The following is a 57,671-nucleotide window of genomic DNA, read 5'->3' on the forward strand; positions in this document are numbered from 1 at the left end:
TTAACCCCTCTTGCAGAGCAATAGTCGGTTCCCAATTTAACCAAGTTTTTGCCTTTGTAATATCAGGTTGGCGGCGCCGGGGATCGTCCGAAGGTAGTGGCTCGAATTTGATCTGCGCGTCTGGATTAATCATATTTTGCACTGCTTGTGCCAATTGTAAAATAGTATATTCACCAGGATTACCCAGGTTTACTGGGCCTATGTAGTCGCTATTCATTAGGCGGATGAATCCTTCGACTAAATCAGAAACATAGCAGAAACTACGAGTTTGCGAACCATCACCGTAAACGGTTAAAGGATTACCCCGTAAGGCTTGAACTATAAAGTTGCTCACCACCCGGCCATCGTTTTCTAACATTCTCGGACCGTAGGTGTTAAATATCCGAACAACTCGAATATCAACTTTATTTTGCCTATAATAATCAAATGCTAGAGTCTCAGCAATTCTTTTACCTTCGTCGTAGCATGAACGTATCCCAATAGGATTAACGCTACCCCGATACTCTTCAGTTTGGGGATGAATTTCTGGATCACCGTATACTTCACTAGTTGAAGCCAAGAAAAACCTAGCTTTCACACGTTTAGCTAGCCCCAACATATTGAGTGTTCCCATCACGTTAGTTTTAACGGTTTTAACTGGGTTGTACTGGTAATGTACTGGTGAAGCAGGACAAGCTAAATGATAAATTTGATCCACTTCTAACCGAATTGGTTCGGTAATATCGTGGCGGATCAGTTCAAAGTACGGATGATCTAACCATTTCAGGATGTTCCGTTTGTGACCAGTGTAAAAATTATCCAAGCATATTACTTCATGCCCATCGGTCATTAGTCGGTCGATGAGATGGGAACCAATAAACCCAGCACCACCCGTCACCAAAATTCTCATAGTTTCCCAGTTATTTACAAATATTTTCAGTAGCTATTGCACTCACTTTTAGATTACCCAGGTTGGGGACAAAAATACAAAACGAGAAAAAGAATAAAGTTCAATCAAAAAGCGTTGTTGAATTTACGTATTTTTCTCCGGTTATATTTTTGTTATTTTTTACTTGCTTCTTTAATAATTTAACTAGTAAAATAACAAAATTTGTCAGTCTTCCACCTAAAGTTCATCAAATCTTCAACAATATAAAGTGTTTTACGGTTACCAATGTTTTCAGTTGGATGCAAGAATAAGTTCACACTTTCCCCATTTCAAGGTCTTACAATTACTTATGTTTTTGCAATAGTCAAGTTTTTTTATTTACCAACATTCTGCTTTGTATTATAAGTGCAGAGACTTATATTATTTCAGGATATTCTTGTATCAATAAAATACATAGGTTTGTAGGGGCATACAAATGTGCGCCCCTACAGATGATTCATTGAAAGCAACGGGAAACTCAATTTTTTTGAGTGGATGGACGAGGTTATTCTCCCCGTCACTTGGGGCATAGCGCATTGGTAACTTCTTCCCTATGCCCCATTTCCCCTGCCCAAAACTCCATCTTGCAAGTGGCGTGGAGTTTTTCATTTGTTGCAAAGTTTGTTGTCAATGCGACCCCTCCAATAGACTACACCAACACAGCCTAAGTCCATGTGAGTGGACTAAACTCTGCCTCATATCATACAGCAGAGGTAATGCTAGTAACCGTTTTAGACATAACTAAATTTGTGGTTTGAGTGCGTTGCGGTTCTCCAAGCATGACAATGGAGCAGGTGAGTTGTCTGGCTAACTGAGTTGTGACATCGCTAATGGCTAATCCTCCAGGGCTGGTACGATTACGTATAAAAGGTAAAACTACTAGATCATATAATCGTGCTGCCTGCAAAATTGCTTGGGCAACATTCTCATGAGCAATAATTTGAATTTCTGGAGCATTGGTCAAAGCTAATTTAGATACCAATATGGAGAGATGCGATCGCCTCCAAGCAATTTTACTAGAACTAGTGCGGCGATCGCACACATTTAATACAGTAATATGGCTCTGATTTGCCTCTGCTAGCATCTGGGCAAATTGTACAGGCTGTAATGTCGGCGCTGTTAAGTTTTCTACTGGTACTAAGATGCGCTGAATTTTTTTCGGTGATTCTACTAGACGTGTTACTGCTACTGGACAATGAGATGCCCAAAGCACACCATCAATCACATTCCCAAATAAACGCGCTCGTAACCCAGTCCGTTTACCCCAACCCATAACGATTAAATTAGCCTTTTGTTCACGAGCAGCTCTGCTAATTCCTTGAGCAAAGGCATCATCAATCCGCAGCATTGGTTCTGCGGCTACGCCCAATCCTCGACTGTGTACCGTAGCTTTTGTTAATAATTGCTCACTCCGTTGTAGAGACGCTTCTAACTGTGGGGCATCCATTTGAGCGGTAGCGTTAGCGATCGCAAACGGTATAATTTTTCCTTTACACTGACGCGCTAATAACGCCGCCATTTCAATCAAATACTGCTCAGTGTGGGGATTATAGATAGGTACGATGATAGTAAAAGCACTGTCTGTTTTTGGTGCGTTTTGGTCAGGTTGGGGTGGTGTTGGATCTTCGGCGGGTGAGGAATTCAAACCAACAGCTATTTTACTAGTGATCAACGGTCCCAAGGTTGATGTGACAACCATTAAAACAATCACGCTGTGTAATAATTCTACTGGCAGCAACTCAGCTCGGTATCCCACTAACGTTGCTGCTAACGTTGTAGTAACCTGGGGAAGTGATAGCGACCAGATGGTTAGCATTTCTTGCCAGTTATAGCGGTAAACCAGTTTTGTGAACAAAGCTGCAATCAACTTACTGGCAATCAAACCGACTATCATCAACAGCGTTAACTTGAGCGTGTCTACATTGTTCACAAAGGCGGGTAGATTGATCGTTAAGCCAAGGTCAACAAAGAAAATGGGAATGAATATCACACTGCCAATAAATACCACCTTTTGTTTGACAGGGCCTTCCCCTACAGCTTCATTTACCGCCAAACCCGCTAAAAATGCACCAACAATTTTCTCTATCCCAATCAATTGAGCGCCTACAGCTGCCAGAAACACAGAAATCAACACAAACAAAAACTTGTTTCCTTCGTCGTCTCCAGATCGTTTGAAAAATTCTTTGCCTGCCCAATCAAAGCCTGTCACAACAGCAACAGAGTAAATAATTAACCAACCCGACAAGGTGAATAGTTTCGCAAAGCTGAATGCTCCAGTATGAACAATGCCTACACAAACGGCTAAGATAAGTACTGCGCCAACATCTGTAAAAATCTTAGCTCCAATCGTAACCGTAACAGCTTCGTTATTAATTACTCCCAAACGGCTGATTATGGGATATGCCAAAAGAGTATAGGAAGCGAATAAAGAACCTACTAATATTGAAATATTCCAGCCATAGCCTAAAATCAGCCCTACTAAGGTTACCATCACCAGGGGTAAACTGAAAGTTAAACTAGCAAACCCGAAGGCACGACTTTTTTGCCGACGAAACTGTTCTAGATCAACTTCTAGCCCTGTGATAAACAGCAAGTAAATTAAGCCAATGTCTGATAGCAGGTTAATCATCGGCGAGTCCGACTGAAATAGATTCCAGCCTGAAGGGCCCAGTACTAGCCCTGAGAAAACCAAACCCACTAATCCTGGTAATCTTAGCCGCTCAAACATGATGGGTATAACTAAGATAACCACCAGCAAAATAGCAAAGGGAACAATTGGTTCCTTGCCAAGAACTTGGGAAGTTGGTTCCAGAGCAAGAACTTGTGATATGAGTTCCATGATGTAGGAATTGAAGGGGCTGTGGTAAAACCGCGATTATCTTGGGGGCGATCGCTTTGGGACTTCCAAATAAAAAAATATCCCATCGTTTTAGAGGCAGGGGGCAGGGGGAGGGAAAGTCCTAGTGAAGTCCAGAAATTGGATAATTTATTTTTTGGAGTTCCCTTAATCGATATAAATAGAGAAGCCACCTGAGGAAAAATCAAATAAATAAATATATTAACTTACACTAACTAGGCAATTGTCTTAGAACTAACTACCTACGGATGGATTTGACTCAAAATGAACCGCAAGCGATCATAGTCGTCTTTAAGTAGCACACTTAAGCTACGTCCAGCTTTAATTAGCCATTCTCGGTCAGCTTTACGTAACTGGTATATATCTCGAATGGCAGCTGCGGCCAAAGACTCTACTGGCGCACCGTTAATACAAAGAAGTGTCCGCAAAAAATCTAGTTCTTCAGTAAATTTAATGATTGCTTCTGGTTCACACCTATAAACAGCTTGATGAATTTGCGGGGGACGAGGTGGTAGATACTGATATATTCTTTGGTTATAACCTTGATTCTGGGAAGATTGTTCAAATCCCACGATCGCAGATCGAAATTCTGTTCTAAGCATGGCAAATATCTGGGGTTGTTCTTCGCGTAAGTCTTGCAATGACAACCCCAAAGCTCTAGCCCGATGTACGGAATCTATGGGCATAGTTGTGGCATAATATACCACAGCATAAACTTGATTCCCTGATTCTTCATCTACAGAACAGACCCAGCTACCAAAGGGTGGCATGGAGGGAAAGCTCATATCTTCAGGTTCCAAACACTGAGCTAAAAACTCGGTACTAGTAGTTTCAATCACCTCCGCAATGTGGTTGGGATGGCGATCGCCAGTAGCAAACTGTGGTAGGGGGAGGCGCATGGGAGTGCTGAGTTAGGAGTTAAGAGTTAGGAGTGATGAGTTAAGAGTTAAGAGTGATAAGTTGAAGAATCATATATTCTTAACTCTTAACTAATCTCACTCTTAACTAATCTCACTCCTAACTCCTAACTAAATATTATTTGGCTTTTTTACGTCCGGCTGTAGTTTCTACAAGTTCCAACTCGCTCAGGCGAAAGGTAACTAATTTATCCCAGTTACCACCTTCAAATAATACGGCTACTTTGCCATCGGTCAGTCGTTGTACGAGTCCTTCGTAGCGATAATAGGTATCTGCGGGATTGTTGACGCGAACAGTTGCTCCAGGCAGAATCATGTTTTTAGCCTCGCTTGTTTCCTTTTAATAGCTTAATACTTCTTATTAGTCATTTGTCTTTGGGGAAGTCTAAATGACAAATGACCAATGACGAATCAATAATACTTCTGCCTTTGGCGAAAATTTGCTACCGATTCTACTATTCCCAAGGAAATGAAGTTAGTCAGCATAGCAGAACGCCCGTAACTCATCCAAGGTAAGGGAATTCCTGCCACAGGCGCTAAACCAACTGTCATGCCAACATTGACAATCAACTGAAATACAATCATGGAAAAAACGCCAATAGCCAACAAGGAACCAAAGTTATCTTTGGCAGTTTGGGCAATATGCAGTAGACGGAAGCAAATTAAGCAGAAGGCAAACAGCACTACCAAACAACCAACAAAACCGAACTCTTCCCCTACTGCGGAAAAAATAAAGTCTGTATGCTGTTCAGGTACGAAATTCAGTTGCGTCATTGGCCCCTTGAACAGACCCCATCCCCAAATTTCGCCAGCACCAATAGCAATACGAGATTGGATTAAGTGATATCCAGCACCAAGTGGATCGTGATCTGGGTTCATGAATACAGTTAGTCGGTCTTTTTGATACTTTTTCAAAACATGGTTCCAAGCAAAGACTCCTAATTCACCACCCAGTATATTGAGAGTCCACGCACCGATAGCACTCAAACTAAATCGAAGCCAGGGAAGAGTTTGCCAGCCCACAATAGCCATCGCAAATGACCAAACTATTCCTAATGGGCCAAAAGATAGTTCTTTGAATAAAACTATTGGCTCTGATAAAGGCCAAGATATACTAAACAAAATAGCGCCAACTACAGGAGAAATCATCAGAATTAACCAGCCTGGGTTAGCATTTGCCCAGTAAAGCATTCCTAAGACGATCGCACCAAATACCAGTGATGTTGCTAAATCTGGCTGCAAAAATACTAATCCCCAAGGTATAGCGGTGATTACCAGAACGCGGAAAACACCTTCAAGGGTAGAAGCAGTACGCCTGTGTAGTAAAGCTGCTAAGGTGATGATCATGCCGATTTTGGCAAATTCTGAGGGTTGCACGTTAAAGCCGGCAATACTAATCCACCGTTGCGCCCCTTTGGCGCTAGTACCAGCGATCATAACGGCGATTAAGCTGAAGTTCGTTAGTGCATAAGTTACCCAGTGCCACTGCATCAAGAGTTCATAACGGATGCGAGCTAAAAACAGGGCTATAAGCACGCCGATACCTGCTACCATCCAGTGCCACCACCAGTCAGTTACTGGCTGCTTCAGTTCCGTACTGAGAATCATGACACCACCAAAGATACTGACAGCAATCGGCAAACAAAATAGTAGCCAATCTACATTCTGCCAAGGCTTAACCCAAGACTTCCAGCGAATTTTGGGGAGCGATCTTTTTAATAACATTGTGTAAGTTTAGACTTTAGCTTTAATTGTTGGGAATTGGGAATTGGGCATGGGGCATGGGGCATTGGGCATTGGTTATTTCCCCTCTACTTCCCCTGCTTGCCTTACTCCCTTCCCTTATCCCCAATCCCCGGCCCTAGTATTCCCAGGACATAGCCTAGGAAGCTGATAGAAATTAAAATTAATTATGTTAGGGCAGCAACTGATACTTTACCAGCAATGGTAAGAGCGATCGCTGTTAATGCTTTTGCTGAAGCTGAATCTGGATCGCCAACAACTATTGGCACACCACTGTCACCACCAACTCGTGTGGAAATCTCTAGCGGTACGCACCCTAATAATGGCACTCCCAATTCGGCAGCTGTTTTTGAGCCACCACCAGAACCAAATATGTCATACTGCTTATCCGGTTGATCAGGAGGTATAAAATAGCTCATATTTTCCACAATCCCCAATACCGGAACATTCATCTGCTGGAACATCCGCAATCCCTTACGAGAATCTAACAGGGCTACAGTTTGCGGTGTAGTAACAATTATTGCACCTGCCATTGGTACTGCTTGGGTTAAAGTTAACTGAGCATCTCCGGTTCCCGGTGGCATATCTACAATCAAATAGTCCAGTTCTCCCCATTGCACTTGATAGAGAAACTGGCGAATTACACCATTGAGCATAGGCCCCCGCCAAATTACTGGCTGATCTCGGTCAATCAAAAAGCCCATTGAAACTAATTTGACACCGTGATTAAAAGCAGGTTCCAGGATGTCACCTGTTTCACTGAAACGCACAGTAATCTGGGCATCAGCCAGCCCCATCATGGTGGGATCATTGGGGCCATAAATATCAGCATCTAGCAAGCCGACTTTCGCCCCAGTTTGAGCTAGAGCCACTGCTACATTTACCGCCACCGTACTTTTACCAACGCCACCTTTACCACTAGAAACAGCAATGATATTTTTCACCCCAGAAATGCCAGTGCGTTGGCTTAACCCCCCGGAGGCATCGGGTAAACTTTTTTGCTGCGGTGTTTCTGCTGTTACTTCTATGCTGACATCTGTAACACCTGGAAGTTTTTTGACCGCTTTCTGACAGTCTTCAACAATAAATTCACGTAAAGGACAGGCAGGAGTGGTTAACACCAAAGTGAAACTAACCTTGCCACCGTCAATTTTCACGTTGCGAATCATATTCAATTCAACCAGACTTTTGCGGAGTTCTGGGTCTTCTACTGGTCGCAACACTTCTAAGACAGAGCGAGAATCGAGGACATCGTACATAAAAATTCAAAATTCAAAATGAATAAATACACCTGTGGCAAACATCTTAGCTATTAACTGAATGCTTTCTTAAGTAAGTTCAGCTTAGTGTTTTCACTGTCAATGCCGTAATAAAACTTAGCAAATTGAATTATTACCTAATAGAATCTTAACTTTCTTTGAGCATAAGGCACTTGTACTGAGCGAAGTCGAAGTATTGAGCATTAGTCATTTGTCATTTGTTATTCTCCTTGTCCCCCAATCACCAGTCCCTGATCCCCAAGACTTAAAAATCCAAACAACTGTCATTAAGGGATTTTTTCTTACCAGACACCGTTGGTAATGCTGTCTTTTCTACTGCCTCTATTAAAGACCGTGCTACGCGGTCTGTATAAGGACGGGATAAAGACCAAATTAGGGGCGATAACCAACCCCGTAGTGTTACAGAATAAGACAAATAAGTACCACAAACTGTTGACTCTACTTGATAAGTCACCCGTTCCTCTATCCCAGGAATCGCCAGCACTCTGATACTCAGCATCTCTCTGTGATTAACGCGCTCTACAAAAATTCGGATGGGAATCGGCCAAAAGCGTGTTACAGCATGATAAATCAATCCTGGCTTGGGTACTAATCCGTAGGGTACATTAGTACTCTTAAGTAGTGGATGCCAGGAAACATCAGTTAAATCAGCTACTTTTTGCCACAGCTCATCTACAGAAGCAGAACTTATCTCTCGATATGTCCGCACCAGAGAAGCGCAAAACCGACGACGTTTGCGGTGGATGAATTTGGATAACAAACCTTGCATTTTCCTAATCCTCCTCGCTAGACACTTTCTGGTAACTTTGGTATTGTGGGCAACTACGCTCAAACCTTAATAGGACTTACGCAAAACTATACGCACTCAGGGGCAACTCATGAATTGCCCCTAAGAAAATCATTCTTTTCTACTATTGTTTGCCTAAGTCCTGCCTAAATTAAAACTTTCTCAGAAATTCCCTAAACATAGCAAGCCTGTATTGGGTACAGACGCTAACAGATAACATAAGCAATATGGCAAAGAAGTTTTGAGCAGACCAGTTAAACCCTTGATAATTCAAGGTTACGACTAAAGTCTAGTGTTTATACCAAAATGTTCCAATTAAGAATTTCAAAAAAAACTTAGTCAATATACAAGCCTATACGCATTTGAGGGAAAATAACTCTAGTGATGCCCATCAATCGTATAAATGCTTAACCACTAAGAAAAAGCGGGTTGGGCAGATAGAGTTTGATTTTTGGTGCGTGTTTCCCCCAAATTTTAAGATAAGAAATTTGTGGCTTTCTGGAAATTGTAATTTTTTAGGTTCGGGAATCTATGTTGATCAACTCGCAAACACCAACTACATCAGCAGAATCATCCAAGTCTTTGCCAGGGACTGACGCTCAGACTAGAGTCAGTCAGTTTATGAAACAACTGCAAGACGAAATTACCGAATCATTGGCAAAACTAGATGGTGTGGCTAAATTTAATCAAGATAGTTGGGAACGCCCAGAAGGAGGCGGAGGGCGATCGCGTATTCTCCGTGATGGTGCAGTCTTTGAACAAGCAGGTGTAGGTTTTTCGGAAGTTTGGGGAGATCATTTACCCCCCTCAATTTTAACCCAACGCCCTGAAGCCGCAGGGCATGGTTTTTATGCCACAGGCACTTCACTGGTATTACATCCTCACAATCCTTACGTACCAACAGTTCATCTAAATTATCGCTACTTTGAAGCAGGGCCAGTCTGGTGGTTTGGTGGTGGTATTGACTTGACACCTTATTACCCCTTTGCTGAAGATGCGGCACATTTACATAAAACGTTAAAACAGGCTTGTGACAAACATCACCCAGAGTATTACTCAGTGTTTAAGCGGTGGTGTGATGAATATTTTTACCTGAAGCATCGTGATGAGACACGGGGTGTAGGTGGTTTGTTTTTTGATTACCAAGATGGTCAAGGTGCTTTATATCGCGGGCCAAATCCCAATGGGAAAGCGGCTATTTATAGCAACCAGGTGGGAACACCAGCAACCCGCAATTGGGAAGATTTGTTTGCCTTTGTGCAGGACTGTGGTAAGGCATTTTTACCAGCCTACGTACCAATTGTAGAACGGCGACACGGAATAGAATATGGCGATCGCCAACGGAATTTTCAACTTTACCGCCGGGGACGGTATGTAGAATTTAACCTGGTTTATGACCGAGGTACCATTTTTGGTCTACAAACCAACGGACGCACCGAATCAATTCTCATGTCCCTACCACCCTTAGTGCGCTGGGAATACGGCTATCAACCGGAACCCAATACACCGGAAGCCGAGTTGTATGAAACTTTCCTTAAGCCTCAAGATTGGATCAACTGGACACCCAAATAGTGCTGAGTGCTGTTAGCGATAGCAAGGCGTTTGCCCGTGCTGAGTTAGGAGTCAGGAGTTAAGAATCAGGAGTTATAATAATTATCCTGATCTTCCCCGACTCCCTCATCTCCCTCATCTCTCCCACTCCCCACTATTTTGCTGAGTATAAACTACTAAAGTTAAGCACTTAGCAAAAAAAGGTGACAATTTTAGCTATAGCTTGTTAATCTCAAGTGGCAGTATTAGAAAATTCTGTAACTAGTTAATCTTTAGAAAAATGTCACGGGGAAGGCTTTAATGATTCATATAGACCAAAAAACTTATACAACCCAAGACGGAAACACCGTTATTGTCCTGACCCCAGCAGGTCGCCTAGATATCACCACTGCTTGGCAATTTCGGCTGAAGTTACAGGAGTGTATTTCTAAACTCAGCCGCCACGTAGTTGTAAATCTGGCTCAAGTAAATTTTATTGATAGTTCTGGTCTTACATCTTTGGTTGCTGGGATGCGTGATGCTGATAAAGTTAAGGGCAGTTTCCGCATCTGCAATGTACATCCAGAAGCCAAACTCGTGTTTGAAGTGACGATGATGGATACTGTCTTTGAAATCTTTGAAACGGAAGAAGAAGCTTTAGAAGGTGTACCTCGTAGCATTGCTAGCTAAAAAAGAGTTAGGAGTAGAGACGCGATTAATCGTGTCTGTACAGGAGAGACGCGATTAATCGTGTCTGTACAGGAGTTAATTCAAAATTCATAATTCATAGCTCACGAATTATAACTTTATGTTATGGAATACTGATTTCGCTTGGTGTAGCGATAAGGCCCCATAATCGCTCCCCAAGTTGCTTTTCCAGTTGCTGGATTGATTCCTTTGTCGTAGCTGTGGAATTCTAAAGCAGTAGTTTCAAAACCCAAGGAAACGTTGATACTATTACCAAGATAAGTAAAACTGCAACTAGTCTCTGGTAATGAGGTAGCGGTAAACTTATAGTGATCGCCAGCTAGAGTTTCCTGGGTAACTGTTAGGATACAACCTGGTAGTAAATCTAATTGTTCTGATGTCAGTGTGTTAAGGAGAGCCGGATTATTGCCTGCACCTCTTAATGCGTCTGGATCTTGAGGCATGTAGTATTGTACTTCAAAATATCTGTTATTGCTGCCCTGGCGCAACCGCATAATTCGCTGGCGGTAAGGTTTATCTAAGTTAACAACGTTAGCCTGTTCGGCAAACAGGGTGATGCTATCTTCTGTGAACAGATTAATTGGTCTTTGCCACAGCCGGAGGTGGACATACCAAATTGGTTCTTTTATAGCTTGTTCCTGATTATCAAATTCACCAGCTAGATAGTTACCTAAAGCAATTAACTGTGGCGAGAAGTTCATAAATGTGATAAACAAATCATTAAGGATAAATATTTTTGGCTAGTTTTTTAGAAGAAATGGTCTTAATCCCCTATGGCTACTAGCTTATAAAATACTTTTGATTTGTCTACATTGTAAATGAAACCATCACCAGCTAAAAGCTCAACTTGGCAAAGTAGCCTTTAAGCGAGAAAATAAAGATACGTCGCCCTTAACATTTTCTTTGTGAATAACGTCCGTACTGTCTCTGATACAAAACGAACTTTTTACAATCTTCATACCCGCCCGATTAACACTATTTATCGTCGGGTAGTAGAAGAATTGATGGTGGAAATGCATCTGCTATCAGTAAATATCGATTTTAGCTACAATCCAATTTATGCCTTGGGCGTCGTCACTACTTTTGACCGCTTCATGCAAGGCTATCAACCAGAACAGGATCAAGAATCAATTTTTAACGCCCTATGTCGGGCTATGGAACAAGATCCGCAACGCTATCGACAGGATGCTGAAAGATTGCAAGCTGTAGCTAAAGGTTTGCCAGTTAAAGATTTAATTGGGTGGCTAGGCCAAACTACTTTTTTAGATCGAGATAGTGACTTGCAAGCACAGCTGCAAGCGATCGCCAACAATCCTAAGTTTAAATACAACCGTTTGTTCGCAATTGGTGTATTTTCGTTATTGGAACAGTCAGATCCTGAATTAGTCAAAGATGAGAAGCAACTAACGGAGGCGCTCAAAGCGATCGCTGCTGGCTTACACCTTTCTGATGACAAACTCAACAAGGATTTGGAGCTATATCGTTCTAACCTAGAGAAGATGGCGCAAGCGCTGGTGGTGATGGCAGATATGCTCTTAGCTGATCGCAAAAAACGAGAACAACGTAAACAACAATCAAGTACCCCCGTTGCTCCCCCAAGTTCCAACGAATAGTTAGGAGATGGAAGTGAAGAGTGATAAATTATGAGTTAAGAGTTGTTAATAACTCCTAACTCATCACTCTTGCACAAACGCGATTAATCGCGTCTCTACTCCTAATTTTTGATTTTAGACGCCCAATAATTTGTAGATTAAGCTGTTAATTATAGTCAGTGCAAACGCCCCAATAACGGCACTCCAAATACCGTAACGCAAGCGAAAACCTTCTACTAACCAAGCAGCAATATTAAAACAAACCACCGCAATCATAAATGTGAAAATGCTGGATAGCAAGTCGAGTGTGAGTAAATTTGGTACTGCAAAAATGAGGCTTAAAATCGGTCTGACTATTGCCGTCACGATACCAAGCACTGCGGCAGAAAGGAAGGCTTTACCAGGAGTATCAATTTCAACTCCTAAAGGTAATTTACTAATTATCAACAGGCTAATAGCTGTTACTAACCAAACAATTAAAAGCGTCATAATATTCATGCCACAACCCTTGAAACGTGAATGGCAATTGGTGATAAATTACTTCACTTTCTCAGTGGAAAAATTTTTAAAGCTCAACCAATTATCTATAAATTAGCAGTAAATTTTTTTATAACGGAATTTTATTTTAGATATCTTTAGGTTTAAGAAAAGTTTGAAAGGAAGCAGGGGAGACAGGGGGACAAGGGGACAAGGTGACAAGGGTACAAAAGTTAGAACTCAAAACTTGCTACATGTCCTCTTCTCAATGCCCCATGCCAAATACTTCGGCAACTCTTGGAGACGCTACGCGTTAGCGGAGCTTTCGCTTTAGCGATACGCTCAGTACAAGTGCCCCATGCCCCTATCTCATCTTTTAAGACTAGGTTGGGTTTTTTTGGGTGCTACAGGCGCTTGGGATGCTGGTGGGTTGGAAATACCAGGATTAATAGGACTGATACCTTGTCCACTTGGATGCTGACTTATGCCAGGAAGAGGTACAGAATTAGGTGCTAAGGGGAATTTCGGGGTAAGATTCCCTTCGCGATTGATGCCTGGAACTGGTACGGTGGGTATTGGTGTTGCACCAGGATCGATTGGGAAAGAGGGGATATTAGGCTGGTTAAGTGAGTTTATGGGTGATTGAGATGGACCAGGAATAATTCCTAAAGAAACGCGATCGCCTCCTACTTGCCGTAGCAAATCCAATGTTTCAATCACATCATTGTAAGTTGCTGTCCGCGAAGCATTCAGCACTACAACGGCACTAGGGTTTGCTTGGAGATACTGTTTTAACCTCGCTCCCAAATCATCCCGTTGTACAGGCTGTTTTTCTATGTAAGTATTACCAACAGCATCGATAGTTACAATTAAACTTCCACTCTGTGATGTTATTCCAGATACTGAACTGGTGCTGGCTTTGGGCAAATCAACATTTATTGCCTGTTGTCGGGTAAATTGTAATGCCGCTAATAAAAAAAACGTCAATATACAAAAAACAACATCAATTAAAGGGATGATTTGAATTTGGACTTCATCAATTGGGGTATGTAGATTAACTTTCATTTTCTCAATTTAAACGCCTGCTTCGGGGGTTGAATTCTTAACTAATTAGATACGTTCGGGGGTTCAGGAGGTTCAGGTAACCTAGTCTTCCCTGGCTTGCGGGGTGGAGTGAAATTTTCTGGCACAATTGCTGATGTACTATTGCTAAAATCAGGGGGGGACTGGCGATAGAGCAATTCCATCTCATTCCCAGCCTTCCGAAAAACTTTGACTTGGTTAACTACAAAACTTTGAAATAGGCGATAAAATACCAAACTAATAATAGCTATTATTAGCCCAGTTGCCGTACTAATCAAGGATTCACCAATACCAGTAGTTACTCCGGCAGTCGATTCAGTTCCCAAATCGCCAATCCGAATTGATCGCAGGGAGCGGATTAGACCCAAAACCGTGCCCAACAATCCCAGCAGAGGCGCAAGGGCAATTACAGCTTCTAAAAGTTTTTCGCCACGTCGCATTCCAGCCAACTCATCTTCGGCTGTAGCCTCAAGTGCTAGTCGAAAGGTTTCTGCATCAGTTTTTGGAAAACGTAAGGGAGCATAGAGAAAACGCCCGACAGGCTGATAACTTGCTTGTCTTGCAATGTCAGCAGCTTCTTGCCAATTATTTTGGGCAGCATCCAGGATGCGATCGACTATTTGCTTTTCGTGAGTCAAAATTCGCAACCAAAACCACAAACGCTCAAAAACCACACTCAAAGACAGAATCGATAAAACAAGCATTGGCCACATCGCTGGCCCGCCCTTATAAAATAAATCTAAAATATCCACTGTTTAAGTTTCCTCCCTCCATGACTAAAGCAAATGTGCTAAGGCATTTTAATTCTAGAGATTAATGCAAAATGAGGGACTTCCAAAATATAAATTTATTGGAAACCTAAAAAGACAGTGTAAGATGGGGTCTTGGACTTAAACTGGTGGACAGATTTGCTGCTGGGTTGCCATAATCTCAAATTAATACAATCACTGTCTAATTTGTCAAACCCTTGCGGTATTAAATTTTTTATGCAGAATTATAGAATAGGTTTTGCTCACAGATTATAAGTAGCGTCTTCCAGAATAACTAGGGCGGTTATTCGCACCGGAAATTTTTAGAATAATTTGTCAAAATAAAAGATAACTGGAGGTTCAAAATATGAAATTTTCAATTGAATCACTTTACACTTGGTATCGTAGTGTACTTCGTAATCCCAAGTACCGTTGGTGGGTAATTTTAGGAACATTAGTTTATTTGGCTAGCCCATTTGATATTCTTCCAGATTTTATACCCGTTGTGGGACAGATTGATGATGTTTTCCTTTTAACTCTGCTAGTTTCTGAGATGTCTGGGCTAGTAATTGAGGGCTGGAAAGCTCGTAAGGGTGATGTAGCTACTGAAGCACCTAATACTACTGAGGCTTCTACTTCTACTACAAGCACCATTGATGTTGATGCTGTCTCAGTTAAGTAGTTTTGCTAACAAACAAAATTTAATTTAACAAACCCCTTGCTTTTGCTGTCTGTTTACAACGGTACTTCTGAAGTAGGGGATATTTTTATAAAAAGAACAAAATACACCCCATTCGCCAGCAGTATCTTCAATAAGTCGGGGATCTTTTTTCTCAAGAATTAATCTACTGATGGATTTTCAGCAAATCTGCCTAGCAAACCCAGGATTTGTAAATTAGAGTTTTGCTGTTTAATAATAAAACATCGATTTCTTTAATCTCTTCTACAACTTTTTTTGATGCCTTAACTTCTCCGTAATTTTTTAGTAATTCTTCTAGATAGTCTTTGGCGAATTTGTCATGTATAAAGCGCATCATTCAATTTGAATATTAGTCAGATTATTGAACACATATAATCCAATACGGTTCAGATAAGTCCAAAACCCTTATGTAGAGACGCGATTTATCGCGTCTTCAAAGACCAATTATCTACACCATTAGTCCTTAACTGAACCATATTGACATATAAATAGGACTTACGCATATCTCTCAAACACTGATTTATCCGTGTCCTCAGCGCCTCTGCAGTTCGTTATTCCATAACTCGTGCGTAAGTCCTAATAAATATAGGAAAGCTGCGCGTATTCTTGAAGAAAGAAAAGATCCGAGATATCAGGAAGTACAGCAGATTATTGCAAAAGCCAAAAAATCAATAATTGAGCTTATGGAAATAATGTGGTACGTTACACTGCATTAACGCACCCTACAAATAAATCAACCTTTAAACTTCAACATTCAAAGTACGCACCAAAAAAGCCCATTTGTCTGCGGCTTCTTCAATAATCTTAGCTGTGGGTTTACCCGCACCATGTCCTGCTTTAGTCTCAATTCTAATTAGCGTTGGCGCATTACCTGCATGAGCCTCTTGTAAAGCTGCGGCAAATTTGAAACTATGAGCAGGGACTACGCGATCGTCATGATCGGCTGTGGTAATTAAGGTTGCTGGATAAGCTGTATCTGATTTGATGTTGTGTAGTGGCGAATAAGCGTACAGCACTGGAAACTCTTCTAAATTATCTGCTGAACCATATTCGGAAGTCCAAGCCCAACCGATGGTAAATTTGTGGAAGCGCAACATATCCATGACGCCGACTGCTGGTAAAGCTGCACCAAATAAATCGGGACGTTGCGTTATACAAGCACCCACTAATAAACCGCCGTTACTACCACCTGCGATCGCCAGCTTCTCAGTATTAGTATACTTATTAGCAATTAACCACTCAGCAGCGCCAATAAAGTCATCAAAGACATTCTGCTTTTTATTCTTCATTCCTGCTTGATGCCATTCTTCACCGTATTCTCCACCACCGCGTATATTAGGCATAGCATAGACACCACCCATCTCCATCCACACCAAAAGACTCACAGAAAAACCAGGTGTCATTGAGGCATTAAAACCACCATAGGCATAGAGATAAGTCGGGTTATTTCCATCTAACTTAATGTCCTTTTTATGAGTGATAAACATTGGTACTCTAGTACCATCTTTGCTGTGATAAAAGACTTGTTTAGTCTCGTAATCATCAGGATTAAAATCTACTTGTGGTTGGCGGAAAATGGTACTTTTACCAGTTACCATATCGTAGCGATAGATAGTTCCTGGTATGGTGAAACTGGTGAAAATATAAAAAGTTTCGCTATCATGACGCTTTCCTCCAAAACCTCCGGCTGAACCAAGTCCAGGTAATTCTACCTCACGAATAAACGTACCTTTGAGGTCAAATATTTTAATTTGGCTACGAGCATCTTTTAAGTAATCAGCAACAAATTGGTTATTGAGTATGCCTACACTTTCCAATGTTTCTGCTGATTGGGAAATGATTTCTCGCCAGTTTTCTGGTGCAGGCTTTTTGATGTCAATTGCAATAACTCTTCCCCGTGGTGCATTTAAATCCGTGCGGAAATAAAAGACGCTATCATCATTGTCGATAAAGCTGTAATCTGCCTCAAATTGGTTAATTAATTCTGCAACTTCAGCTTTAGGATTAGTCAAATCTTTAAAAAAAACCAAATTTTTTGAGTCAGTGCCTAGCCAAATTGAAATTATTAAATAACCTCCATCTTCAGTAACACCGCCACTAAAACCCCATTCCTTTTGGTCAGCACGATGGTAAATTAATACATCTTCTGATTGGGATTTACCTAGTTGATGATAGTAGAGCTTTTGATAATAGTTAACATCTTCTAATTGAGTTTTTTCATTCGGTTCATCATAGCGACTGTAGAAGAAACCTTGATTATCATGTGTCCACGATGCGCCAGAAAATTTAATCCATTTCAGGTGGTCTTGGAGGTCTTCGCCAGTTTCGACATCGCGTACTTTCCATTCTTGCCAATCAGAACCTGAGGCAGATAAACCGTATGCTAAAAGTTTACCATCCTCGCTAATAGACAATCCTGAAAGAGCAACAGTACCATCTTCTGAAAGTTTATTGGGGTTGAGTAAAACTTTGGGTTGGTCGTCGAGGGTTTTTAGGGTGTAAAGAACATTTTGGTTTTGCAGTCCATCATTTTTGAAATAAAAGTAGCGCTCACCTTCTTTAAAAGGGATGCCATATTTTTCATAATCCCAAAGTTTGGTGAGGCGTTGTTTAATTTTTTCCCTGGTAGGAATTTCCTTCAAGTAGCCAAAAGTAACTTGATTTTGTGCCTCAATCCAAGCTTTTGTTTCTTCCGAATCAGGATCTTCTAACCAACGGTAAGGATCTGCGACTAAAGTACCGTGGTAGTCATCTACTTGATTGCTTTTGTAGCTTGATGGGTAGGTGAGGGGTTTTTTAGAGGACGGCATAATCTCAGGTCAAAAGTGCTTCTTTATATACTACAAAGATAGACCCAAGACTTGGAGCATATACTGACTAAACCTGCGGGAAAATTCCAATTTAGGATTTACGTATTGACAGGAAATACCAAATATATCAAATTTTGAAAAATCACATCTGTCGTAGGGGTAAAGCGCATTGCTAAACCCCTACAGCGTGGGTCTATAGCAGCATTTAGTTGACTACTTGCCACCAACCGAAGGCTGGACCGATAAAACGGATAGTTGCCCATGCTACAACCATAAGAACAATGCCTATCCAGGCACCACGACTTGTCCAATTGACAAATAATTCGGCTTGAGTTTTTGTGATGGGAAGCCAAGGCAAGATGCGAGTATCTTGACCGTATGTTTCCCCTAGTGCGGTTTTACGACGCTTTGCTTCACCCATAATCAGCAACTCAAATTTTACTTAGGTTTTATCTAAATTTATCTTGCCAAAAATCATGGCTACAGAGAGGCATTGAATCGCATCACCTGCATAAACTGATAATAGTGCTTGCTTTTAGACGATCGCCCTTTGGTTGACAAAATTTAAATTGGGGATAGGGCATTGGGCATGGGCACTTGTACTGCCCTTCTCTTCTTAGGCTGCGCCCTAAGCGTAGCCTAAGAAGAGAAGGGCGTAGTCGAAGTAAGTCGAGGTAGCGACTTGTACTGAGCGACTTGTGCCGAGCATCTCGACTTCGCTCAATGGAACCGGAGCCGAGGTAAGTTGAAGTATTGGGCACTGGTAATTGAACTTTAAGCAGAATTTTCTTCATCGCTATTAGAAAACAAACTGGGGTCGAGATAGTTAATGCGTGCCAGAGGACTTAAGGCAGCGAGAATTTGAGCGCCGTAGCTGCGATTAACTACACGACTATCAAGTAAAGCAACAATACCTTGACTTTCTCTTACTGGAGCGATCGCTCTTTGTAATTCATTTAAAGCTGCTGGCAACAAATATAAACGAAACCAATCTTGGTGCGATCGCTTATAACGAGCTACCCTACTAGCTACTAGTGGATTTTCTAAAGATGGTAAAGGTAAAGTAGCAATAATTAACAGATGAGGTGCTGGCAAGACTCGCTGATGTTCTCGCCAAAATTCCCAACCGCTAATCAAAATACCATTTTCATCTAAACAAGTTTTTTCTACTTGCACCCGCGAACCAAATTCTGAAGCCAGAATTGTCGCAACTTGAGACTTGAGTGGCACATCCCCCACTAAGACAACCGTTAATCCTGGTGCTGTAGCACTTAGACAAACCAGTGTGCGGACTTTGTGAATAAATGCCGCTTGAAATTCTGGCGTGTTAGGTAGGGGCAATTTATAGGGTACATATAGTTGAATTGCTTCTGCTTGATCTGCAGAGAACTTCAGGCAAGTTAAATCGTCCAAACCAAGGCGCTGTCGGAAAAGAGGAGCCTCAGTTTCCGGTTCGATGGCGCTGCCAATTAAAACTACTGGTTGTCGCTGCCATAAGGGTGAGAGGATTTCCCCTAATTCCATTGGCGCATAGTGCAAAGAAAATAAACCTTGTCGATGAGCAATTGTCACCCAGAAGAGGGCAGGGGGGGCAGAGGGAGCAAGGGAGGCAAAGGTTTGAAATTGTTGCCAGAATTGTTTCCAAGGTTCTGGCAGTGCTTGTACTGACTCTAAAGCAGAATAAAGACGGCTTAAAATTTCTATTTCTGGCTGAGAAATTAGGTAGCACTGATATGGATTGGCTGGATGCTGAAAAAGTTCATGTGTCAGTTGTATCTGTGCTTCACGAATTGCCTCAGCTTGATTTGGGCAAGCCAGCATAAGTTGCTCCCAATCATGGGGTTGAATATCTTGGGTAAGTTGATCACGCACCCAATCTTCTAGATCATCTACCCCATCAATAATTGTGGGGATACCTTGGGGAAAGCTATCGCCACCAGCAAATTGTCCTTTTAACCAAGCTTCTGGCGAGGTCAACAGTAGCCCTTGGAACTGGGCACCAGGCCAAGCATCACCTGTCCTAATAGCTTTGTTAGCTGGTAGCCACTGCTGTAGACGGGGAATTTCCACTCGCAGCAGAAGTTGCTGCACTGATTCTTGAGCAACAATAATTACAGGGCCATGCCACATCAGGGCTGATGCTACAAAACTAGTACGATATCGCCCTTGATAGCCACAAACCGCCCCCACTTGGATTAGGGCACTACGTCCCAATCGCAAGGCGCGTGCTACCAAACGTGCCATCGTCAAATGATGGGGCCAGGAAGGGAACCCTGCCTGCGATCGCAAAAAGTTATGTAGTGAAAAATGAACTTCTGCCTCAATCACACGCTTTTAATTCCATACAAAGTGACTTTTACTTCCAATTGCCCCATTTCTATTATGTTGTCATTTGTCATTTGTCCTTTGTCCTTTGTCCTTTGCTAATGACTAATCACCAATGATTAATCACCAATACTTCGACTACGCTCAGTACAAGTGACCAATGACCAATGACTAATCACCAATACTCTGAATTATGCCAACTTACACAGGAATTTCCAGCGAAGCTTTCAGGCATCCACTAGATCGCCAAGCCGAGCAAGCTTTACGAAATTTACCAGGATTTGATTTAATCGCTCGTAAATTTGTGGAATTTATCTACGAACGCCCTCAGTTAGTCTATCTAATGGGTAACACCATCCAAGTCGGGCCGCGTCAATATTCCACTATTTACCAGATGTTTCGGGAATGCGTCCGAGATTTGGATATTTACCCAGAACCGACACTGTTTGTCTCGCAAAATCCCCAAGCAAATAGCTATGCGCTGGGGCAAGAGAATCCTTACATAGTCATAAATACAGGGATACTAGACTTACTCGACGAAGCCGAGATTCGAGCGGTGCTAGCCCATGAACTGGGGCATATTAAATGTGGTCATACTATTTTAATTCAAATGGCGATGTGGGCAATGAGTGCTGCTTCTGCCTTGGGAGAATTGACCTTCGGCATCGGTAATATTGTCACGCAAGGCTTGATTTACGCCTTTTTTGAGTGGCGGCAAAAAGCTGAGTTATCGTCAGATCGCGCTGCACTACTAGTGATGGATGACTTGAATCCGGTGATGTCAACGATGATGAAACTCTCTGGCGGTAGTAATAAATATGCCAACGAATGTAGCTTACAAGAGTTTATCAAGCAGTCAGAAAATTATCAGACACTGGATGAAGATGGACTAAATCAGTTGTATAAATTTTTGCTTTATAATGGCGCTCAGGGTACCCTATTAAGCCATCCTTTTCCAGTTGAACGCTTGCATTACTTACGGGCGTGGGCAGTATCTGAAGAATACCAGCAAATTCGCCGAGGAAATTATCAGCGATCGCCTGCTTCAGGATCAGTAAATGTTGCAGCAGAATCTTCTGCAAATGAAACAGAAACTTTACGCCGTCAAATTGAAGAATTACAAAGGGAAATCGACAGAATGAAAAGGTCTGAGTAATTTTGAGTGCTGAGTTAAGTTATCTATAGTGTGTTAGATTTGCCTAATGCACTATATAATATATATCTTTTTTAAGATTGAATTTTAGTTTGGATTTTAGCAAAATAATTCAGTTAAGTTTGCCATTATAGTTTTTTAGATTCCCTTAAAGCGGATAATATTTTCTAGCTGAACTACCATCCTCTCGGGGATGGATAAATTCAAGATTCAAAATTAAGGCTTGAAAATTGCTTAACTATATCTCAGCATTAAATTAGATGTAGGCATTTCTGAATATGGCAATTCACTTGACAAAACGCCTTTCTGTATTCGCTGCTATTCTAGCTCTTGTCCTTTCCATGCCGGGAATTGCCTTAGCTGCACCCGTTCAAATCCATACTAATTCTAGTGTTATTTTTCCCCAAACTACCAAAACTACAAGCTACTCCACCTCGTCGGAGATTAATCTGACTCCCTTACAACGCCAAGAACTCCAGGCTGTGCGTCAGAGAAGAAACAGGGAAATTGAAGCAGTATTAAACACATTGCAACGTGCCCAACTTAATCATAATCTCCGGGCTGGTAATAATATCAATCAAGCTTTAGAAAAACTGCATTTGCAACCAGAACAGCAAGATTTTGTCAAGGCAATCATGCAATTTACTAACTTGAAAATGAAGGCTATTTCATCTAGGCATTCGCTAAAAATAGGACAGAAATAAAGGTTTGACTTCTAGAAAAAAATTTTGAACTTTTGTCAAAGAAGATATCAATAATATTTTCTCTGTTAGCCTTTTGGATAAAATGCGGTCAGGCGATCGCACTTTTTACTTAAAAAATTTCATACTCAAATTCTATTACCTAACTTATGGAAACAGTTGACTAATCTGGACTTCAATTTCTGGAATGCAATCAAAGATAAAGTTGCATCCTCCGGCAAAATAAATTCAAGATTGTAGCCTTCCAAGCCCGGTTCGCAAAAAACATAAACCTGATGCTGATTCACATCCAAAATCCAGTAATCAGCAATTCCTGCCTTAGCATATAAAGGTGCTTTCTGTTTCCGATCCGTGTCTAGCGTTGTATCTGCTACCTCAATCAATAAAAAGATTTCATTGGGTGCAGGATGATGATCAATGTACTTTCGCGCATCAATGCGGACAACAGCAATATCGGGTTCAGGTTCCGAGTATTGGCTTAACTGAATGGGATTTTGTACCCGAACTAAGGCAACTTCTGCTAGCGATGCCTGTGGCAGGCTGCGCCAACGCTTGAGATAATCAGACGCACACAGCGTTGTCGCTGCATGGGGGGGATTTTTGGCACTCATGGGGATAACTTGCCCATCTATGAGTTCTACGCGTTCATCGGCTGTGATAACACCCGTCTCAAGCATCCGGTGATATTCATCTACATTCCACAAGCGCACTCTAGATTATGTCATTGTATTTGGTTTGGCGATATTATCATCTGCAAAGTGCAAATATCTCTTACTCTCAACTTTTGCAGCATCTATAATTAATCTTGCCCCCTGAAAGTTCGTTACCATGTCGGAAGAAGATATCCGGGCCGCCAGGCTGGAGAAAGTAGAACAACTCAAGCAGCTAGGGACTAATCCCTACGTTTATCGTTGGGAATCTACCCATCATGCAGCGCAGTTGCAAGAAAAGTTTGCCGATTTAGCCAGTGGTGAAGAAGTTGATTTAGAAGTTGCGATCGCTGGACGCATTATGGCGCGTCGCGTTTTTGGTAAACTGGCTTTCTTTACTTTACAAGATGAAACTGGCACAATTCAGCTTTATTTGGATAAAAATCGTATCCAAGAAAGCATGGCAGATATTGATGCTGATGCCTTCAATCACTTAAAACAACTCACAGATGCAGGCGACATTTTGGGAGTTAAAGGTACTATTAAACGGACTGAAAAGGGCGAGTTATCTGTCTACGTTAAACAATATACTATCCTCACTAAATCCCTGTTGCCCCTACCCGACAAGTGGCATGGATTAACGGATGTTGCCAAGCGCTACCGTCAGCGCTACGTTGACTTGATTGTTAACCCCCAAGTGCGGCAAACTTTCCGCCGTCGCGCCCAAATTACTGCTGGTATTCGCCGTTATTTGGAAGAACGAGATTTTCTGGAAATTGAAACGCCAGTTTTGCAAAGTGAAGCTGGAGGTGCAGATGCACGTCCATTTATTACTTACCACAACACTTTAGAAATGGAGTTGTATCTGCGAATTGCCACAGAACTTCATCTCAAGCGGTTGATTGTGGGTGGTTTTGAAAAGGTGTTTGAATTGGGGCGGATTTTCCGTAATGAGGGAATTTCGACTCGCCACAATCCCGAATTTACGACGATTGAAATTTACCAAGCTTACGCCGATTACAACGATATGATGGCGCTGACAGAAGGGATTATTACCACTGTCGCCCAAGAGGTACTCGGCACATTGCAAATCACCTACCAAGGGGAACCTATAGATTTAACACCACCTTGGCGGCAAGTTACAATGCACGATTTAGTTAAAGAATTTACAGGTTTGGATTTCAATTCTTTCCAAACTTTGGAAGAAGCAACAACAGCAAGTAAAAATGCTAGTATTCCTGGTGTAGATGAAGCCAAATCAATTGGTAAATTACTAAATTTAGCTTTTGAAGAAAAGGTAGAAGCTAATTTAATTCAACCTACCTTTGTAATTGATTATCCTGTAGAAATTTCGCCTTTAGCAAAACCTCACCGTTCTCAACCTGGTTTGGTGGAAAGATTTGAGTTATTTATAGTAGGGCGAGAAACTGCGAACAGCTTCTCAGAACTTACCGATCCCGTCGATCAAAGAGAACGCTTAGAAGCCCAAGCTGAAAGAAAAGCTGCTGGTGACTTAGAAGCCCAAGGTGTAGATGAAGACTTTTTAACAGCCCTTGAATACGGTATGCCCCCTACAGGTGGTTTAGGGATTGGGATTGATCGGTTAGTAATGTTATTAACTGATTGTGCCAGTATTCGAGACGTAATTGCCTTTCCGTTACTTAAGCCTGAAGGCAGCGTTATTAAGCAATTTAGCTATGAGCCAAAAACTCAAACACTGACTATTGAATTTGATAGTGGAAGTGTTTATGAGTATTTCAAAGTACCTCTAAGTGTCAAGGATGACTTAGACAATGCAGCATCTAAAGGTCAATACTTTAACAAGTTTATTAAAGGGAAATTTAAGTTTGAACAATTGAGTTGAGCTAGTAAGTGCCATTCAACAGTTGGGTGTGGACGCTTCTCGTTTGTATGCAATACACTCTGACCGAAGAACCAGGGGGGAAGGGAGCAGGGAGCTTGATCGGAACATGGGTATCAAGCCCTGTCATAAAGGACGATTGATAAGCGGGCAAAGTACAAGCTCAGTCAAGCGTCTTCCCCCTGCTAGAAACCTCCTTGCTCAAGAGCCTTCGGCAGTCACTTCTCTTTAAACCTCTCTTCTTTTAGGCTACGGTGTACACACAAGTTGAAAAAGTTCGATGCAACAAAGGTGCAGGTCAATGCAACAAAAGTGACTGAAATCAAGGTTTTTTTGTAAAAGTCTTATACAGATGAGATGCAATACGCTTGGGTTAAGAATTTATTTCTTCTCTCTGCGTCCTTGGCGTTCTTCTCTAACGAGACGCTGCGCGAAGGCGGTTCGTTAAAAAAATTCACTTTCACTAAGAGTTTTAGCCTTAACTGAACCGTATTGGATCAAAATGTGTACATCTTTTCCACGGTCATAAGCTTTTACTTAGCAAAACCCGATGATGACTTTGGATAATCAATTGTAGAGCGATGCCTACGGTGGTCACTGAGCCTGTCGAAGTGCAGCAAGCTAGGCTTCACCTACTATAAAAAATATTGGGTAGTGCGCTATAACGGCAAGCTACGCACCACCCAACCTAAAATAATCTAAAATCTAACGACTAATTCGCTACTTCAGCCACCTCAATCACACGCCCTTCATAGTCCTTAACCAAAAAATTCAGGGGCTTCTGGTTGCGAATCTTGAATTTCAAACCGCGCACTTCTACTCGCATTAAAATCATTTCTAGGCAGTCATGATCAAAACAAACGTGGCGTTGCTGATTTTTAGTACCTAAACTCGCCCCAGTAATCACATGTAACTGGGTGTTTTTCTTCAATTGATACCACAGCCCATCGTTGGCATTGTTCATCATTTTGCTAGACAAGCTCGGTCCAGTAGACATATATAGTGGATCAATGCCAGTAGCGCCGATAGTTTGTTCGTAATTGTAGTAGTAGTGCAATGGCACCTCAGCTGCTGGCAAATCTAGCAGCCCTTCATACAACTGTCGGGCAATCTCCAAATCCGACACCATTACAGTGTGTACTTTTGGAGCACTGGTGAGGAACATCCACATTGCCCCAGCGTAAGCTGCTAGCAGCATCACCATAATCCCTTGAGTGGAGAACAGGCTATCTAACGGCAGGGAAGGCAGAAAGGAGCCTAAGGTAAGGGGACTGAGGAGGAACGATATCACACTAACTGCTATAACCATGAACAAATAAGGATTCTATAAGGGAGTCGATTTTATGATGTCGATTAAGACTAAATATTAAGTCTTTGTTTCTAGTTTATCAATATTCAACTAGTCTGAGTTGGGGCTACAAATTGGGCAACACCAAGATATTATGCGATTAACTACGGGAGTGCAATTCCTAAAACTATTTTAACAACTACCCATCGAAAGGCTTATGCAAATTCCTCATTTTCCAGAAGCTAATCATCCCCTGGTGAAGTCGCTGTTCCATCACAGTGACAATGAACTACTAACTCTGTTTCAGAGTAATCCAGATGCTGGAAAGTATTTCACGGTGATTTTTTGCCGCTATAGTCCCATAGTGTATACCTTAATTCGCCATTCGGCGCGATCGCCTGTGCAGGCAGATTATCTGTTTGCCGTTACCTGGCGACATATCTACTACGAACTTGGTGGACTAAATTTAATCGACTCCGAATCAGGTAAGGAAGCTTTAACCATGCAAAATTGGTTAATTAATATGACAGCTTTTTGTATTAACGAAATTAAAGTACCACCCACAGAAGCAATTCATTATTCTCTGCAAGCGACTTCGCCACCACTATGGTGCTATGTACAACAGGCGTTAGACCAACTACCACCTGTTTTGCGATTAATCGTGTTAATGGTTCAAACTTTCCACTGGAGCGAAACTAGAATCGCTGCCTATCTGCAAGCCGAAGGAGAAGCGATCGCTCCTAACGAAGTAGCCAATTTTCTCCAAGAAGGCTATCGTATGCTAGAGGACAAATTACCCACAGATATCCGCTCTATATACTTCGGGGAAGATATAGCGCAATCATAACTTAAGTGTAAATGCGTATATTGATTGTCTAAAATTAAAAAATAAAACTTTTTCTTAGACTTTCTACTAAAACCCGCAACTTTAGGGGTAATTTTTATGAAACAACGGCTTGTATTTCCCAGGCAAAAGGTAGGCTTAATTTGTGTAGGTGCGATTTCTTGTCCCCAAATACTTTTACCGAGCTTTTTACTGTTTACTTTTTTGCTGAGTCCCGTAGCTGCGGGTGTGGTTGATATTACGCAACAACTCCACCGCCCTCTAAATAGTTCCGTTGGGCGACAATCAAGAGATGAAGCAGATAGCTTGCTGAGTATCGGTGAAAAACAATATGCTTCAGGATATGCTAATCAAACAATTACATCTTGTTTGCAGGCACTGGAACTATATCATGTAATTGGCGACCTGAAAGCACAAGGTCTAGCTTACAATTTACTTGCTAAGGCTTATGTGCAGCTTGGTAGTTTAAAAGAGGCGGAGAATGCTTTAAGAAGAGGATTAGCGTAGGCGTAGCCCGCCGCCGCAGGCATCGCTCGTGATACTAAAGATTTCCAATCTCAAATTTTTGTGCTAAATAATATCGGTACATTTTTCTTGCAACAAAGAGAATTTGCTGTTGCTGGCAAAACTATTGAAGATGCACTTGCAATTGCTCACGGTGTCAAAAACATTAAAGGACAAGGACTATCTTTAAGTAATTTAGGTTTGGTAACTGCCAGGTTAGGAGATTATAACAAGGCAATTAAATTGTATGAAAATGCTTTAATTTTCCGCCGTCAGACTGGTGATGCCATCGGTGAGGCAAATACCTTAAATAATTTAGGAGATGCCTACCTAGCATCTGGAAATTATCAGGATACCATCGGCACTTATGGGGCGGCAATGCAGATAGCGAAAACCAACCGCGATCACACTAATCAATTACGGGCAATTGACGGTTTAGTTACTGCTCACACTGCTGTCGGACGTTATGAACGTGCTTTTGATTTACTAAAGCAACGTTTAGTGATCGCTAAAGAATTGCAAAATTTACGAGAAGAATTAAAATCTTTTGAATCTTACGCTCAGTTATACAAACAACAAGGTAATTACCTAACTGCCCAAAATTTTTACGAAAGGGCAATTATACTGGCACGGACATTGGAAGACAGCAAGCAAGAAGTGCAATTGCTGAACCAATTAACTAAAATGTTTCAACGGTGAATAGAAGTTTTGAGTTAGGAGTTATAAGTTAGTAATTCTTTTGTAGGGTGGTTATGGCTTTAACTTAACGCCCTACCATATAACTAATAATTAACTCCTCACTCTTCACTCCTAACTATTTCTAATTCAAGAACACTGAACCGTTTCGTTCAATTCTCATAGCACTTCTACCCTGTGTTGCATTCGTGGCTTCGTTAAATCTAACTTCCAAGCTTCCTGATTCTGAAGAGGGTTGTGGAGTTACTATCAACTGTCCACCATCTTCTCGTTCAAATGTCACTGTTACTGGTGCGTTTAGAGCTTGCAATGTTACATTTGACTTACCAGCTAGCGATCGCGGTGCTGTATCACCAATTACTTGGTAGGTTACCTTAGCCGCAGTGTCATTTACCAACGTAACATTAACTTTACCATTTGCTAGTGCGATCGTAGTGCTGGGGGTTTGCCGTGGTTGTAGTTGTTGTTGATCAGTAGAAACCGTCCCTGTTGCAGGCTGTTGAGTTTGATCGGCAGAAACTGGGCTTTGTGAGCTAACATTTGGTACTGGAGCTTCACCACCGACACTCAATTTTGTTTGCTCTTGTGATGGGGTAACAGGTACACGAAGAAGCCCTTGAGCAGCTAGTCTTTGAGTTAGCGCATTAGGAGGACATCCCTGTGGCACCACAACCTGACTATTATGTGGTTCTTCGTAAAAAATTCTAGGACAAGGGTTAACCTTGGGAGTAGATTGTTGTGGTACTGATTGTTGTGCTAGTGCTTGAGGAATTGCTGGTAGAGTGATTAAAAATCCACCGCATATAGCACCAAATAACTCAGCAGACTTGCGAAAATTTTGAAACTTGATATTCATTCTTAACTCCTGATACAATTTAATTTGTCTTTATTCAAAAGAAAAGTTTCTTAAACAGCAAATTTAATTAGCAGTTAATATATGCAATTTGAATGTATAACAGCTTACTAATTACTCAGATAAAATATCAATAATATTATATTAGTAAGCAATTAAATTGCTAAATATTGCAACTGTTACTATATAAATTAGTAAATAAATTCACTTGTCTGCCTCTATCACAGGAAACAAATATTTATTGCCGAATTAAGACTCAAGATTTATTGGTAACGTGACAGTGAATGTAGTGCCAATGCCTTGAGTGCTTTCAACTTGAATATGACCCTGGTGATGTTCGACAATAGCTTGAGCGATCGCTAATCCCAATCCTGAACCAGTAGCACTAGCTGTAGCTGTATTCGCAGTTGTATGAGTCCGTGCCGGGTCTACCCGATAAAAGCGGTCAAATAAGCGTGGTAGTGCTTCTGCTGGAATTCCAACACCGGTATCACTCACTTTAACTTGCAACTGGGCGCTGGTATAACGTAGTCCAGAAACGCGATTTATTCCCTCTATCCGCGCCAATTCCACTTTCACCCGTCCACCTGCTGGAGTGTAATGCAAAGCGTTAGCAATTAAATTTGTGAACAGCCGCACCAGTTGATCCCAATTACCCACAAAGGTAAACCAATTTTCCAGTAATTCCGGGCTAGTTTCATAGGCGGGAGGGTCAACTAAGTCTAGAGAAAGAGCGATTTTTTTCTTAGGGACTAACAATTGTTGTTCTTCAACCACTTCCATCAGCAACGCATCTAGCGGACAAGGTGAAAAAGTATCTTTGCTAATACCACTATCCTGTCGTGCTAAAAACAGTAAGTCATTAACTAACTTACCCAAACGCTGCGTTAACCGTTCCACCACCTTTAATTGTTGGCGATACTGTAAAGAATTAGTCGTTTCTGTCTCTGCTAAATCCAAGTCAGTAAGGGCGACTTGCACATTTGTTTGAATCAAAGTAATGGGACTTCTAAGTTCATGGGAAGCATCAGCAGTAAATTGTTTGAGGCGTTGGTAAGATTCACCTACAGGTTCCATCGCTTTACCTGAAAGAAACCAGCCACTTGCGCCCACAGAAATCAGCATTAACCCAATACCTAGCGCCAAATCAAAAATTAACTGGCGACTAGGTTTAGTTACTTCAAACCAGGGATGACTAACACGCAGATATCCTAATACTTGCCGCCCTACTTCCACCCGTTGGGTAATTTGCCGTAATAACAGTGGGGAGTGGGCTTGCCGTGAGCGTAGTCCAACGGGAGTGGGCTTGCCGTGACTTGTACTGAGTTCAGCCCGAGCAAAGCCGAGGGGCGTAGTCGGAGTAGCGTAGTCGAACGGGAGTGGGGAGTTAGGAGTAATGAGTTTATCATCTTTGCCTTTTTCTTTCTCTGCCTTGACTACGCGCACAGTTTCACCAGTGCGGTTGGCATGAATGGGAATATTTAGGGGTTCGGATAGCGTTGACCAAAGTAATTCACCAGTCGGACTAAACCATTCTAGGTCGATGTGGTCATCTTCTACGGTGTCGGTATTGTCATGAAAACTGGCTTCTACATTAATGCGAAATTTATCTGCATCAGCATTAATTGGCTCAAATATAAGCTTAGATGCACAGGGGCTTGTTGTGAGACAACGCTCCACTATTTCTACTACATGGCTAAGGGTATCGTCAATCCGCTCAATCAGTGTACTGCGGACGTATAAATAAACGCCACTGGCAAACAGTAGTAGTAATACAGCAGTGACAGCAGTATACCAAAGGGCGAGACGGCGACGAGTAGCTTGAAACATATTGCAATGCCGCGAAAAATGCTTTGGGTAAACGAGTTAGCAAAGAAAAAAACAGATATGGTATTATCGATTATTTTCCTTGAAATACTTTTAATCAGCATATAACCGAAAAATTTTTATCCTAAAATTCTCTAAAAAAATAATTTACTTTTTTAACAAAAACTATCAATAAATTAAGTATTTTTACGCATGCATCATCTTTTACCTAAGAGTTAAATTCTATTTGCAGTGAAGTTTGAAGGATAAATGCAAAAGAACATTAAAATTTTCATAGCAACATATAATACATAACTCTTTTGTGGATGAATTTATAAAGTTGTAACAAAATTACAATTGGCTACAAAAAGTTTGAGCAGCTTCGTAATGGCAATAACTTTCCTCATCTAGTACTTATTTTTCGCTAAAATGAACCAAATTAACTGCTAATGAAAGACTAGGAAGATTCAGCAGTGTATTTAAAACTTAAACACTAGACTCAAATTTATGCATTTATCTGTTTACATAGGTGCAACAAATATCAGGATTTGAAATATTTCACATCAACTAATTCATATACAGCCACTTAAATTACGACATAAAAACCATACTTGTGAAAGGGTGCATCATCACGACACAGTTTAACAATTTGCCAGAAGTAACAAAAATTTTGTGGTTGATTAATAGCAATAAACTTGTGTTAGTTGCAAAGCTATAAGTAATTTGCAGCCAATACAATTGTTTGTTTTATATAAAATAATAGACAACTTATGCCAACTTATTCAGGATTTCCTGATCCAGGAAGTACAACAGCCACAGCTTTAAATACTACATCTGCATCTTATATTGGTGGCTCTCTCACTAGCACATCTAATATATTTCAAGACTCTCTGAGCAACTCTGATAGAAACGATTACTATAAATTTACTCTTAATAGTTCTAGTATAGTTACCTTAAGCCTCACTGGATTAGCGGCAAATAGTGATGCCAATTTAATCTTGACAGACAATACTGGTGCAACTATAACTGCTCCTAACTTGTCTGGGAATGCATCAGAAAATATACGTTTTACCCTCAATAACCAACCTTCCAACACTTACTATGCCCGGATTTATTTAGTTACTGGGACAGTTAGCACAACTTATAATCTCACTATGTCAGCCGAAGCCATTCAAGATAGTGGCATCGCTGACGATACAATTACACTAGCAAATACTAACAGAGATATTAGTGCAAGTGTCAATGCCGGCAGCTACAGCGCAACTGATTTTGTTGCAAGCACAGGTAAAGGGAACATTACCGACCCTAGCGACTACTACAAATTTACCTTAAATAACAACGGTACTATTGGTATTAACCTCAATCCTTCAACTGGTAATGCTGATATACAGTTGTTGAATAGCTCTGGACAGTCTCTTCAACCTGCCGCCACTAGTACTCAAACAGGTACAAACCTAGATTCTATAAGTCGTTCTCTCGCCGCAGGTACTTATTATGTCCAAGTCTATGCAAACGCAGACTCGACTAATTATAATTTGCAGGTTAATTTTACCGCAGATCCAGTAGATCAAGGAGGAAACACTCTAGCAACTGCTACTACTATCAATCTTCCTGCCACTATCTCAGATATAGTCAGCACTGTTGATACTCAAGACTATTACAAATTCACTCTAACCTCAACTGCCTTAGTTGATGTTAAATTTACATCACTCTCAGCAGACGCTAATTTAACACTGCAAAATCAAAACGGTAGTAATATTGTAACTACTAGCCAGTCAGGAACAACCCTAGATGAAATTCGCCGCAGCTTAAATCCTGGTATTTATAACATCTTAGTAACTCCTGGTGCTGGTACAACAACAGCTAACTATACTCTGAGTGTAGTTGCCCAAACTATAGGCGCAGACCAAGCTGGTAACAGTCAAGGAGCAGCCCAGAATTTAGGTATTTTAAATAGTTCTATTTCCCGCAGTGAGTTTGTAGGCAATATAGATACTAATGATTACTATAAGTTCAATCTTAATAGCACCAGTTCCTTTAACCTCACCCTTTCTGGTTTGAGTGACAATGCTGATGTGCAACTAATTAGGGGTAGCAATGGTCAAACAATACCATATACTAACCAAACGGGGAGTACTAATGAAACCATCACCAATCTTCCTCTGAGTGCAGGTACATACTACATTCGCATCTACCCCTCTGGTTCAGCCGAAACTTTCTACAACTTGGACATCACGGCGCAGCCACAAGCACAACAACTGGAAATTAATCCAGGCTCTGGCAGTTCTAACCCTAAAAACTTAACTGTTTGGGGCAATACTTTGTACTTTACTGCCAATGATGGTACTACGGGTATTCAACTGTGGAAGAGTGATGGAACTACAAACACTCGCATCACTAATAATAGTGGTTTCAACCCTGATGCTCTAATAGTCTTCAATAACAAGTTATACTTCACTGCTACTGACAGCACCTATGGTACAGAACTTTGGCAATACGATGGCACCTCTGTAACTAGGATTAGTGATATTAATCTGAATATTGACAGTTCTTACCCCAGCAATTTTACAGTTGTTGGTAACAAACTTTTCTTTACAGCAGTTGATAGCAGCAATACCAGAAAACTTTGGGTTTATAACAGCACAAGCGTCAGTTTAGTAGACATTAACCCCGGTTTTAGTAGTTCTCAATCACCCACTTTCACTGCTTTTAACAGCAAGCTATTTTTCACAGCCAAAAATAACACTCAGCTTTGGTCAACTGATGGAACTATAGGCGGTACGCAAGTTATCAGTGTTGGAGGAACTACTCAATCATATCCTGCAAACTTTAGGGTGGTTGATAGTACACTATACTTCACTGCCAGCAATGCTACAAGCGGTTATGAGGTCTGGAAATACCAAAGTGGTACAACAGCTAGCTTGCTGAAAGATATTACACCTGGGAACAATGGGTTCGCGCCGACATATTTGACAGCCGTTGGTAACACTTTGTACTTTGTCACAGATAGCAATAATGACTTTAACTTGGAACTGTGGAAGAGTGATGGCACAGCTAACGGAACTGTCATCATCAAAACTGATGGGCAAGCACCCAATGTTGGTTTAGGGTTTTTCTTTCTAACTGCTGTTGGTAATATTCTCTACTTTGTTGGCAACGACCCAGTAACTGGTCTAGAATTGTGGCGAACTGATGGCACAGATGCCAACACACTATTAGTAAAAGATATTTGGACTGGCACAAATGCAAGCAGCCAGCCCAATAACAGTATTCCCACTAGTCTCGTTAATTTCAATAGCACCCTGGCTTTTGCAGCTTCTGATGGCAGCAACAGGGAGGTGTGGTTCAGTGACGGCACAACTGCCAATTCTCGCAAGGTTAGCAACATTAACGCTACAGGAAATGCTAACCCTGACAGGCTGACTGTCGTTGGTACACAGCTGTTCTTCACCGCCAACAACGGGACTAACGGTACAGAATTGTACGTGCTTTGAATAGGAGGTGATTGTTAAGAACAAAGTCGATATAAGAATAAGCCAAATTTAACTGGTTGCAGTTTCACTAAAATTTCAGCCATTTGTAAACAAACTATCGAGTCCACGAGATTTACTAACGGTCAACACAAACAACAGAGAGATATTTTTCAATATGAAGAACAAATTTTTAGCTCTTACTGCTTTTGTTAGTGCTGTTTTAGGTGGTGCGATTCTTTCTGCCCCTGCTAGCGCTCAGATTGCTCAAGGTTCAGGTCCGACTAGCACAATTAATGTTACTGTCAGTGTGCCTGAGATTCTCTACTTGAGAACTATCACAACTGCCAATGTAGCCATTACTCCAGGTGATTTAGTTGGTACATCAGGAGCAGCAGGGTTAACTGCAGTTAGTGGTAGTACTCCCCCCGTTTATATAGGCAGTGGCACATCTTCTGGTGCTACTGTTGATTCTACATCCCCCTTCTCAGTGGGCGCAACACCTGTAACCAAAACGATTACTGGTGCCTACGTTGTTTTTTCTAACAGTCCCACAGGAACTTATCAAGTAGCCATTACACCTAGTACTTTTACCGAATCAGGCGGTAATTCTCTTGCCGTTACTGTTGGTGCTAGTGATGTTAGTAACGCTGCAATAACTGCTGAAGGCTTAAGTAGTGCTACTGCAAAGGATATTGTTCTAGATATCCCGTTAAGCGCTACTGCACCGGCAGGAAGCTACACAGGTACTCTGGCAGTTGAAGCTTTCAGACCTAACTAACCTTTCTCTGGATAACAGTGGGAGGAGTAATCTGACTCAAACCTGACAAGCAAAAGACAGATTGCTCTCTTACTGCTGATGTAATTCCATAAACTGGTTAACTTCGTGAATATCTCCTCAATTCCCTAGAATCTTGGGAGATATTCTCCATATTAAATCTATTAGCAACAAAGTTCAGTAAAGATTTGATCTGTATACATGACTTGAATGTGAATAACTTAGCAATATGTCATGGCATCTAACTAAGAGTTACAAACGTTACCTACTCAACTCCATAGCTGTCAGTATAGCTATGTTAGCGTGTTCACAAACACCGAGTGCGGCACAATTAATCCCCACCATTCAACCCACAGAGATTTACCAGTTAGCTACTCCCCAAAGACTCAAAATTCCTCCCATCACACAGTCAGAAATTTCTGTGGCTACTAAAAGTGAGTCAGTTACTAATCCAGGAGACTTATTGGCACCTCCCCAATTTAATACTTTGATTGTTCGGGAATTTCCTAATATTTGGCAGATGCGTATTCCTACAAACCAAGTGAATTTACTTTATGCCACTTATGAGATAAAAGCCGAAAATGGTAGAAACGATGCAATTAGCAGTGAACAGCGTTCTAATTCTGCGGTTCAAATTGTTATAGAGCCGTTACCCATCATAGAAATTTCTCGTGATTCCAATACTAATACAGCTTTGGTACAAGGGGGATTCCGATTAAAAATGGACGTTTCTGGTACTCAAGTTGCAGGTCAATATACCGGGGAATTGTCAGTAATAGTAAATAGCCGTTAATTGCTGTAATTAGATGAAGAAAATAATTGCTTTATGGTGTGTTTTAGAATGAAGAATTTAATCCCTATGTTGCCAAGATCAATAAATATTGCCTTGGGTGTAATGGGAGCATTAGCTCTAAGTATGCCTCCTGCAATGGCAGTTAATATTGGTGTAAGCCCACCCAGATTTCACATAGATATGAACAGCAACAAAACACGCTCTCAAGCTATTCGTGTTTTCAACCTTGATTCTCAACCAGTTGAGCTTAAGGTTTATGTGCAATCGTGGGCAATGGACGAGGAAAATAAAATACGAATACTTCCTCCCAAAGAGCAATCTTTAGAGCAGTGGATTATTTTTACTCCTTCTAGATTTATAATTCCACCTGGTGGCTCACAGACTGTTCGTTTTGCCATTCGTCCTAGAGTTAAGCCTCAATCAGGTGAACATAGGGCAGTACTTTATTTTGAAGAAATACCCCGGACAGCTACACGAAATAAAGGTATAACTTTAATTGGCAAATTAGGAGTTGCAATATATGGTTATGTAGGAGATATCAAGAGAATTGGTGTATTAAATTCTGTGAGTGTCAAGCCTAAATCTAATGCTCTCAATGCCGTCTTTGATATTTATAGCCAAGGTAATGCATCTGTTAATATGCAAGGTCAATATGCTATTTGGCCAGCTGCTAAATATCCAGGTGCTGAGGTGACAAAACCCATAGCTCATTTAGAAAAGCCAGAGGTAAAAATTTCTGAGCCTTTAGTGGATGCAGGATTTTTACCTACAACACTAATTTTGCCTGATAGCCGTCGTCAAATTTTACTACCAATCACTAAAAAGTTACCCCCTGGTAGCTACGTTTTGGATATCAATGGGGAACTAAATGGTGTAGTGATTAAAAAAGGCATACCTTTTACAGTGCCCATTAATGCTCCATTAGCTAATAATATCAACACTCAAACTCAGCCTGCTTCTCAAAAATTAAGAAATCCTCTCAAAAATCTTCAGCATCGCAGATAAACTATTCCACATTTAAATTACGTTAATTGGTCTAGGTAAGATACTCATTCCACACGTTTGATGAAATTTAAATGTGCAAAATTAATGTGTTTTAGCTTTTGGGTTTACAAAAGCTGAAATTTTGCTAACCAAGTTTATTTATATTCCCAGGAATGATTTGTAGCCAGGAAGTTTCTTGGGCTACCCATACAAATTTGTGTACTTCAGTTTATGCCCAACCAACCTTCAGCATTTCCCCCACCAATTACAATTATACAGTCAGAGAATGGTTCTTGTAAAACGCAGTTAGATACCCGCGTTAGTCAAGAACATAAAGCATTTCCTGGAGCAATTGCAACTCTTTCACCACCAGAAATATTACCACCTGAGTTTTCCACGGATAAATCACAGCATTCTTGCAAGATAGATAATGAAAACACTATTTATTTCTCAGGGCATTTGAAAAACCTTTCTCCTTCAAGGAGAAAGGCTTTGAATTCTCTCCCTTCCCTAAAAGTAAATGGGGTTAGGCGGTTAGGTTCTTCATTGACTTTTCCACATAATGTGACAAGTCAGGGAAACATTACAGCTAGTAACATAACTAGTGAAAATGCTCTAGATTCTGACACCAAACAACTTAGTCAACAGGTTATCGCTCAAAGTATCACACCATCAGCAGGTTCCCAAAATTCAACTATTAGTGACATAAAAAATCCTCTAATAAATATCACAGATGCTTCTCATAATAATGATGTAAAAAATACGCTTTTTCCTGATAATGAACAAAAGGTTAACAATGTAGTTACTTCAGATTATTTTAGCAGTGATGCTTTAAAAACTTCAACAGGTAAGAATAGTACGACTCAAAATACTCCGATTAATAATATATTGGCTGAAGGTAAAAACTTATTAGTGGGAGTATTCATTAATGGACAGGAAGTTGGTAGCTTAGAAGTTATTCCAGAGGGAAAAAGCTTATTAATTCCACTGTCTGATTTTGCCCAGATTGCTGGATTTACGGTTGAAAAGATTGATGTCGGCAAAACCCACCTTAAAACACCTTTAGGTGAGGTAACTATTACAGATTCAGATTTAAAAAAAATTAATGGTATCACTTATATTAGTGATACCTTGTTGAAAGAAAAATTACTTACTGAGATAGAGCTTAAAACTTCAGATTTAGCCTTGAATGTTGATTTACCTTGGCGCAGAGGTAGTCGAGAATCGAGAAATCAGGCAATTGACCTCAAGCCTGAAGTTAGACCTCCTAGCAGTGGTTTATCTAATTTCCGGCAAGAGTTAAATTATTACAGTAATTCTGGTAATACAAATTGGCGTACTTCTTCTCTTTTGGGTGGGCGTTTGGCAGGTGGTGCGTGGCGGTTACGTTTAGAGAATGATTTTGTTAACTCGCCTCAACTAAGTGAATATTTTTACTTTAAACGTTCAGGGCGAATGCTTTATCAAATAGGTCGCCAACAAATTGGGTTAAATCCTTTAGCTACTAATCTCAATTTGACAGGAGCACAGATTGGTTATACTAATTTACCTGCCGACAGGTTTAATCCAAGTTATAGTGCTAATGAGCTTCTACCAAGACGTTCCCAACCTATACAAACATTTCGTGGTGTAGTTCCCCCAGCTAGTTTTGTTCAGTTAAGAGTTAGTGGCGTTGTGGTTGCTCAACAGCAGGTAGGACTAAGTGGAGAATACCAATTTGCAGATGTCAATTTGCCTACTGGTCAAAGTAATGATATTGAACTGTTTGTATTTGACCGCAATAATTTCAGCGTACCTACAGAAATTCGTTCTTTGAGACTCAATGCTTCAGATTTATTGTTACCAGCAGGCGGTAATGTGCAGCTAGCCGGTGTAGGATTAACTGGTAACTATATCCAAAATAATTTATTGGATGATTTTCCTTCGACTCAATCAGGGCAGTTCGCGGGATTTTATCAGATACGCCAGGGTATTTCTGATAATTTAACGTTGGAAAGCTCTGTACAATTATTACCTGATACTACACAAGCACAGGCAGGTTTTGCTTGGCGTTTGGCAAGTCCTATAATTTTATCAGCAAATGTCGGTAGTTCTAGCGGTGAATTAGGTTATGCGGCTAATTTGGATATTCAGTTGGATCGTTGGCAAGTTTTAGGAGTTTCTGAATTATATCCAACAGGCTATTTTAGCAGCAATGGTCAATCACGCGATCGCAAGAATAATGCTCTAGATGTCAGATATAAATTCAGTAATAACTTTAATCTAGGCTTGATTGCCCGCAGTTACCAAAACCAAAGTGATTCAAGTACTTACATTCTGCCGACTTTTTCATTCCGCGCATTGTCTAACTTATCTTTTAGAGGTACACCAGATTATTTTGGCAACTACTCATTGAATGCCTTTTATCAACCAACAAGAAATAGCAGATTAGCTTTTAACTCTTTTGGTAACGTCTATACAACAGACTTTGGCTATAACCTAACCCGTGATTATCTACTATCCTTCGGGACTGAATCTGGTGGTGATTTAGCGACTCGTTACACTTTAGGACTGAATTATAGCTCTCCTAGCCTTTATGGTCTAAGTTGGCGCTTAGGATTAGGATATAGAGATGGAGAAATTGGGCCGGTTGTTGGTGCTAGTATGCGGATATTACCAGGATTATTCGCCTTAATTGATTATCAAGGTATCCCCTCTAGATATAAAAGTGTTATTGGTGGCATTGGGGATGATCGCCTGACCATATCCTTAGTATCAGATTTATCATTTGCTGGCGGTAAAGTGTTACCGGCTGAATATAGCTCAGTTGGCAAAGACAGAGGAGCGATCGCTGGACGAATGGTTGTTCAAGGTAGTAGGAAGGGTGCAGACCTTGGTGGCAGTACTATCAATGTTTACGATAATCGTGGTCGCAGTGTCGGTACAGCTAAAATAGACGCTCAAGGTAATTTCTTTGTCGGTAACTTGCGAGAAGGTGTCTATGTAATTGCACTAGATCCAGACGAGTTACCAATTGAAGTTGCTGTGCAGAAAACTTCTATAGTTGCGGAAGTAGCAGGTGCAGCTGTGACTCAATTAGATTTCCCTGTTAGATTAGAATATGGTGTGGCAGGCAAAATTACTGATGTGTCAGGTCAGCCAATACCAAACGTGGAAGTACAACTAGTTGATGCTCAAGGCAAACCAGTAGTATCATCTATAACTGATCAATTTGGTCTTTACCGTCTAGACGCTGTTCCCGTTGGTAACTATACATTGCACGTTCCTGTTCAAGATGGCATCGCCAGCAGCAATACTTTACCGAAGTTAGAAGTAGCAATTAGTAAAGAGTTTGTCTACGATCAAAATCTGCAATTACCGATTACCGCAGCAGCTAAGGAGACTCAGGAGAAAAAACAAACTTATGACAAATAAGTTTTTAAGATTTTTATAAAAGCGACAATTAGGGACAAACCGCTTCACTTGGATGCCCGATTTAATTTATTATGTTTATTGTTCTCCATCTATATGGGCTACATCTGGCTACCCTAAGATCGTTATGGCAAAATCGAAAAAAAGCGCCAATCCCATCAATTTAAACGATCCACAATATTATCTTAACCGAGAGTTAAGCTGGCTAGAATTTAATAGCAGGGTATTACATGAAGCCTGTGATGATCGCACGCCCCTTCTCGAACGCCTGAAGTTTTTAGGAATCTTCAACTCTAATTTGGATGAGTTTTTCATGGTGCGCGTTGCTGGTTTAAAGCAACAAGTAGAAGCGAAAGTTAGCCTGTTAACTCCTGATGGTCGGACACCACAACAACAGCTAGACGATATTAGGTCTACCCTGATTCCTCTTGTAAAGAAAGAGCATCAACATTTTGAGCAAGTACTTCGTCCCCTATTAGCAAATCATGGGATCCATATCCTAGATTACATAGATTTAAATCAAAAACAACGGACTCATCTCAACAGTTATTTTGAGGAACAAGTCTTTCCAGTTTTAACTCCTTTGGCTGTTGATCCTAGTCATCCCTTTCCTTTTATTTCTAATCTCAGTCTGAATCTGGCTGTTGTGGTCAAAAACCCAGACACCGAAGAAGAATTCTTTGCCAGAGTTAAAGTCCCCAATCTGCTACCACGATTTTTAGCAATACCGCCAGAATTGGGAGATCAGAACAACGATAAACCTGCCCACTGGACTGGAGTACCTTTAGAACAAGCGATCGCTCATAACTTGGAATCTCTATTTCCAGGGATGAACATTCAAGAATATCATCCGTTCCGCATTACCCGTGATGCCGATTTGGTCTTAGAAGAAGATGAAGCAGATGACTTATTGTTAGCTATCGAACAGGAATTGCGAAAACGGCGCTTGGGTGGAAGTCCAGTCCGGCTAGAAATTCAATCCCAGACTCCTGAAATAGTGCGATCGCGATTATTGCATGATTTGGAATTAACAGAAAGCGATCTCTACGAAGTAGACGGCCTTTTGGGACTGCGGGATTTGATGTATTTTATGTCCTTGCCATTGCCGGAACTCAAAGATCCACCACGCCAATCTGTTGTACCATTACGCTTACAAAGACTGAGGGAACCAAGTTTAAACCCAGACACACTGGAGACAGACGAAGGAAAAGACTTTTTTGCTGTGATTCGGGAAAAGGATTTGTTAGTACACCATCCCTATCAATCCTTTTCGGCTACAGTGGTGCGTTTTATTACCCATGCTGCCTACGATCCGAATGTGTTAGCCATCAAGATGACCCTTTACCGGACTTCTGGCGACTCGCCCATCGTTAACGCCTTAATTGCTGCCGCCGAAAATGGCAAACAGATATCTGTACTGGTGGAATTAAAGGCACGATTTGATGAGGAGAATAATATTTACTGGGCAAAACGACTAGAAAGAGTGGGGGTTCATGTTGTCTATGGTTTAGTGGGGCTGAAAACCCACAGTAAAACCGTCATGGTGGTACGGCGCGAAAAAGACCGGATACGTAGGTATGTGCATATTGGCACTGGTAACTATAACTCCAAAACGGCACGGCTATATACAGATTTGGGATTGTTCAGTTGCCGTGAAGAATTAGGTGCTGACATCACAGATTTATTTAATTTCTTGACAGGCTACTCACGACAAAAGTCTTATCGAGAATTGCTGGTTGCGCCTGTGAATATGCGCGATCGCTTTTTGGCACTAATTCGCCGCGAAATCGAAAATGTTCAAAATGGATTTTCTGGACGCATTGTTGCCAAAATGAATTCCCTAGTCGATCCAGAAATTATTGCCACTTTATATGAAGCTTCCCGCGCCGGAGTGCAAATCGACTTAATTATCAGGGGTGTTTGTTGTTTGCGTCCAGGACTTAAAGACATTAGTGAAAATATTCGCATAATTAGCATTGTCGGTCGCTTTTTAGAACACTCTCGGATTTATTATTTTCATAACAATACACAGGAGGAAATCTATATCGGCAGTGCCGACTGGATGCGCCGCAATCTAGATCGCCGAGTTGAAGTAATTACCCCAGTAAAAGACCCTGATATTGCCAAAGATTTGCAAGAAATTATGGGAATTATGCTCGCAGATAATCGCCAAGCGTGGGAATTACAAGCTGATGGTACTTACGTTCAACGGCGTCCATACAATGATTCTCCAGAAGCTAATTCGCAAAAAATTCTCATGAGTATGGCATTACGCTCAACTGGTGTAGCCTCAAACCTGATTGATTAAAAAATAAGTTACTTCTACCTTGACAACTAACTCAACTTAGTTTGTTGGACTTACGCAGGGACTACGTTTACGTCATTACGAGCAAAGCAAAGTAATCGCAAAAGCTCAGTTTTTCGTCACGAGTGCGTAAGTCCTATTTTTTAGAAAACTTGACTTTTTGGAAGTTATCTAAGTTGTTTGTCATGGGTTGACACAAGTTATTCAACCATAGGATAGAGTTAGTGCTGGCATTTGTTCCCATAGACTAGAGAAGCTGTTCTGAAATAATTTCGTCTTTTCCTTAAATGTTAATGTTATCCTGTGAGCTTTCTACCTTGCGTCTTTTAGTAGTTGATGACCACGAACTGACTCGTTTAACCTTACAATTAATTTTTTCTTGCCAGGAAAATATTCAAGTAGTAGGTTTAGCCAGTAATGGTGAAGAAGCTATAGAAATGGTTAAACATTGCCATCCTGACGTAATTGTTTTAGATTTACAGATGCCAGTCATGGATGGCTGGAGCGCGTCTAATCACATTAAAGCTATATCTCCGAACACCCAAATACTTGCTTACTCCTCAGTGGAAGACCTAAATTTTCACGGGACAAAAGCAACGTCAAGCTTTGATAAAGTTTGCAAGAAAGATATACCTACAAGCGAACTTATTGCATTAGTTAGGCAGTTAGGTCAGCGTAGAGGAGATGGTTCAGTTGTAGGATAAATTATACAGCTATATTGCTTCGCTAACTCACACTTAGTTGAATTATGAGGATTTTAAAACATGATACTACTGAGAAGCGTCGGTTTAACCTGAAGTTGACGGTTAAACCGACGCAATTTTTGATAGTTTCTACTCTACCGGAATGGTGCGTCTAAATTCATCAATTAATTCATCCAGTTCTTCCAAAGCCTGATTTACATCAACTCTCAAAGTTCCCAAATTTGGTTGCTCCAGTAGACCTAATAGGTACTCGCGTTTGCTTTGAACTGCGACAATTCGTTCTTTTATAGTCTGTAAATCCATTATTTTTTTCCTATCTTTAACTACCTTTGAATTTAAAGTTAACTCAAAATCCAACATTCTGGGGCAATAATACGCCCTTACTAGTTTACTACACTAACTTTGTGGCTTAGAAATCCGTGTTCTTGCGTCTACGGAAATTTTTATATAAATAAAGGTAAAACCCCTTGACTTCTTACCGTGTCAGTCTTAACTTAGCAATTTCGAGTTGGTTGAATATTACTGTCTAAGAATGATATTCTTTCCTAATTAGTTATTCATAGCCGATGATAATAAAACTGGGGTATTCAGACTTTATACTAATTTAAGCTCATGCTACGCCAAATTTCTTTAGGAACACTCGGTTTAACTATCGGCAGCATATTAACCATCATGGGTTTCGTCGCCTATGGTGCTGATAATGCCACATTAAATCTTGTCGGATTTTTTTACGGGATTCCTTTATTGTTGGGAGGATTGGCGCTGAAAGCTAACGAACTCAAGCCAGTACCCTTTACCCAAACTACGTCACCGTCAGTATTGATATTGCGAGAACAGCAAGCAACTGATACTCAAAATAAAATTCGCAAAGACATCACCCGATATTGTTACGGTCAAGATGCTCATCTAGATACAACACTGTCTTTTCTGGGTTTGAGTCCCTCAGACCAGGAACGACCAACAGTAACAGGCTTGCGAGAAACAGAAGTCAATGGCAGCTATGCCCTAATTTTAGAATTTAATTCACCCCTAATACCAATTGATGTCTGGCAAAAAAAGCAGGAAAAAATGATCAACTATTTTGGCCCTGGATTGGAGGTTGAAATAATGCAGCCATCTGAAAATACAATTGAGCTAGCACTGATCAATACTCAAAAAGAGTCACTAGTCAGTAGTCAATAGTCAAGAACAAAAATTATCGTTACCCAAACTCGATTCTTTTATGTAGCAATCCTGAATTAAACGCGCAGCTCACCGACTTATCAAAGAAGTTAAGGAGCTGCCAATACGGTTAGGATAGCAGGGGGAGCAGGGGAGAAAAGAGGGTATTGTTGAGTAATTCTTTTTTCACCATGTTTCCAATACTGCGTAAGAGGTTGTTTTAAAAGTGTTTCGCTGTAATTTTGGGCACTTTTAGATCCCCCCTAACTCCCCTTAAAAAGGGAGGAACTGGAATTAAAATCTCCCTTTATAAGGGAGATTTAGAGGGATCTAAAACTTTTAATACTGAGAAGAGGACTTTTCAAACATCCTCTAAGTTAAGCCTAAAAAATAACTTCAATGTAGGTTGGGTTGAGGCACAAAATTCAACATTTTCAGGACTGTGTTGGGTTTTGTTTTGTTTAAACCAACTTATAAATCTACTATCTGTTATGCTACTTCTTAATCGCTAACCAAAATGTTACTTTTCTAAACGAACTGCATACCACTGCAAATATTGCCCAGGAGCAATATCTAATTCGCAAGTGGTGTCAAGTAAATATTGTGCTTGAGCATCGGTGGTATCAAACTTTTGCAAATCAGGTGGCAAATCTTGAATTACGAGTTGTTGGAGAGTGGTCTTGAGCTTTTCTAATAACTCTAATTGTGTCAAAAATTGTTCTGGTTGATTTGTCTCTAAAACAACAAAGTTATCTTGCTGATACATTAATGAGTCTGGCATTTTGAAGATTTAGTAAGTGGAAATAGATTTTGATTTTTGGATTAAAGAAAGATAGCAATTTTATAGATTAATTATGAATTGATTTTTAAATTAAATAATTGAATAAATATTAATTTGCCATATTTAAAATATATAGAATTTTAGCTAATAAGTTGGTGCAGTTTAGAATAAATAACTAGATTTTTATTTAACTAAAATATATTGGGATTAAGTAATTATTTTATTAATCCAAAGTTAATCTACAAAAAAGTTTTGTGCAAATGTAAATTCATATTCTATGTAATTATACTATACATCTGTAGCCCTTGTCGAATAGACTAAATAAATTTGAGTCCAGTGATATTAATATTTAGTCTTAACTATCTTCTGATCTTACTTGTGATTTTTGCTTTGCGCTGTATTGTTGGGTTTCAACACTTACAGAACTAAAGAAATAAGGTGTGCATTTGCAATTTTTTAAAAAATTGCAATTTGACTTTAACAATGGGGAAATATAAAAGTAAGATTTCCTCCTCTAACCATAGGCGAACAAAAAGGTAAGAATTGCCTTCGTGTGCCAATTATAGATTAGTCTATGCAACTTAGTTATCTACCGCTTGCTTGGCTCAGTAACCTTGAGCAGTCTATTGTCAAAAAACAGTTGATTATGAAGCCAGACACACCTTTGCCGCACATCCTGGCATTGATGAAAAGAGCGATCGCCCTCATGCGATTGAGTTGCACAGCCTTTTTCAGGATAGTTCTGCAAGTGGAAGGCAACTCATGTCAGGCATAACTCCATTTTCTGTTTCTAAGCAACCACCACTGATTCTAGTAGCTGATGATGACAAGACCATCCGAGTATTGTTGCGTAAAGCTATGGAACAAGAAGGTTATCGAGTGGTTGACGTTAATGATGGTAAGCAATGTTTAGATGCTTACGAGACTATCAAACCAGATATAGTTTTGCTAGATGCTGTAATGCCTGTGATGGATGGTTTTACCTGCTGTAAGCATTTGCTCCAGATTGCTAGGAATAATTTAATTTCAGCCCTTGCAACCTTTGATACTGACCCAACCCTTAATAATAAGGTGATCTCCAAAATATGGGAGCGCACTCCTATATTGATGATCACATGCTTGGATGATGAAGAATCTGTAGACCGTGCTTTTGAAGCAGGGGCAACTGATTATGTAACTAAGCCAATTCACTGGCCTGTATTGCGCCAGCGATTGCGTCGCCTGTTACAGCAAGCGCAAGTATACAAACAGTTAGAGGCGGCAAACCAAGCTTTGCATCACCTCGCCAATGTAGATGGCTTAACTGAGTTGGCAAATCGTCGCCGTTTTGACGATTATCTCAATACTCAGTGGATTAATCTGGCACAAGAGGAATCTCCCCTGTCAATGATTTTATGTGATATCGACTATTTTAAATTTTATAACGATAAATATGGTCATCCTGCTGGAGATGTCTGTTTACATAAGGTAGGTGCTTTATTAAGTCTCAAGGCGCAAAAACATCAGGATTTAGTAGCGCGTTATGGTGGTGAAGAATTTGCTGTGATTATGCCATACACCCCTGCATCTGGCGCAGTTCACGTTGCCGAAGCGATACAAGCGGGAATCAAAGATTTGCGAATTGTTCACGATGGGTCTGCGGTGAGTCAGCATGTCACCCTAAGTATGGGAGTGGCTACTGTTGTGCCCACTTGGGAATCCTCTCCTTCAGATTTGATTGTGCGGGCAGATAAAGCACTCTACCAAGCAAAAACTGGGGGGCGCGATCGCTTTGTCTCAAGTTCTTAATTGTCATTTGTCATTTGTCATTTGTCATTTGTGAATGCCCAATCTCTAGGAAGGATAAACTGGTAGTGTGAAGTGGAACCATGCTCCGTTATTGGGGGCAGAGTCTACCCAAATTTGACCATAATGTGCCAGGATAATGCGTTGGCATAAACAAAGACCAATTCCGTAACCTTCTGTACCTTCATCCCGTTGCAAGCGGAAGTGATTTTCAAAGATGCGATCGCGATTCTCTACAGGAATACCAGGTCCAGTATCGCCGATACTAAATTGAACTTTTTGGGTAGTGCGATGCAATCCGGTAATACTAATCTTGCCACCTTGTGGGGTATATTTGATGGCATTATCCAACAGATTCACTAGCACTTGGCGGATGCGTTCTGGGTCAGCATATACATAAGGCAAATCATTAGGAATATCTGTTTCTACCTCTTGGGATTTGGCGGTGTAGCGATCGCCCAATTCTTCTAGTACATCTAAGCACAGTTTCCTTAGCTGTACTTTTTGTGGTAAAATCGGAAACTCTGTATCTTTGCCACGACCTACCTGTAAAAGGTCGGCAATCATCCGGTCAATGACCTTAGTTTGATTGCGGGCTTGTTTTAATAAATGCGCCGTCATGGATGGCTTGAGGCGCTGGAATTGCCCTGTCTCTAAATTGTAATTAGATTGAAGAGTTTCGATGGCGAGCGCGGCAGCAGTTAGCGGATTGCGGAGATCGTGCACCAGCATAGCAATCACCCGATCTTTAAACTGTAGCTGCTCTTGGAGGTTATCTTTTTCCTGTTTCAAGCGAAAAATTTCGTCTGAGAGTCGAATTAGTTCTGCCGAAACAGCAACTGAATGGATAGTGGATTTGAGTAATGTCGCCCTAGAATTGTCGTCTATACGTTCTTGTAAGTCTTCCTGTACTTTTAAGTAAGCGTCTACAGCAGTTTGCCAGCGAGGCCACCAGTTTTTTAATTGCGCTATGATATTACTCCCAGCCAGAACCTGTCGTGGTTCGGGATGGATTTTGATTAAAGCTGGCGTTGCTATCAATTTAAAGTGTTCTGCTAAGTAAGGTTGTTGTCCAACATCGATAGTTTCAACTTCAAAACTATACTCAGCCTGCAATTCTTTTAAGTAAGCACGGATTCGCTGCACTTGTTGTCGGGACTTGGGTCGTCCATCGACAAATAGTAGCAGCTGGAGTGGAGCCTCAGAATAAATAGGCTGATCCTGGGAAACTTGCATGTAATCGTGTTTCAGCACTGGTAACAACCCGGCGACGCTTTACAGAAAGTAAAATAGACTGACGGTTGTCGATGGTCGTTGTTTTTTCTTCAATTTAATATCTATTTTAGATTCTTAATACTCCGATCAGTTCTGCGTTTTTGACATCAGATATATTATTTTCAGCCTTTTGCCCCGTTTTAGTTAACTTCATCTCCAAGAAACACCCAAGTCCCTTGAATATAAGTCTTAATTTGCCCTAAAGCAAAAATTTTCGCCAGAGTTAGCAAGTGAAAAGTTTAACACTGTGTCAATTCGAGTACTTGCTTTGAGCAAGTAATCACCGAAGTAAACGTAGATGCTAATTGTATCTAATCTATCAGGAAGTTGTTAACTGTTCAGACCAAGTTTATAGAGGGCTTTCTCAACCGTCAGTGCATCCGATGAAGTGTTTTTTTTGCCTCTACCCAATCTTAGTAATGATTGGGAAAACAGTCACAGCTAACTATGTAGTGTCTCTATAACTTGCGAACCACACCGTCTGCCTAGCCTTTCGAAAAGAACCCCTATAGCAGAAGAACAGGGGATGGATTGCCAAAGAGAAAACTTTGGATAACATAAGTGCGATCGCTCTTTTAGAGAAAGCACTCACTGCTTTCGAAGCTGCCAAGAAACTCTTGACAATAGCACAAGTACCACTTTCCCCAGAAAATAAATCTAGAGATACTAGAGAAACTGTTGCGACACTTGACTGCTTTGCCTATTATCACTTTGGTCCCCAAGAACCACAAACTTACGCTAAGTTCCTGAAATTGCTTAATAGTGGCATTTTCCACCTATTGCCTTATTTAGCTTACCATCGTCAGATGAATAATTTCCAGAATCGATTGTCAGCCGACGTTAGCAAACTTTATCCATTTCCCTCCTTGAGTGAGGCTAAAGGGGGCTTTAGTCCTAGTTTATCACTTCAGGATTGAAACGCTTGAAACTCACTAAAATCCCTATTGGGGATTGAAATTAGGACTATGTTAAAAACCACAAACCTGAAAAATATCTCCAAAAAATTCGCTATAGCCAGAAATTCTGCTTCTCTCAAAGAAAATGAGGCAATGAGAGCTATTGCATATAGCATGGATTTACTACTCGCTGGTTTATATATGGTTACTTGGTTTTAGTTTACGCATTGGTGGGAGCGTACCAGATGATATTCCCTATAAATATCTTGGTAAAATTCACAACTTAACTGGAATTGCTTTAGTATTACCAGGATATAGAATTTTTACAACTTACCAGGGTAGTTATGACCCTCAACAGACATCAGATACAGGGACTAACAGCTTTTAATTGTACGGTTCTTGACTCAAATACTTTTGAAACCTTATTTTTAAAATTTAAATGACTATTCAAGAAATTTATTGTGATGAGTCTGGATTCACAGGCAATAATCTTTTGGATAAAGATAATCCTTATTTTGCATATACTACTGTTGCTATTAGTTATGAAAAAGCTAAAGATTTCGTTAGACAAATAATTAAAGATAATAAGATTCAAAATGAATTAAAATTTAGCAGTCTTATTAAAAATAGTAAAGGTAAACAAATAATCACACAAATTCTTTCTACATTTCACGACAATACTAAAATTAGTATATATCATAAAAAATATAGTTTAGCCTGTAAATTTTTTGAATATATTTTTGAACCTATCATATCAAGTAACAATAAGTTATTTTATGAACTTAAATTTCACAAATTTATTAGCAATATTTTATACTTTGAATTTGAGCATTTAAATAAATATGCAGAGGAAATTTTTGAAGACTTTTATAAATTTATACTCAATAAAAATGATGATTTATTTTATAGGTTTAGTTCTATAAAGCTAGATGTAATTTCACCATATCTTAAAGCTTAAAGCAATTAAAGATTTTTGTTTTTTTAATAGAGATATAGTTAAAAAAGAATTAGAATCTTTAAAAGGTTCTGGAGTAGAAAAATGGGTTTTAGATGCTAGTAACAGTGCGCTTCATCTTCTTTTAGCTCAATGGGGACTTGAATATAAACAGCTAAAAGTTTTTTGCGATAGGTCTAAACCTTTGCAAGAACAATCTATTTTTTTTAATCCCATGATTAATAATGAAAACCAAGTGTTCTACGAGCTTAACAATCAAGCAACTCCTATAAGTTATAATTTAGCAAATAACATTGAATTTGTTGATTCTCGGCAATTTCACGGAATACAATTAGCAGATATATTTTCAGGAGTTTCTACATTTATACTAAAAGAAAATCAAAAAGGTAAATACGCAAATTACCCAAAAGAATGGAGTAACTATCTATCTAAATCCGTAATAGCTACTATATCTGTATTCCCGGAAGTAGACTTTTTAAAAGCAGAACAACTATCATTTCAAATAAATGCTCTAATACTAGAAGAATTAGTTCGTCGAAGTGCCAAAAAAATCCCTTGATTAGAAAATATATCAAAATATATAATATTAGTAGACCATTATTTACGCTTGAATTTGTTTGAGCAAAAAAATATTTAGATTTATGTCTATCAGTAACTGATTTGTTTCTACAAAAATTCAGTAAACTAAAAAGTTTTTCCAAAGAGCGAACGTTAGGATTTTTTTAGTCTGTGATACTTTCACCACCAAAATCAATTAGCCATCTCCTATAACTGATTCCACTTCTGGAGACAGCAAATATGTGTCTTTAGATGTTAAGGCAGGCAAGTACACTGTAAATTGAGTCCCTCTGCCTGCCTGACTGTAAACATTAACAAAACCACCGTGATTCTTAATAATACCCAACGCTGTGGAGAGTCCTAAACCTGTACCTTTGCCTACCTCTTTTGTGGTGAAAAATGGTTCAAAAATCCGTTGCTGAACTTCCGACGACATCCCCACACCAGTATCCGTCACTACGATCGCAATATAAGAACCCACTTTCGCATCAATATTTATCTGGGCAGAATGTTCACCAATTACCAGATTTTCCGCCGCAATCCTCAATATACCACCATTGGGCATGGCATCACGGGCGTTGACTACTAAATTCATCAGAATCTGATGTATTTGAGTTGAGTCTCCACGCACATACCACAGATTTTTAGGGATATCTGCCTGACAGATAATAGATTTGGGGAATGTTTGAGTGATAATTTGTTCAAGTTCTGCCATCAAAGGCTGAATTTGGACAATTGTCTGTTTACCTTCATTACCCTGTGCAAAAGATAACACTTGCTTGAGCAAATTAGCGCCGCGTTTAACATTATTTTCTAGAGTTTGCAGTATTTGCTGACTCTGCGAATCGGGCAATTTCTTCTGCAATAGTTGAACTGACATTAAAATTGGAGATAGTATATTGTTCAGGTCATGGACGATACCGCCAGCTAAGGTGCCGATACTTTCCAAACGTTGCGATCGCAGAAGTTGAGCTTCCAGTTGTTTCTGCTGCGTAATCTCGGTGTTTACACTCAAAATGGATTTGGGTTGTCCATTATCATCCCGGATAAGTATCCACCGACTTTCAACGATAATTACTTTGCCTTCCCTTGTCAGTTGATGCAACTCACCCCGCCACTCACCCGTATTCATCACTCTCAAATAAGCATTTTCTAGCTGTGGTGAAATGTCTTTATACAAAAGTTGCAAAACATTCTTACCGACAACTTCCGCAGTCTTCCAGCCGTACAAACGTTCAGCACCTTGATTCCAAAACAAGATTTGGTTGTGGACATTTCGCACCAAAATTGCATCACTTGATACATCCAGCAGCAACCCTTGTTCACGGATTTTCTGTTCTGCCTGTTTTTGCTGGGTTATATCTCGCATCAGTGCCAAATAGATGAATGTACCATCCAATTCGTTACGCAGTGGTACGGCATGAGTTTCCATGTAGCGGCGAGTACCTTTAAATCCCATGATTTCAAACTCCAGAGTTCCCTTGTTACCTTTGCAGACATTTTGATGCAAGTCGGTAAAAGCTACTCTATACTCTGGTACAATTAGGGCATCAATTGGTTTACCAATTAATACATCGGCACTTTCCACTTCCATCATTGCCAACCCTTCTGCATTAATTTCTAAAAGGGTGCCATCCCCGGCAATTAACTTGATGCATTCTGGTTCTGCATCTATCATGGCTCGTAAACGATTTTCGCTTTGCCCTAGGGCTAGTTCTGTCTGCTGAAGTTGCCTAATATAACGCCACAACAAGTCATACAGCAGCGCCACCAGCACCAAATCCACAATAGCAGCGATAAAAAATGTGACTATCGCCTTTTGGGAACTTGCTTGCAACTGCTGCATTTCCTGCTGTAATAAATTTTGCTCTACCTCTAAAAAGTCGTGAAGAAGCTGTTGGATTTCTTTGCTGGTTTGCTTATTTTTGTCAGATAAGATTCGCTGCCGAACTGCTTCAAATCCCTGGTTTTGTCTGAGATAAATTTCTTGTCGCAGCATTTTGAGCCTGTTGGTAATTTTCAGCTCCAGCAAATAAATCCACTGCCGCTTTTGATGACTATCAGCAGTTAACTTACTAATAATCTGAATATTGCTATTAGTTTTTTGATAAGCTGCAAGATAGGTTTGTAAATCATCTGTCTCTGCTGTAATTAGGTAATTACGTTGTGCAGTTTCAGTATCTTTGAGTGCAGATTGGATACTTTCAACTTGAGTAACCACTTTATATGAAGATGTCACCAATTGCTGGTTGTGAATCAGCTTAAGAGTGTTGCTATATGAGACTACAGCATTAGTAAATACAAGTGTCAATGCTAGGATGAATATTGTTTTCAGCTTTTGGACTCGATACCATTTTTTGATCATGCGATCGCCTTTTCTGCCGCAGATGCCCTCCATCAGTTAAAATTAAAGATTAAAAACAAATACTGAGAATATTTTAAATATTTTGATAACACGGGTAGCAAAATACAATCTGTTATAGTTGTAAGTGTCTAGGTTTTTTGGAATGATTATTTATACATGATAGACACAAAGAAATCCGCTAATTTTTAATATAAATTCATTTTGATCTGTAGTGTTACCAATGCAGTTCGGATCAGATAATTTGCCTATCTATAATATTTGTATATACGTTGCAATGTAACATATTTTATTGAAAATTTTAATTAACCCCAAAATTACAGGGATTTCCTGATTGGTACTAATTCCCCACTCAGGTAGGCAAAGGTGGGTCAATTATCGGCTACCCAGTATCTCCCGGTTTTGCAGCCTAGTTATTCACGATAGCACAGATTAGCATTTTTCTTATTCGTGCAACAAAGCTATTTCTTGTAAAAAAATATTGTATCACTGTTAACAATAGATACTATATTAAAAATCAATATTTATTAAAAATAAATATCCCTGGTAGGGGGATTGTTATACATCAAATATTATGTTTTTAATTACTTATTACCTGATTTAAGACAATTTAGATGTTTACCAAAATTTGGAAACAATTTCTATTAGCAGTGGCAGTTTCACCTTTAATTATTCAGCCCGCCTCAGCACACATTATCTGGTTTGACTACAAAAGCGGAGAATATAATCTCTTATTTGGTCATCCAGAAGAAGGTCCAGAAACTTACCAAACATCTAAATTTAAGCAAGCTACTGCTTATAATGCTATCAGGCAGGAAGTTCTATTTAATATTAACCAGAAAGAAGATGGTTTGTCTCTCACTCCTAATAGTGAAATTGCAGCCTTAACTGGATTTTTTGATAATGGCTATTATGCTAAGATATCCGACGATGAATATCGCAGTATTTCCGAGCAGGAAATTGGGCAATATCAAGATGTAGGCCATTATCTGAAATATACAAAAGCTCTTTATGATTGGTCTGAGACTTTGGCTGAACCATTCAATTTACCATTAGAAATCGTATCCTTGCAGAATCCTCTTGCAGTCAAAGCAGGAGATAACTTAAAAGTTAAAGTTCTTTACGAAGGAAAACAAATTCCAGATGTTACAGTAGAATACTTGGGTAAAAAAATAACCGGAGATCAAGACGGTATCTTCTCCATTCCTATTGGTGAGGGAGGATTACAACAAGTTGAAGCTAGTTATACGGTTGAGTCGGCTACAAAACCTAAAGTTTCTTACGAAACTAGCTTGACAGCGCAAAAAATTACTGTTCCCGAACCATCGGCATTAATTGGTCTTGGGGTCGTAGGATTATTAACATTACGCAAGAAAAAGTTTTTAATTTTAACTTAGCGGTAAAAGTCAGATTTTAGATGCGTTTGCCCTGCTTATCCTCCAATGTACAGATGTGCGCTTCTACTGCAATAAGCTTGACATGATTCCAGTAATATGTTAATAATTATAGTTTGTGGAAACTTTACTTCTTAATATAAGCTCTTGGCTAACGTCATTGTCATAGGTGCCCAATGGGGCGATGAAGGAAAAGGTAAAATAACTGACTTACTCAGCCGTTCTGCAGATGTTGTGGTTCGTTACCAGGGGGGTGTCAATGCTGGACACACGATCGTAGTTAAAGGTCAAACCTTTAAGCTACACTTGATTCCCTCTGGTATTTTATATCCAAATACCGATTGCATTATCGGCTGTGGAACAGTCATTGATCCACAGATTTTGATTGCAGAACTCGACCAATTAAAAGAACTAAATATTTCCACTGACCACCTGCTGATATCTGAGACAGCCCACGTAACGATGCCCTATCATCGCTTGATTGACCAGGCATCAGAAGAACGACGAGGAAGCCATAAGATCGGCACAACAGGTCGGGGCATTGGGCCGACTTATGCTGATAAATCTGAACGTACAGGTATTCGGGTTTTAGACTTGATGAACCCAGATGGCCTACGTGAGCAGTTGGAGTGGACGATTAATTATAAAAACGTCATTTTAGAAAAGCTTTACAACTTGCCGCCTCTGAATCCACAAGAGGTGATTGAGGAGTATTTGGGATATGCAGAACGGTTGCGTCCTTACGTTATTGATACATCGTTAAAAATATACGATGCGATTGGGCGACGGCGGAATATTTTGTTTGAAGGCGCACAAGGTACGCTCTTGGACTTAGATCATGGGACTTATCCTTATGTCACCTCCTCTAATCCTGTGGCTGGGGGGGCTTGCGTTGGTACAGGGGTAGGGCCGACAATGATTGACCGGGTAATTGGAGTGTCGAAAGCTTATACGACACGAGTAGGAGAAGGGCCATTTCCCACAGAATTGGATGGAGAGTTGGGAGAATTGTTGTGCGATCGCGGTGCAGAATTTGGCACAACTACCGGACGCAAACGGCGCTGCGGCTGGTTTGATGCCGTTATCGGTCGTTACGCCGTGCGGATTAACGGCATGGATTGTATGGCGCTCACCAAACTGGATGTTCTAGATGAATTAGAGTCAATTCAAGTTTGTGTAGCATACAACATAGATGGTCAACGCAGCGAACACTTCCCCACAAGTTCTCGTCAATTTGCCAGATGTCGCCCTATCTACAAAACCTTACCAGGATGGAAAGTGTCAACAACCCACTGCCGTACCCTGGAAGACTTGCCATCGCAAGCACTGGACTATCTAAAATTCCTCGCTGAATTAATGGAAGTCCCGATCGCGATCGTCTCACTAGGAGCAAGCCGCGATCAAACAATAATCGTAGAAGACCCTATCCACGGGCCCAAACGTGCTTTATTGCAGGCTGACGGCACACCTGCTACCCTGCTAAGTGCTTAGTTAAGAGTCAGAGTTAAGAGTCAAGAGTTAAGAGTCAAGAGTCAAGAGTGAAAAATGAGTAATTAAATCAAAACTCCTAACTCCTAACTCCTAACTCCTAACTCCTAACTCCTAACTCCTAACTCCTAACTCCTAACTCCTAACTCTAATTAACAACTAACAAATTCTATGGCTATTACAGTCGAATCTCAAAAACGTCCAGAAGGCAGCAAGCCAAGAGCTTTGCGCCGTTCTGGACTGATACCTGCCAATTTGTATGGTCATAAAGGTACAGAGTCCATTTCTTTGACCATTGATGCTAAAACTGTTGAGCGCTTGCTCAAAAGAGTTTCAGTCAACAATACATTGATTGAGTTAAACGTTACTGATGTACCTTGGCGCGGCAAAGCCTTGCTACGGGAACTTCAAATCCATCCAGCAAAGGGTACACCTTACCATCTCAGCTTTTTCGCAGTTGCAGGTCACGGCGACACAACTGTAGAAGTACCACTGCGTTTTCTGGGAAATGCTGTTGGTGTTAAACAAGAAGGAGGTTTTTTAGACACTGTTATCACTGAGTTGCAAGTGAGCTGTGCGCCGGAAAACATTCCTGAAATAATTGAAATTGATGTCTCTAACCTGAAAATCGGAGATAGCTTACGTATTCATGAGCTAGTCTTGCCTCAAGGTCTTACAGTTATTGGTGATACGGAGCGAGTCGTAGTTAGCGTTTCGCAGCCACAAATCAGTGCTGCTGCTGAGGATGAGGCCGAGGCAGAGAGTGAAACAGCCTCTGAAGCTACGTAAAGTGTGTAATAATTTTTGATGATAGCCAGGGGGAAACTCCTGGTTTTTTTGTATTTAAACCGCAGAGGCGCAGAGAGCGCAGAGGACAGAGATGACAGAAGCGACTCTTCCAGCTTTTATTGAGCAAATGTTGCAACCTGGATTTTATCCCCATCCGGTAACAGAACCTATTCAACTAATTCAAACCCACATTTCTTATGTGCTGCTGACTGGGGATTACGCCTATAAACTAAAAAAACCGATGAATTTTGGTTTTTTAGACTTTTCCACCTTAAAGAAGCGACAACATTTTTCTCAGGAAGAGTTGCGGTTGAATCAACGGGGAGCAGGTGAACTGTATTTAGAAGTTTTGCCCATAACTTTAGTAGGAGAGCAATACCAGTTAGGAGGAATTGACGAGCCTGTAGAATATGTGCTAAAGATGCGTCAGTTTCCCCAAGAGTCCCTATTAAGTACACTTTTTGAACAGGGTAAGTTGAATGAGACACACCTAGAGGAGCTGGGACGAGTGGTGGCTCAATATCATGCCGAAGCACAGACGAATGATTATATTCGCAGTTTTGGTGAAGTCCCAAAAGTCAGAGCTGCCTTTGACGAGAATTATCAGCAAACTGAAAAGTATATTGGTGGCCCCCAGACTCAGGTGCAATTTACAGAAACAAAACAATATACAGATAACTTTTTTGCACAACGTCTAGAATTATTTGTTAGCAGAATTCACAACAACTATATTCGTGAATGTCATGGGGATTTACACCTGAGAAATATTGCGTTGTGGCACGATAAAATCTTGCTGTTCGATTGCATTGAGTTTAATGAGCCGTTTCGCTTTGTCGATGTGATGTACGATGTAGCATTTACGGTGATGGATTTGGAAGCGCGGCAACGCAAAGACTTGGGTAATGCGTTTTTGAATTCATACATTGAGCAAACTGGAGACTGGGAAGGCTTACAAGTACTA

The 57,671-nt window shown here is 40.4% G+C and carries 49 protein-coding genes and 2 pseudogenes (2 of these 51 cut by a window edge); 28 read left to right on the forward strand and 23 right to left on the reverse strand.

Annotation, left to right across the window (positions count from 1 at the left end; genetic code table 11):
* Positions 1-889: the 5' portion of a UDP-glucuronic acid decarboxylase family protein gene (locus tag V7L20_RS03560; RefSeq protein WP_334742743.1), read on the reverse strand. Its footprint begins 62 nt before the window's first position; only the first 889 of its 951 coding nucleotides appear in the window; its start codon is at positions 887-889; its stop codon lies beyond the left edge, outside the window.
* A 718-nt stretch (positions 890-1,607) separates the two neighbouring features.
* A complete protein-coding gene (locus V7L20_RS03565; RefSeq protein ID WP_334742744.1) occupies positions 1,608-3,746 on the reverse strand; it encodes a cation:proton antiporter domain-containing protein in 2,139 nt (712 codons plus the stop codon).
* Between the two features lie 21 nt (positions 3,747-3,767).
* Between V7L20_RS03565 and V7L20_RS03570 the strand changes: the two genes are divergently transcribed.
* Positions 3,768-3,941 (forward strand): hypothetical protein, encoded by a 174-nt coding sequence (locus V7L20_RS03570; protein WP_334742745.1) that lies wholly within the window; start codon positions 3,768-3,770, stop codon positions 3,939-3,941.
* Positions 3,942-4,006: 65 nt separating this feature from the next.
* On the opposite strand, the gene V7L20_RS03575 is transcribed toward V7L20_RS03570, so the two are convergent.
* The 5 genes from V7L20_RS03575 to V7L20_RS03595 all read right to left on the reverse strand — a co-directional run bounded on the left by V7L20_RS03575 (position 4,007) and on the right by V7L20_RS03595 (position 8,473).
* Positions 4,007-4,663, reverse strand: a complete 657-nt coding sequence (locus V7L20_RS03575; RefSeq protein ID WP_334742746.1) for an HAS-barrel domain-containing protein — start codon at positions 4,661-4,663, stop codon at positions 4,007-4,009.
* 136 nt (positions 4,664-4,799) lie between these two features.
* The gene (locus V7L20_RS03580; RefSeq protein ID WP_069070957.1) at positions 4,800-4,997 is read right to left on the reverse strand and encodes an NAD(P)H dehydrogenase subunit NdhS; all 198 of its coding nucleotides are present in this window, start codon (positions 4,995-4,997) and stop codon (positions 4,800-4,802) included.
* Positions 4,998-5,092: 95 nt separating this feature from the next.
* Complete coding sequence (gene rodA, locus V7L20_RS03585) at positions 5,093-6,406, reverse strand: rod shape-determining protein RodA (RefSeq protein WP_334742747.1); 1,314 nt, start codon at positions 6,404-6,406, stop codon at positions 5,093-5,095.
* Between the two features lie 185 nt (positions 6,407-6,591).
* The gene (locus V7L20_RS03590; protein ID WP_334742748.1) at positions 6,592-7,683 is read right to left on the reverse strand and encodes an Mrp/NBP35 family ATP-binding protein; all 1,092 of its coding nucleotides are present in this window, start codon (positions 7,681-7,683) and stop codon (positions 6,592-6,594) included.
* Between the two features lie 265 nt (positions 7,684-7,948).
* A complete protein-coding gene (locus V7L20_RS03595) occupies positions 7,949-8,473 on the reverse strand; it encodes an SRPBCC family protein (RefSeq protein WP_334742749.1) in 525 nt (174 codons plus the stop codon).
* Between the two features lie 549 nt (positions 8,474-9,022).
* Between V7L20_RS03595 and hemF the strand changes: the two genes are divergently transcribed.
* Complete coding sequence (gene hemF / locus V7L20_RS03600; protein ID WP_334742750.1) at positions 9,023-10,063, forward strand: oxygen-dependent coproporphyrinogen oxidase; 1,041 nt, start codon at positions 9,023-9,025, stop codon at positions 10,061-10,063.
* A gap of 279 nt (positions 10,064-10,342) precedes the next feature.
* Complete coding sequence (locus tag V7L20_RS03605) at positions 10,343-10,711, forward strand: STAS domain-containing protein (protein WP_012411454.1); 369 nt, start codon at positions 10,343-10,345, stop codon at positions 10,709-10,711.
* A 116-nt stretch (positions 10,712-10,827) separates the two neighbouring features.
* On the opposite strand, the gene V7L20_RS03610 is transcribed toward V7L20_RS03605, so the two are convergent.
* A complete protein-coding gene (locus V7L20_RS03610; protein ID WP_334742751.1) occupies positions 10,828-11,430 on the reverse strand; it encodes a chromophore lyase CpcT/CpeT in 603 nt (200 codons plus the stop codon).
* A gap of 204 nt (positions 11,431-11,634) precedes the next feature.
* Between V7L20_RS03610 and psb29 the strand changes: the two genes are divergently transcribed.
* Positions 11,635-12,342, forward strand: coding sequence for a photosystem II biogenesis protein Psp29 (gene psb29 / locus V7L20_RS03615; RefSeq protein ID WP_334742752.1), 708 nt, complete (start codon positions 11,635-11,637; stop codon positions 12,340-12,342).
* 114 nt (positions 12,343-12,456) lie between these two features.
* On the opposite strand, the gene V7L20_RS03620 is transcribed toward psb29, so the two are convergent.
* The 3 genes from V7L20_RS03620 to V7L20_RS03630 form a co-directional block, all read right to left on the reverse strand.
* Entirely contained in the window at positions 12,457-12,819 is a 363-nt protein-coding gene (locus V7L20_RS03620) for a phage holin family protein (protein ID WP_334742753.1), read from the reverse strand.
* A gap of 348 nt (positions 12,820-13,167) precedes the next feature.
* The gene (locus V7L20_RS03625; RefSeq protein ID WP_334742754.1) at positions 13,168-13,863 is read right to left on the reverse strand and encodes an ExbD/TolR family protein; all 696 of its coding nucleotides are present in this window, start codon (positions 13,861-13,863) and stop codon (positions 13,168-13,170) included.
* Between the two features lie 41 nt (positions 13,864-13,904).
* Entirely contained in the window at positions 13,905-14,633 is a 729-nt protein-coding gene (locus tag V7L20_RS03630; RefSeq protein ID WP_334742755.1) for a MotA/TolQ/ExbB proton channel family protein, read from the reverse strand.
* Positions 14,634-14,997: 364 nt separating this feature from the next.
* On the opposite strand from V7L20_RS03630, the gene V7L20_RS03635 reads away from it, so the two are divergent.
* Positions 14,998-15,312: a YkvA family protein gene (locus V7L20_RS03635; protein WP_334742756.1), complete on the forward strand. Its 315-nt coding sequence runs from the start codon at positions 14,998-15,000 to the stop codon at positions 15,310-15,312.
* A 164-nt stretch (positions 15,313-15,476) separates the two neighbouring features.
* On the opposite strand, the pseudogene V7L20_RS03640 reads toward V7L20_RS03635, so the two are convergent.
* From V7L20_RS03640 to V7L20_RS03655, 4 genes and pseudogenes are all read right to left on the reverse strand, one after another.
* Positions 15,477-15,667, reverse strand: a pseudogene (locus V7L20_RS03640) (DUF4351 domain-containing protein); the annotation flags it as partial.
* A 403-nt stretch (positions 15,668-16,070) separates the two neighbouring features.
* Positions 16,071-18,140: a prolyl oligopeptidase family serine peptidase gene (locus V7L20_RS03645; RefSeq protein WP_334742757.1), complete on the reverse strand. Its 2,070-nt coding sequence runs from the start codon at positions 18,138-18,140 to the stop codon at positions 16,071-16,073.
* A 205-nt stretch (positions 18,141-18,345) separates the two neighbouring features.
* Positions 18,346-18,561, reverse strand: a complete 216-nt coding sequence (locus V7L20_RS03650; protein WP_334742758.1) for a DUF2839 domain-containing protein — start codon at positions 18,559-18,561, stop codon at positions 18,346-18,348.
* A 353-nt stretch (positions 18,562-18,914) separates the two neighbouring features.
* A complete protein-coding gene (locus V7L20_RS03655) occupies positions 18,915-20,468 on the reverse strand; it encodes an ATP-dependent DNA helicase (RefSeq protein WP_334742759.1) in 1,554 nt (517 codons plus the stop codon).
* Between the two features lie 190 nt (positions 20,469-20,658).
* Here V7L20_RS03655 and V7L20_RS03660 point away from each other — a divergent pair, with 190 nt between their 5' ends.
* Both V7L20_RS03660 and V7L20_RS03665 read left to right on the forward strand, forming a co-directional pair.
* Entirely contained in the window at positions 20,659-21,621 is a 963-nt protein-coding gene (locus V7L20_RS03660; protein WP_334742760.1) for a M48 family metallopeptidase, read from the forward strand.
* Between the two features lie 275 nt (positions 21,622-21,896).
* Positions 21,897-22,322 carry a hypothetical protein gene (locus V7L20_RS03665; RefSeq protein ID WP_334742761.1) on the forward strand — a complete coding sequence of 142 codons (426 nt, stop codon included), beginning with the start codon at positions 21,897-21,899 and terminating at the stop codon, positions 22,320-22,322.
* A 125-nt stretch (positions 22,323-22,447) separates the two neighbouring features.
* Here V7L20_RS03665 and V7L20_RS03670 read toward each other — a convergent pair whose 3' ends face one another.
* Positions 22,448-23,029 carry a Uma2 family endonuclease gene (locus V7L20_RS03670; protein ID WP_334742762.1) on the reverse strand — a complete coding sequence of 194 codons (582 nt, stop codon included), beginning with the start codon at positions 23,027-23,029 and terminating at the stop codon, positions 22,448-22,450.
* A gap of 118 nt (positions 23,030-23,147) precedes the next feature.
* Between V7L20_RS03670 and lysS the strand changes: the two genes are divergently transcribed.
* Positions 23,148-24,833 carry a lysine--tRNA ligase gene (lysS, locus tag V7L20_RS03675; RefSeq protein ID WP_334742763.1) on the forward strand — a complete coding sequence of 562 codons (1,686 nt, stop codon included), beginning with the start codon at positions 23,148-23,150 and terminating at the stop codon, positions 24,831-24,833.
* A 709-nt stretch (positions 24,834-25,542) separates the two neighbouring features.
* On the opposite strand, the gene V7L20_RS03680 is transcribed toward lysS, so the two are convergent.
* Positions 25,543-26,139: a glyoxalase-like domain protein gene (locus tag V7L20_RS03680; protein ID WP_334742764.1), complete on the reverse strand. Its 597-nt coding sequence runs from the start codon at positions 26,137-26,139 to the stop codon at positions 25,543-25,545.
* Between the two features lie 196 nt (positions 26,140-26,335).
* On the opposite strand from V7L20_RS03680, the gene V7L20_RS03685 reads away from it, so the two are divergent.
* Together V7L20_RS03685 and V7L20_RS03690 are read left to right on the forward strand one after the other, a co-directional pair.
* Positions 26,336-26,965, forward strand: coding sequence for an RNA polymerase sigma factor (locus tag V7L20_RS03685; RefSeq protein WP_334742765.1), 630 nt, complete (start codon positions 26,336-26,338; stop codon positions 26,963-26,965).
* A gap of 96 nt (positions 26,966-27,061) precedes the next feature.
* Positions 27,062-28,165 (forward strand): annotated as a pseudogene (locus V7L20_RS03690) (tetratricopeptide repeat protein).
* Between the two features lie 121 nt (positions 28,166-28,286).
* On the opposite strand, the gene V7L20_RS03695 reads toward V7L20_RS03690, so the two are convergent.
* Together V7L20_RS03695 and V7L20_RS03700 are read right to left on the reverse strand one after the other, a co-directional pair.
* Positions 28,287-29,018 carry a hypothetical protein gene (locus V7L20_RS03695; RefSeq protein WP_334742766.1) on the reverse strand — a complete coding sequence of 244 codons (732 nt, stop codon included), beginning with the start codon at positions 29,016-29,018 and terminating at the stop codon, positions 28,287-28,289.
* A 246-nt stretch (positions 29,019-29,264) separates the two neighbouring features.
* Complete coding sequence (locus tag V7L20_RS03700; protein WP_334742767.1) at positions 29,265-30,845, reverse strand: sensor histidine kinase; 1,581 nt, start codon at positions 30,843-30,845, stop codon at positions 29,265-29,267.
* 746 nt (positions 30,846-31,591) lie between these two features.
* Between V7L20_RS03700 and V7L20_RS03705 the strand changes: the two genes are divergently transcribed.
* The 7 genes from V7L20_RS03705 to V7L20_RS03735 all read left to right on the forward strand — a co-directional run bounded on the left by V7L20_RS03705 (position 31,592) and on the right by V7L20_RS03735 (position 43,266).
* On the forward strand, positions 31,592-34,315 hold the full coding sequence (locus V7L20_RS03705; RefSeq protein WP_334742768.1) for a pre-peptidase C-terminal domain-containing protein: 2,724 nt from the start codon (positions 31,592-31,594) through the stop codon (positions 34,313-34,315).
* A 154-nt stretch (positions 34,316-34,469) separates the two neighbouring features.
* A complete protein-coding gene (locus V7L20_RS03710) occupies positions 34,470-35,072 on the forward strand; it encodes a hypothetical protein (protein ID WP_334742769.1) in 603 nt (200 codons plus the stop codon).
* Between the two features lie 226 nt (positions 35,073-35,298).
* A complete protein-coding gene (locus tag V7L20_RS03715) occupies positions 35,299-35,862 on the forward strand; it encodes a hypothetical protein (protein ID WP_334742770.1) in 564 nt (187 codons plus the stop codon).
* Between the two features lie 66 nt (positions 35,863-35,928).
* The gene (locus V7L20_RS03720) at positions 35,929-36,867 is read left to right on the forward strand and encodes a fimbrial biogenesis chaperone (RefSeq protein WP_334742771.1); all 939 of its coding nucleotides are present in this window, start codon (positions 35,929-35,931) and stop codon (positions 36,865-36,867) included.
* Between the two features lie 210 nt (positions 36,868-37,077).
* On the forward strand, positions 37,078-40,260 hold the full coding sequence (locus V7L20_RS03725) for a carboxypeptidase regulatory-like domain-containing protein (RefSeq protein WP_334742772.1): 3,183 nt from the start codon (positions 37,078-37,080) through the stop codon (positions 40,258-40,260).
* 124 nt (positions 40,261-40,384) lie between these two features.
* Entirely contained in the window at positions 40,385-42,565 is a 2,181-nt protein-coding gene (gene ppk1 / locus V7L20_RS03730) for a polyphosphate kinase 1 (protein WP_334742773.1), read from the forward strand.
* Positions 42,566-42,849: 284 nt separating this feature from the next.
* A complete protein-coding gene (locus V7L20_RS03735) occupies positions 42,850-43,266 on the forward strand; it encodes a response regulator (RefSeq protein WP_334742774.1) in 417 nt (138 codons plus the stop codon).
* A 129-nt stretch (positions 43,267-43,395) separates the two neighbouring features.
* Here the strand turns inward: V7L20_RS03735 and V7L20_RS03740 are convergent, their stop codons facing one another.
* Complete coding sequence (locus V7L20_RS03740) at positions 43,396-43,569, reverse strand: hypothetical protein (protein ID WP_181984929.1); 174 nt, start codon at positions 43,567-43,569, stop codon at positions 43,396-43,398.
* Positions 43,570-43,878: 309 nt separating this feature from the next.
* On the opposite strand from V7L20_RS03740, the gene V7L20_RS03745 reads away from it, so the two are divergent.
* On the forward strand, positions 43,879-44,448 hold the full coding sequence (locus V7L20_RS03745) for a DUF2854 domain-containing protein (protein WP_334742775.1): 570 nt from the start codon (positions 43,879-43,881) through the stop codon (positions 44,446-44,448).
* Between the two features lie 499 nt (positions 44,449-44,947).
* Here V7L20_RS03745 and V7L20_RS03750 read toward each other — a convergent pair whose 3' ends face one another.
* Entirely contained in the window at positions 44,948-45,208 is a 261-nt protein-coding gene (locus tag V7L20_RS03750) for a chlororespiratory reduction protein 7 (protein ID WP_334742776.1), read from the reverse strand.
* Positions 45,209-45,782: 574 nt separating this feature from the next.
* Here V7L20_RS03750 and V7L20_RS03755 point away from each other — a divergent pair.
* Together V7L20_RS03755 and V7L20_RS03760 are read left to right on the forward strand one after the other, a co-directional pair.
* The gene (locus V7L20_RS03755) at positions 45,783-45,983 is read left to right on the forward strand and encodes a hypothetical protein (RefSeq protein ID WP_334742777.1); all 201 of its coding nucleotides are present in this window, start codon (positions 45,783-45,785) and stop codon (positions 45,981-45,983) included.
* Positions 45,971-46,996 (forward strand): GGDEF domain-containing response regulator, encoded by a 1,026-nt coding sequence (locus tag V7L20_RS03760; protein ID WP_334742778.1) that lies wholly within the window; start codon positions 45,971-45,973, stop codon positions 46,994-46,996. Before V7L20_RS03755 ends, V7L20_RS03760 begins: the two co-directional genes overlap by 13 nt.
* Before the next feature lie 45 nt (positions 46,997-47,041).
* Here V7L20_RS03760 and V7L20_RS03765 read toward each other — a convergent pair whose 3' ends face one another.
* Positions 47,042-48,247: a histidine kinase gene (locus V7L20_RS03765; protein WP_334742779.1), complete on the reverse strand. Its 1,206-nt coding sequence runs from the start codon at positions 48,245-48,247 to the stop codon at positions 47,042-47,044.
* A gap of 569 nt (positions 48,248-48,816) precedes the next feature.
* On the opposite strand from V7L20_RS03765, the gene V7L20_RS03770 reads away from it, so the two are divergent.
* The 4 genes from V7L20_RS03770 (at position 48,817) to V7L20_RS03785 (ending at position 50,678) form a co-directional block, all read left to right on the forward strand.
* Positions 48,817-49,185 carry a hypothetical protein gene (locus V7L20_RS03770; protein WP_334742780.1) on the forward strand — a complete coding sequence of 123 codons (369 nt, stop codon included), beginning with the start codon at positions 48,817-48,819 and terminating at the stop codon, positions 49,183-49,185.
* Positions 49,186-49,327: 142 nt separating this feature from the next.
* Positions 49,328-49,552: a hypothetical protein gene (locus V7L20_RS03775; RefSeq protein ID WP_334742781.1), complete on the forward strand. Its 225-nt coding sequence runs from the start codon at positions 49,328-49,330 to the stop codon at positions 49,550-49,552.
* A 51-nt stretch (positions 49,553-49,603) separates the two neighbouring features.
* Positions 49,604-50,122 carry a DUF3800 domain-containing protein gene (locus tag V7L20_RS03780; RefSeq protein ID WP_334742782.1) on the forward strand — a complete coding sequence of 173 codons (519 nt, stop codon included), beginning with the start codon at positions 49,604-49,606 and terminating at the stop codon, positions 50,120-50,122.
* Positions 50,123-50,156: 34 nt separating this feature from the next.
* A complete protein-coding gene (locus V7L20_RS03785; protein ID WP_334742819.1) occupies positions 50,157-50,678 on the forward strand; it encodes a DUF3800 domain-containing protein in 522 nt (173 codons plus the stop codon).
* Between the two features lie 195 nt (positions 50,679-50,873).
* On the opposite strand, the gene V7L20_RS03790 is transcribed toward V7L20_RS03785, so the two are convergent.
* Positions 50,874-53,075, reverse strand: a complete 2,202-nt coding sequence (locus V7L20_RS03790) for a PAS domain S-box protein (RefSeq protein WP_334742783.1) — start codon at positions 53,073-53,075, stop codon at positions 50,874-50,876.
* Positions 53,076-53,653: 578 nt separating this feature from the next.
* Here V7L20_RS03790 and V7L20_RS03795 point away from each other — a divergent pair.
* From V7L20_RS03795 to V7L20_RS03810, 4 genes are all read left to right on the forward strand, one after another.
* The gene (locus V7L20_RS03795; protein ID WP_334742784.1) at positions 53,654-54,436 is read left to right on the forward strand and encodes a DUF4198 domain-containing protein; all 783 of its coding nucleotides are present in this window, start codon (positions 53,654-53,656) and stop codon (positions 54,434-54,436) included.
* A 144-nt stretch (positions 54,437-54,580) separates the two neighbouring features.
* A complete protein-coding gene (locus V7L20_RS03800; protein WP_334742785.1) occupies positions 54,581-55,924 on the forward strand; it encodes an adenylosuccinate synthase in 1,344 nt (447 codons plus the stop codon).
* 168 nt (positions 55,925-56,092) lie between these two features.
* Positions 56,093-56,710, forward strand: coding sequence for a 50S ribosomal protein L25/general stress protein Ctc (locus tag V7L20_RS03805; RefSeq protein WP_334742786.1), 618 nt, complete (start codon positions 56,093-56,095; stop codon positions 56,708-56,710).
* Between the two features lie 91 nt (positions 56,711-56,801).
* Positions 56,802-57,671, forward strand: partial view of a bifunctional aminoglycoside phosphotransferase/ATP-binding protein gene (locus V7L20_RS03810; protein ID WP_334742787.1) — the 5' portion only. Its footprint extends 651 nt past the window's final position; only the first 870 of its 1,521 coding nucleotides appear in the window; it begins with the start codon at positions 56,802-56,804; its stop codon lies off the right edge, out of view.

The sequence above is a fragment of the Nostoc sp. genome (assembly GCF_036916735.1).
GTDB lineage: Bacteria > Cyanobacteriota > Cyanobacteriia > Cyanobacteriales > Nostocaceae > Nostoc.

Coding starts and splice junctions, on each gene's coding strand:
- V7L20_RS03565 (WP_334742744.1), bottom strand. CDS start 3,746: ATGGAACTCATATCACAAGTTCTTGCTCTGGAACCAACTTCCCAAGTT.
- V7L20_RS03575 (WP_334742746.1), bottom strand. CDS start 4,663: ATGCGCCTCCCCCTACCACAGTTTGCTACTGGCGATCGCCATCCCAAC.
- V7L20_RS03580 (WP_069070957.1), bottom strand. CDS start 4,997: ATGATTCTGCCTGGAGCAACTGTTCGCGTCAACAATCCCGCAGATACC.
- rodA (WP_334742747.1), bottom strand. CDS start 6,406: ATGTTATTAAAAAGATCGCTCCCCAAAATTCGCTGGAAGTCTTGGGTT.
- V7L20_RS03590 (WP_334742748.1), bottom strand. CDS start 7,683: ATGTACGATGTCCTCGATTCTCGCTCTGTCTTAGAAGTGTTGCGACCA.
- V7L20_RS03595 (WP_334742749.1), bottom strand. CDS start 8,473: ATGCAAGGTTTGTTATCCAAATTCATCCACCGCAAACGTCGTCGGTTT.
- hemF (WP_334742750.1), top strand. CDS start 9,023: ATGTTGATCAACTCGCAAACACCAACTACATCAGCAGAATCATCCAAG.
- V7L20_RS03605 (WP_012411454.1), top strand. CDS start 10,343: ATGATTCATATAGACCAAAAAACTTATACAACCCAAGACGGAAACACC.
- V7L20_RS03610 (WP_334742751.1), bottom strand. CDS start 11,430: ATGAACTTCTCGCCACAGTTAATTGCTTTAGGTAACTATCTAGCTGGT.
- V7L20_RS03620 (WP_334742753.1), bottom strand. CDS start 12,819: ATGAATATTATGACGCTTTTAATTGTTTGGTTAGTAACAGCTATTAGC.
- V7L20_RS03625 (WP_334742754.1), bottom strand. CDS start 13,863: ATGAAAGTTAATCTACATACCCCAATTGATGAAGTCCAAATTCAAATC.
- V7L20_RS03635 (WP_334742756.1), top strand. CDS start 14,998: ATGAAATTTTCAATTGAATCACTTTACACTTGGTATCGTAGTGTACTT.
- V7L20_RS03645 (WP_334742757.1), bottom strand. CDS start 18,140: ATGCCGTCCTCTAAAAAACCCCTCACCTACCCATCAAGCTACAAAAGC.
- V7L20_RS03650 (WP_334742758.1), bottom strand. CDS start 18,561: ATGGGTGAAGCAAAGCGTCGTAAAACCGCACTAGGGGAAACATACGGT.
- V7L20_RS03660 (WP_334742760.1), top strand. CDS start 20,659: ATGCCAACTTACACAGGAATTTCCAGCGAAGCTTTCAGGCATCCACTA.
- V7L20_RS03665 (WP_334742761.1), top strand. CDS start 21,897: ATGGCAATTCACTTGACAAAACGCCTTTCTGTATTCGCTGCTATTCTA.
- lysS (WP_334742763.1), top strand. CDS start 23,148: ATGTCGGAAGAAGATATCCGGGCCGCCAGGCTGGAGAAAGTAGAACAA.
- V7L20_RS03680 (WP_334742764.1), bottom strand. CDS start 26,139: ATGGTTATAGCAGTTAGTGTGATATCGTTCCTCCTCAGTCCCCTTACC.
- V7L20_RS03685 (WP_334742765.1), top strand. CDS start 26,336: ATGCAAATTCCTCATTTTCCAGAAGCTAATCATCCCCTGGTGAAGTCG.
- V7L20_RS03695 (WP_334742766.1), bottom strand. CDS start 29,018: ATGAATATCAAGTTTCAAAATTTTCGCAAGTCTGCTGAGTTATTTGGT.
- V7L20_RS03700 (WP_334742767.1), bottom strand. CDS start 30,845: ATGTTTCAAGCTACTCGTCGCCGTCTCGCCCTTTGGTATACTGCTGTC.
- V7L20_RS03705 (WP_334742768.1), top strand. CDS start 31,592: ATGCCAACTTATTCAGGATTTCCTGATCCAGGAAGTACAACAGCCACA.
- V7L20_RS03710 (WP_334742769.1), top strand. CDS start 34,470: ATGAAGAACAAATTTTTAGCTCTTACTGCTTTTGTTAGTGCTGTTTTA.
- V7L20_RS03715 (WP_334742770.1), top strand. CDS start 35,299: ATGTCATGGCATCTAACTAAGAGTTACAAACGTTACCTACTCAACTCC.
- V7L20_RS03720 (WP_334742771.1), top strand. CDS start 35,929: ATGTTGCCAAGATCAATAAATATTGCCTTGGGTGTAATGGGAGCATTA.
- V7L20_RS03725 (WP_334742772.1), top strand. CDS start 37,078: ATGCCCAACCAACCTTCAGCATTTCCCCCACCAATTACAATTATACAG.
- ppk1 (WP_334742773.1), top strand. CDS start 40,385: ATGGCAAAATCGAAAAAAAGCGCCAATCCCATCAATTTAAACGATCCA.
- V7L20_RS03735 (WP_334742774.1), top strand. CDS start 42,850: ATGTTAATGTTATCCTGTGAGCTTTCTACCTTGCGTCTTTTAGTAGTT.
- V7L20_RS03740 (WP_181984929.1), bottom strand. CDS start 43,569: ATGGATTTACAGACTATAAAAGAACGAATTGTCGCAGTTCAAAGCAAA.
- V7L20_RS03745 (WP_334742775.1), top strand. CDS start 43,879: ATGCTACGCCAAATTTCTTTAGGAACACTCGGTTTAACTATCGGCAGC.
- V7L20_RS03750 (WP_334742776.1), bottom strand. CDS start 45,208: ATGCCAGACTCATTAATGTATCAGCAAGATAACTTTGTTGTTTTAGAG.
- V7L20_RS03755 (WP_334742777.1), top strand. CDS start 45,783: ATGCAACTTAGTTATCTACCGCTTGCTTGGCTCAGTAACCTTGAGCAG.
- V7L20_RS03760 (WP_334742778.1), top strand. CDS start 45,971: ATGTCAGGCATAACTCCATTTTCTGTTTCTAAGCAACCACCACTGATT.
- V7L20_RS03780 (WP_334742782.1), top strand. CDS start 49,604: ATGACTATTCAAGAAATTTATTGTGATGAGTCTGGATTCACAGGCAAT.
- V7L20_RS03790 (WP_334742783.1), bottom strand. CDS start 53,075: ATGGAGGGCATCTGCGGCAGAAAAGGCGATCGCATGATCAAAAAATGG.
- V7L20_RS03795 (WP_334742784.1), top strand. CDS start 53,654: ATGTTTACCAAAATTTGGAAACAATTTCTATTAGCAGTGGCAGTTTCA.
- V7L20_RS03805 (WP_334742786.1), top strand. CDS start 56,093: ATGGCTATTACAGTCGAATCTCAAAAACGTCCAGAAGGCAGCAAGCCA.